Source organism: Desulfitobacterium sp., assembly GCF_035539115.1.
Classification (GTDB): Bacteria; Bacillota; Desulfitobacteriia; order Desulfitobacteriales; family Desulfitobacteriaceae; genus Desulfitobacterium_A.
This window is the reverse complement of record NZ_DATLJA010000039.1, coordinates 1-48,297: the sequence shown is the minus strand read 5'-3', so window position 1 is coordinate 48,297 and position 48,297 is coordinate 1. Positions and strand designations below refer to the sequence as shown.

55 protein-coding genes and 1 pseudogene are annotated in these 48,297 nt (G+C 44.7%); 2 read left to right on the top strand and 54 right to left on the bottom strand.

All coding sequences use genetic code 11. The annotated features are described in order from the left end of the window. Together VM640_RS07275 and VM640_RS07270 are read left to right on the top strand one after the other, a co-directional pair. Window positions 1-302, top strand: a pseudogene (locus VM640_RS07275) (hypothetical protein); the annotation flags it as partial. 27 nt (window positions 303-329) lie between these two features. Beyond that, window positions 330-713 (top strand): transposase, encoded by a 384-nt coding sequence (locus VM640_RS07270; RefSeq protein WP_325390769.1) that lies wholly within the window; start codon window positions 330-332, stop codon window positions 711-713. A gap of 910 nt (window positions 714-1,623) precedes the next feature. On the opposite strand, the gene VM640_RS07265 is transcribed toward VM640_RS07270, so the two are convergent. From VM640_RS07265 to VM640_RS07000, 54 genes are all read right to left on the bottom strand, one after another. Beyond that, entirely contained in the window at window positions 1,624-1,881 is a 258-nt protein-coding gene (locus VM640_RS07265; protein WP_325390767.1) for a cell division protein ZapA, read from the bottom strand. Between the two features lie 51 nt (window positions 1,882-1,932). Then, window positions 1,933-4,335, bottom strand: coding sequence for a phenylalanine--tRNA ligase subunit beta (pheT, locus tag VM640_RS07260; protein ID WP_325390765.1), 2,403 nt, complete (start codon window positions 4,333-4,335; stop codon window positions 1,933-1,935). A gap of 12 nt (window positions 4,336-4,347) precedes the next feature. Next, a complete protein-coding gene (pheS, locus tag VM640_RS07255; RefSeq protein WP_325390763.1) occupies window positions 4,348-5,370 on the bottom strand; it encodes a phenylalanine--tRNA ligase subunit alpha in 1,023 nt (340 codons plus the stop codon). A gap of 337 nt (window positions 5,371-5,707) precedes the next feature. Beyond that, on the bottom strand, window positions 5,708-6,646 hold the full coding sequence (locus tag VM640_RS07250; RefSeq protein WP_325390761.1) for a Kae1-like domain-containing protein: 939 nt from the start codon (window positions 6,644-6,646) through the stop codon (window positions 5,708-5,710). After that, on the bottom strand, window positions 6,646-7,071 hold the full coding sequence (gene nusB, locus VM640_RS07245; RefSeq protein ID WP_325390759.1) for a transcription antitermination factor NusB: 426 nt from the start codon (window positions 7,069-7,071) through the stop codon (window positions 6,646-6,648). Before nusB ends, VM640_RS07250 begins: the two co-directional genes overlap by 1 nt. A 9-nt stretch (window positions 7,072-7,080) precedes the next feature. Next, a complete protein-coding gene (locus tag VM640_RS07240; RefSeq protein ID WP_325390757.1) occupies window positions 7,081-7,323 on the bottom strand; it encodes a DUF2273 domain-containing protein in 243 nt (80 codons plus the stop codon). Then, window positions 7,320-7,847, bottom strand: a complete 528-nt coding sequence (gene amaP, locus VM640_RS07235) for an alkaline shock response membrane anchor protein AmaP (protein WP_325390776.1) — start codon at window positions 7,845-7,847, stop codon at window positions 7,320-7,322. Before amaP ends, VM640_RS07240 begins: the two co-directional genes overlap by 4 nt. A gap of 50 nt (window positions 7,848-7,897) precedes the next feature. After that, the gene (locus VM640_RS07230; protein ID WP_325390755.1) at window positions 7,898-8,296 is read right to left on the bottom strand and encodes an Asp23/Gls24 family envelope stress response protein; all 399 of its coding nucleotides are present in this window, start codon (window positions 8,294-8,296) and stop codon (window positions 7,898-7,900) included. 90 nt (window positions 8,297-8,386) lie between these two features. Beyond that, window positions 8,387-9,733, bottom strand: coding sequence for an acetyl-CoA carboxylase biotin carboxylase subunit (accC, locus tag VM640_RS07225; RefSeq protein WP_325390753.1), 1,347 nt, complete (start codon window positions 9,731-9,733; stop codon window positions 8,387-8,389). An 11-nt stretch (window positions 9,734-9,744) separates the two neighbouring features. Then, entirely contained in the window at window positions 9,745-11,607 is a 1,863-nt protein-coding gene (gene accB, locus VM640_RS07220) for an acetyl-CoA carboxylase biotin carboxyl carrier protein (RefSeq protein WP_325390774.1), read from the bottom strand. A 305-nt stretch (window positions 11,608-11,912) separates the two neighbouring features. After that, entirely contained in the window at window positions 11,913-12,275 is a 363-nt protein-coding gene (locus tag VM640_RS07215) for a response regulator (RefSeq protein ID WP_325390751.1), read from the bottom strand. A gap of 144 nt (window positions 12,276-12,419) precedes the next feature. After that, on the bottom strand, window positions 12,420-12,980 hold the full coding sequence (locus VM640_RS07210; RefSeq protein ID WP_325390750.1) for a SpoIIIAH-like family protein: 561 nt from the start codon (window positions 12,978-12,980) through the stop codon (window positions 12,420-12,422). A gap of 1 nt (window position 12,981) precedes the next feature. Continuing rightward, window positions 12,982-13,542 (bottom strand): stage III sporulation protein AH, encoded by a 561-nt coding sequence (locus tag VM640_RS07205; RefSeq protein WP_325390748.1) that lies wholly within the window; start codon window positions 13,540-13,542, stop codon window positions 12,982-12,984. Window positions 13,543-13,572: 30 nt separating this feature from the next. Continuing rightward, window positions 13,573-14,175, bottom strand: coding sequence for a stage III sporulation protein AF (locus tag VM640_RS07200; protein WP_325390747.1), 603 nt, complete (start codon window positions 14,173-14,175; stop codon window positions 13,573-13,575). A gap of 12 nt (window positions 14,176-14,187) precedes the next feature. After that, window positions 14,188-15,453 (bottom strand): stage III sporulation protein AE, encoded by a 1,266-nt coding sequence (spoIIIAE, locus tag VM640_RS07195; protein WP_325390746.1) that lies wholly within the window; start codon window positions 15,451-15,453, stop codon window positions 14,188-14,190. A gap of 10 nt (window positions 15,454-15,463) precedes the next feature. Then, entirely contained in the window at window positions 15,464-15,853 is a 390-nt protein-coding gene (gene spoIIIAD / locus VM640_RS07190; protein WP_325390745.1) for a stage III sporulation protein AD, read from the bottom strand. Between the two features lie 11 nt (window positions 15,854-15,864). Continuing rightward, window positions 15,865-16,062: a stage III sporulation protein AC gene (spoIIIAC, locus tag VM640_RS07185; RefSeq protein ID WP_325390744.1), complete on the bottom strand. Its 198-nt coding sequence runs from the start codon at window positions 16,060-16,062 to the stop codon at window positions 15,865-15,867. 19 nt (window positions 16,063-16,081) lie between these two features. Then, window positions 16,082-16,591: a stage III sporulation protein AB gene (locus VM640_RS07180; RefSeq protein ID WP_325390743.1), complete on the bottom strand. Its 510-nt coding sequence runs from the start codon at window positions 16,589-16,591 to the stop codon at window positions 16,082-16,084. Between the two features lie 19 nt (window positions 16,592-16,610). Then, window positions 16,611-17,624 (bottom strand): stage III sporulation protein AA, encoded by a 1,014-nt coding sequence (spoIIIAA, locus tag VM640_RS07175; protein WP_325390742.1) that lies wholly within the window; start codon window positions 17,622-17,624, stop codon window positions 16,611-16,613. 177 nt (window positions 17,625-17,801) lie between these two features. Further along, the gene (locus VM640_RS07170) at window positions 17,802-19,466 is read right to left on the bottom strand and encodes a ribonuclease J (RefSeq protein ID WP_325390741.1); all 1,665 of its coding nucleotides are present in this window, start codon (window positions 19,464-19,466) and stop codon (window positions 17,802-17,804) included. A gap of 91 nt (window positions 19,467-19,557) precedes the next feature. Then, on the bottom strand, window positions 19,558-20,115 hold the full coding sequence (efp, locus tag VM640_RS07165) for an elongation factor P (protein WP_325390740.1): 558 nt from the start codon (window positions 20,113-20,115) through the stop codon (window positions 19,558-19,560). Between the two features lie 81 nt (window positions 20,116-20,196). Continuing rightward, complete coding sequence (locus VM640_RS07160) at window positions 20,197-21,258, bottom strand: M24 family metallopeptidase (RefSeq protein WP_325390739.1); 1,062 nt, start codon at window positions 21,256-21,258, stop codon at window positions 20,197-20,199. A gap of 139 nt (window positions 21,259-21,397) precedes the next feature. Beyond that, the gene (locus tag VM640_RS07155; protein WP_325390738.1) at window positions 21,398-21,934 is read right to left on the bottom strand and encodes a LysM peptidoglycan-binding domain-containing protein; all 537 of its coding nucleotides are present in this window, start codon (window positions 21,932-21,934) and stop codon (window positions 21,398-21,400) included. A gap of 25 nt (window positions 21,935-21,959) precedes the next feature. Further along, window positions 21,960-22,463 (bottom strand): hypothetical protein, encoded by a 504-nt coding sequence (locus tag VM640_RS07150; protein WP_325390737.1) that lies wholly within the window; start codon window positions 22,461-22,463, stop codon window positions 21,960-21,962. Between the two features lie 46 nt (window positions 22,464-22,509). After that, window positions 22,510-23,922, bottom strand: a complete 1,413-nt coding sequence (locus VM640_RS07145) for a PilN domain-containing protein (protein ID WP_325390736.1) — start codon at window positions 23,920-23,922, stop codon at window positions 22,510-22,512. A gap of 24 nt (window positions 23,923-23,946) precedes the next feature. Next, window positions 23,947-24,702 carry a prepilin peptidase gene (locus VM640_RS07140; protein WP_325390772.1) on the bottom strand — a complete coding sequence of 252 codons (756 nt, stop codon included), beginning with the start codon at window positions 24,700-24,702 and terminating at the stop codon, window positions 23,947-23,949. A 41-nt stretch (window positions 24,703-24,743) separates the two neighbouring features. Beyond that, complete coding sequence (locus tag VM640_RS07135; RefSeq protein ID WP_325390735.1) at window positions 24,744-25,241, bottom strand: type II secretion system protein; 498 nt, start codon at window positions 25,239-25,241, stop codon at window positions 24,744-24,746. A 19-nt stretch (window positions 25,242-25,260) separates the two neighbouring features. Then, the gene (locus tag VM640_RS07130) at window positions 25,261-26,490 is read right to left on the bottom strand and encodes a type II secretion system F family protein (protein WP_325390734.1); all 1,230 of its coding nucleotides are present in this window, start codon (window positions 26,488-26,490) and stop codon (window positions 25,261-25,263) included. Between the two features lie 15 nt (window positions 26,491-26,505). Beyond that, on the bottom strand, window positions 26,506-27,543 hold the full coding sequence (locus tag VM640_RS07125) for a type IV pilus twitching motility protein PilT (RefSeq protein ID WP_325390733.1): 1,038 nt from the start codon (window positions 27,541-27,543) through the stop codon (window positions 26,506-26,508). Next, window positions 27,530-29,326: a GspE/PulE family protein gene (locus VM640_RS07120; RefSeq protein ID WP_414647927.1), complete on the bottom strand. Its 1,797-nt coding sequence runs from the start codon at window positions 29,324-29,326 to the stop codon at window positions 27,530-27,532. The genes VM640_RS07125 and VM640_RS07120 overlap by 14 nt, the downstream gene beginning before the upstream one ends. 17 nt (window positions 29,327-29,343) lie before the next feature. Then, entirely contained in the window at window positions 29,344-29,730 is a 387-nt protein-coding gene (locus VM640_RS07115) for a hypothetical protein (protein WP_325390732.1), read from the bottom strand. 2 nt (window positions 29,731-29,732) lie between these two features. Continuing rightward, window positions 29,733-30,239, bottom strand: a complete 507-nt coding sequence (locus tag VM640_RS07110; protein ID WP_325390731.1) for a PilW family protein — start codon at window positions 30,237-30,239, stop codon at window positions 29,733-29,735. A 291-nt stretch (window positions 30,240-30,530) separates the two neighbouring features. After that, window positions 30,531-30,929 (bottom strand): type IV pilus modification PilV family protein, encoded by a 399-nt coding sequence (locus tag VM640_RS07105; protein ID WP_325390730.1) that lies wholly within the window; start codon window positions 30,927-30,929, stop codon window positions 30,531-30,533. Window positions 30,930-30,932: 3 nt separating this feature from the next. Then, window positions 30,933-31,349: a type II secretion system protein GspG gene (locus tag VM640_RS07100; RefSeq protein WP_325390729.1), complete on the bottom strand. Its 417-nt coding sequence runs from the start codon at window positions 31,347-31,349 to the stop codon at window positions 30,933-30,935. 585 nt (window positions 31,350-31,934) lie between these two features. Then, on the bottom strand, window positions 31,935-32,516 hold the full coding sequence (locus VM640_RS07095) for a Uma2 family endonuclease (RefSeq protein ID WP_325390728.1): 582 nt from the start codon (window positions 32,514-32,516) through the stop codon (window positions 31,935-31,937). A gap of 14 nt (window positions 32,517-32,530) precedes the next feature. After that, window positions 32,531-33,193, bottom strand: coding sequence for a hypothetical protein (locus tag VM640_RS07090; protein WP_325390727.1), 663 nt, complete (start codon window positions 33,191-33,193; stop codon window positions 32,531-32,533). 123 nt (window positions 33,194-33,316) lie between these two features. Beyond that, window positions 33,317-33,460 carry a hypothetical protein gene (locus tag VM640_RS07085; RefSeq protein ID WP_325390726.1) on the bottom strand — a complete coding sequence of 48 codons (144 nt, stop codon included), beginning with the start codon at window positions 33,458-33,460 and terminating at the stop codon, window positions 33,317-33,319. 955 nt (window positions 33,461-34,415) lie between these two features. Then, window positions 34,416-35,498, bottom strand: a complete 1,083-nt coding sequence (gene aroB / locus VM640_RS07080; RefSeq protein ID WP_325390725.1) for a 3-dehydroquinate synthase — start codon at window positions 35,496-35,498, stop codon at window positions 34,416-34,418. Continuing rightward, window positions 35,482-36,009 carry a shikimate kinase gene (locus VM640_RS07075; protein WP_325390724.1) on the bottom strand — a complete coding sequence of 176 codons (528 nt, stop codon included), beginning with the start codon at window positions 36,007-36,009 and terminating at the stop codon, window positions 35,482-35,484. The genes aroB and VM640_RS07075 overlap by 17 nt, the downstream gene beginning before the upstream one ends. A 33-nt stretch (window positions 36,010-36,042) precedes the next feature. Next, window positions 36,043-37,194 (bottom strand): chorismate synthase, encoded by a 1,152-nt coding sequence (gene aroC / locus VM640_RS07070; protein WP_325390723.1) that lies wholly within the window; start codon window positions 37,192-37,194, stop codon window positions 36,043-36,045. Between the two features lie 47 nt (window positions 37,195-37,241). Then, window positions 37,242-37,676: a prepilin-type N-terminal cleavage/methylation domain-containing protein gene (locus VM640_RS07065; RefSeq protein WP_325390722.1), complete on the bottom strand. Its 435-nt coding sequence runs from the start codon at window positions 37,674-37,676 to the stop codon at window positions 37,242-37,244. A gap of 12 nt (window positions 37,677-37,688) precedes the next feature. After that, the gene (gene aroE / locus VM640_RS07060; RefSeq protein WP_325390721.1) at window positions 37,689-38,519 is read right to left on the bottom strand and encodes a shikimate dehydrogenase; all 831 of its coding nucleotides are present in this window, start codon (window positions 38,517-38,519) and stop codon (window positions 37,689-37,691) included. Between the two features lie 76 nt (window positions 38,520-38,595). Further along, window positions 38,596-39,126 (bottom strand): YqeG family HAD IIIA-type phosphatase, encoded by a 531-nt coding sequence (locus VM640_RS07055; protein ID WP_325390720.1) that lies wholly within the window; start codon window positions 39,124-39,126, stop codon window positions 38,596-38,598. 283 nt (window positions 39,127-39,409) lie between these two features. Beyond that, window positions 39,410-40,252 (bottom strand): flavodoxin family protein, encoded by an 843-nt coding sequence (locus VM640_RS07050; RefSeq protein WP_325390719.1) that lies wholly within the window; start codon window positions 40,250-40,252, stop codon window positions 39,410-39,412. A gap of 48 nt (window positions 40,253-40,300) precedes the next feature. Beyond that, a complete protein-coding gene (locus VM640_RS07045) occupies window positions 40,301-40,786 on the bottom strand; it encodes a PaaI family thioesterase (protein ID WP_325390718.1) in 486 nt (161 codons plus the stop codon). Window positions 40,787-40,984: 198 nt separating this feature from the next. Then, complete coding sequence (sigK, locus tag VM640_RS07040) at window positions 40,985-41,734, bottom strand: RNA polymerase sporulation sigma factor SigK (RefSeq protein ID WP_325390717.1); 750 nt, start codon at window positions 41,732-41,734, stop codon at window positions 40,985-40,987. A 99-nt stretch (window positions 41,735-41,833) separates the two neighbouring features. Beyond that, entirely contained in the window at window positions 41,834-42,376 is a 543-nt protein-coding gene (gene pilO, locus VM640_RS07035; RefSeq protein ID WP_325390716.1) for a type 4a pilus biogenesis protein PilO, read from the bottom strand. 113 nt (window positions 42,377-42,489) lie between these two features. Further along, window positions 42,490-43,038, bottom strand: a complete 549-nt coding sequence (locus tag VM640_RS07030; RefSeq protein WP_325390715.1) for a PilN domain-containing protein — start codon at window positions 43,036-43,038, stop codon at window positions 42,490-42,492. Next, the gene (gene pilM / locus VM640_RS07025; RefSeq protein ID WP_325390714.1) at window positions 43,039-44,034 is read right to left on the bottom strand and encodes a type IV pilus biogenesis protein PilM; all 996 of its coding nucleotides are present in this window, start codon (window positions 44,032-44,034) and stop codon (window positions 43,039-43,041) included. A gap of 33 nt (window positions 44,035-44,067) precedes the next feature. After that, on the bottom strand, window positions 44,068-46,422 hold the full coding sequence (locus VM640_RS07020) for an Ig-like domain-containing protein (RefSeq protein WP_325390713.1): 2,355 nt from the start codon (window positions 46,420-46,422) through the stop codon (window positions 44,068-44,070). A 42-nt stretch (window positions 46,423-46,464) separates the two neighbouring features. Beyond that, a complete protein-coding gene (locus VM640_RS07015; RefSeq protein WP_325390712.1) occupies window positions 46,465-46,878 on the bottom strand; it encodes a hypothetical protein in 414 nt (137 codons plus the stop codon). Between the two features lie 12 nt (window positions 46,879-46,890). Continuing rightward, entirely contained in the window at window positions 46,891-47,478 is a 588-nt protein-coding gene (locus VM640_RS07010; protein WP_325390711.1) for a PilW family protein, read from the bottom strand. Window positions 47,479-47,492: 14 nt separating this feature from the next. Next, window positions 47,493-47,855, bottom strand: a complete 363-nt coding sequence (locus tag VM640_RS07005; RefSeq protein WP_325390710.1) for a type IV pilus modification PilV family protein — start codon at window positions 47,853-47,855, stop codon at window positions 47,493-47,495. A gap of 28 nt (window positions 47,856-47,883) precedes the next feature. Next, window positions 47,884-48,297: hypothetical protein (locus tag VM640_RS07000; RefSeq protein WP_325390709.1), on the bottom strand; the 414-nt coding region annotated here is incomplete at its 5' end.

The window sequence follows — 48,297 nt, the reverse complement described above, 5'->3', positions numbered from 1 at the left end:
TACGAGCAATTTCCAAAGAGCTCCAATTATCGAGGCAGACGGTTACACGATATTTAGATGAAGGTGTAACAGCCCTTCATGGAAGTTATAGTGTTAAGAGAAAAAGCATCTTAGATCCATACCTAGGCGAAATAAATGGGCTTATTGATCAAGGCGTTGCCTCGCCTGTGATTGAAGCAGAAATCCGTCAAAAAGGGTATACGGGTTCTTCCTCTACCCTCAGAAATTATAGGGCACGCCTGAAAAAGCGGATTCAGAATACTGACAATGCCAATACTAGAGCACCCGGAAATACCAAATGAGTGGAACGTAAATCGTTAATAAAATTAGTGTTCAAAAAGTTGGAGAAAATCAAAGGACTGGACAACGAATGTTTAGACAGAGTGAATCGTCAATATCCCCGGTATAAGGAACTCATCGACATCGTTACTGAATTCAAGCAAATATTGGCGGATAAAAATGTTAACAGAATTGAACAATGGATCCATAGGGCATCCAGCTTAAATATCCGTGAAATAACTTCATTTATAAACGGCATAACCCGAGATATTACAGCTGTGAAAAATGCCATTCAATATGAATATAATAATGGACTTGCTGAAGGTAGTGTAAATAAGCTTAAGGTTGTAAAGAGGATAATGTATGGACGCAATAGTTTTGAGATGTTAAGGAATAAATTGTTATGGCTAGAAAAAAAGCGTGTCCTCAACTAACCGTGGAAAGAACCACTTTTACATTATCATTTACACGAGGCCAAGTGCCTTATCAAGGTTGCCTTCAGACTGGATTTTTTTCATCTTTTTTCCCCGTCAATAATACTGCTTAGTATTCCATCGCAACGGTGTCCCGAAAGCGACCATAGTTTACAATGGTTGGCTAGCATGGTAGACGAGCCGTTTGGGGAAATCGGATTCTATAAGACTTATGACCAGCTTTCAAAATCAGTGAATGATAACGTTATGTCATACAAACTTGCAGATAAATCGTTGAACAAGAAGAACGAGAAGCAAAAGATTTCGGGTACATTAAAAAGTTCAGAAAGCAAGTGGAACTGAATTTCGCCTTAGAATCAAATTTGCTTGATAGAGTATTACATCACAAAAAACTGACTGTACGTGGACAAAAACGGGTAGAGGCATACCTTCTCGCCTGACCGATTTGAGCCGATTAATCCTTGGCATGATACATCATGCCAGAGAATACTTCATTCCAAAAGGGCGATCAAGAATTAAGACGACTTGCGGTACAGGCGATTTATGACCGTAAGACGATACTCTTTCGAGCAGCATAAAAGTAGCAAAAACCCTATTGAAAGTTAATACCTAAACCCACATTTTGGGACCATGGGACGTTTATACCCTTTTTTGAGGAGGTTTTTTGTCAATATCTCTAGTTCTTATCTAAGTCACATCCCACGAGGGTTTTAAAGCCAACTAAAACGTCAGAATTTAAGTACGTCTGTTTGCCAGTTAATATTTTTCTTACGAAAATGGACTACATTTTCATACCTCCCTGTGAATCGGCAGGTTCATGGAAGTTTCTGTTAGTATAAAAATAGCGAATTCCGCACCCTTTGATGCGGAATTCCTTTTAACTTTTTGAATCAACCCATTCTATTTTTCTCTATTCAGTTTGCTCCCCTAACATTTGCATTAGGGTTTCCTGTTCCTCCTGGAGTTTCTCCAAATCATCTTCCAAATTAAGCGCAACGAGAATTGCAACTTGATGCGCAGCTAAACGAGGAAAGTGCTGGGCAGTCAATCGCATTTTCTTATCCACTTCATGCACTAATTTCTGGATATACTCCGGATCTTCGGTACCGCGAAGGACATACGTTTCGCCAAAAATCTCCACAGTTACTTTGCCATCTTCTTTCGACATAAGCCACCTGCGTTTCTCACGATTCTCGCACTTCTTGGATTCTTCTCCAATTTATTTTCTCGACTCAGCTCCAAATTCCTGCTCAATTCCTTTAAGAATCTGAGAATTTAAGGATGTCACTTCTTCATCCATTAACGTCCTGTCCAAAGATTGGTAGTGCAAGGCAAAAGCTAAGCTCTTGTGGTCCTCGGGAATCGGCTTGCCTGTATAAACATCGAAAATATCAACGTTGTCCAAAAGCTCTCCCCCGAGCTTGCGAATCCTTGCCATTACGGCCTGAGCGGGTACTTTTTTAGCGACAACCACGGCTAAATCCCGTTGGACTGCTGGATAACGTGGAATCGAAGTCGCCCGAATACTCGAATCACTTGCGGCAAATATAGATTCAAGCGCTAACTCAAAAACAAGAGCATGCTCTAAACCGGAGTCTTTGCCCAGAGCTGGATGGATCTCACCCATGAATCCAATTTTCTCACCTTGAAGATAGATCTCCGCGGAGCGACCTGGATGGAGTAACACGGTCTCCTGAGGGACCTCATACTTAAGTTTTAGGCCAAACTCTTGAGCTAATGCTTCGATTAACCCCTTCACGGTATAGAAACTATATTCGCTTACAGGTTTCAGCCAATGACGAGAGGGCTTACCATAGAGAAGCCCTGCCAGACGCAGTTTTTCTTCCGGTAATTTGGTCAAGGGGTGTTCAGTTGCCCAAAACACGTTGCCCATCTCGAAAAGGCGAACATCCAGATTCCTCCGGGCCACATTTCGAGCTGCCAGATCTAACAACCCTGGAATCAAGGATGTGCGCATCACGCTTAACTCCTCACGCAGCGGATTCATCAAAGTAATCGCACGATCGCTATGTCCCCACAGCTCATCCGCATCAGGACGGTTAAACGAATACGTAATGACTTCATTCAGCCCCAAGTTCACCAGTAAATGGCGAAGCTTGCGCCGAGATTCCTGTTCTGGGGTTCGCCGGCCCTGCGTCTGACTTCCTTGTGGAAGAGTGGTTGGGATCCGATCGTACCCAGTTAAACGAGCTACTTCTTCAATCATATCCTCCTCAATTTGGATGTCCGACCGGTAAGACGGGATTTTTACGACAAAACCTTCCCCTCGATGTTCGTACGGAAATTGAAGACGCTCGAGAACCTCAGAGATTTCATCAAGGGTGAAACTCATCCCGAGAACATCACTCGTCTTGGCCACAGTTAAAACCACAGTCCTCGGTTCTACTACATACTTGCTTTCATCTATAAAGCCAACAGGTCGTCCAGCGCCTAATTCAAGGATAAGCTCACTTACCCGTCCTAAAGTTGCGGCAATTCCTGCGACATTAATTCCCTTTTCGAAGCGGTTTGCTGCTTCTGAACTCAGCCCTAAGCGGCGACTTGTTCGACGAATACTAACAGTGTCAAAATGGGCAGACTCAACCAAAATTCGAGTTGTTGCGCCTGTGATTTCACTATTGAGTCCCCCCATTACTCCGGCTAGTCCGAGAGGTTTTACATCATCCGCGATCAGAAGCATTTCGGGATCAAGCGTTCGCTCGATATTATCTAAGGTCACAAGTTTCTCGCCCTGAGATGCTCGACGAACATGAACTGCCCCGGAAACCCTATCCCGATCAAAAGCATGCAGCGGTTGTCCCATTTCCAGCATACAATAGTTGGTAATATCCACAATATTACTGATTGGCCGAATCCCTGCAGCCCTTAAGCGTTTTTGCATCCATGCCGGGGAAAGTGCGATCTTGACATCTTCAACCAAAAGCGCTGCATAGCGGTGGCAAAGTTCCGGTTCTTCAATGATCAGCTTCGTTTCCGAATCTGTTGGATAGTCTGGACCTTGCTCGGTCTCGGCCCAGCGGTTTAAATGGACTTTCTCACGAGTCAAAAAAGAAACTTCACGCGCCACGTTAATCATCGCTAAACAATCGGGGCGGTTCGGATAAAGATCAAGATCGAGAACGGTATCCCCTTGAATTAATTCACCTAGACTTTTCCCGATAACAGTCTTTCGAGCGAGAATCATGATTCCGCCTTCGCTCCGAGGATCCCCTAAACTTGCATCGAGGAGAAGTTCTTCCGTGGAACAAAGCATTCCGTTCGATTCTATCCCGCGGAGTTTTGACTTGCGGATCTTTTGCCCCGTCGGGAGTGTTGTGCCATGGGTAGCTACCGGGACTTTATCCTTAATAAGAAGGTTCTGAGCGCCGGTCACGATTTGAACGTTTTGACTTCCAAGGTTAACCTCACACACCCAGAGCTTATCCGCATTGGGATGATGCTCCATTCGTTCGATTTCACCCACGAGGATCGTCTCTAGTCCTTGATTTAAATGCTCTATTCCTCCGATTTCGATCCCGCCTCGAGTCAGGATCTCGGCTAATTCCTCTGCTGGAACCTTGACATTAATAAATTCGCTTAACCATTCCAAACTAACCTTCATACCCCTGCCTCCTTAAAACTGTTGCAAAAAGCGCAAATCGTTATCAAATAAGAGCCGCATATCTTCAATTCCATACTTGAGCATAGCAATCCGCTCGACGCCCATCCCAAAGGCAAAGCCGGTGACTTCCTTCGGATTATAACCGCCATTTTCCAAGACCTTAGGATGAACCATCCCTGAACCGAGAATTTCAATCCAGCCGGTTCCTTTACAAATTCGGCATCCGGATCCTCCACACAACATGCAAGAGACATCGACTTCCGCACTAGGCTCCGTAAAGGGGAAGAAGCTTGGACGTAAGCGAATTTCCCGAGACTCCCCAAACATTTGCCGTGAAAAATTAAGCAGGATTCCCTTCAAATCTGACATTCGAATTCCTTTATCCACCACTAACCCCTCCACTTGGTGGAACATCGGAGAGTGGGTTGCATCGTCATCCTTGCGATAGACTTTTCCTGGGCAAATGATTTTGACCGGGAGTTGCGGGTATACCTTCTCCATGGTTCGAACCTGCACGGGGGAGGTTTGCGTTCTTAGCAAGATTTCCTCTGTAATGTAGAAGGAGTCTTGCATTTCCCGAGCCGGATGCTCCTTAGGCAGATTCAAGGCTTCGAAGTTATAATAATCAGTCTCAATTTCCGGTCCCTCAGCGATCTCGAAGCCCATTCCTAAAAAGATGTCTTCCATTTCCTCGATGACACGAGTCAAAGGGTGCTGATGTCCTCGGATCGAACTCACCCCGGGAAGGGAGATATCTAAGCGCTGCACTTCGATTTGTCTTTGGAGGGCGCTTTGTTCTAATTCCTGAGTTCGTTCCGCCCAGGCCTTTTCCAAAACATCGCGCGCCTCATTCACCACTTGTCCAAAAATCGGGCGTTCCTCTGCGCTTAGGCCCCCCATCTGCCGAAGCAGCGCTGTTAAGGATCCCTTTTTGCCAAGAACTTTTACCTTCAATTCTTGGAGTGTTTCCAAAGAGGTTAACCCTTTGAGTTCAGCCAATGTTTCCTCTTGAATACGACGAACTTCTTCTTTCACATTAACCCTCCTAAATATAGAAAATATTTAAAACGATAAAGAAAACTCTATTAAAGAAAACCCGGCTTTCGCCGAGCTTCAGCGATAAAGAAGACTTGGTCAGCGCCAAAGCGGGGGCCTTAGTCGCCTTATCCTGCCGAACTTAACCGCATTCATCGTAGGAAAGCGAAACCGCTGGTTGCACTTATGCTATCTGCCCCAAACTTATGCTTTCTGTTAGTATAACGAAGACCTTGCAAAAATTAAGGTTGAGCCTTAATCCTTGTAAGGTCTTCGTTCTGTTTCCTCGTCATTTTAGTTCTATATTTCGCCCATTTCACTAAATCATGTGTTGATTCTAAAGTCCTTGAGACGTCAGAAGAGCGACCCCAATAGCTTGATCTCGGCTCCATTCTGGTTCCGCCCAATAGAGTTGAGTTTTATGCGCTAGACGCCGGGCTAATTCCGAACGAATATATTGATTAGAAGCGACTCCACCAACAATTAAACAGTGTTTAATTCCAGTCTCTTCGATCCCTGCTTGCAGAAGTTTACTAATCGTTCGAACAATACACCCTTCAACTGCTCTTGCAACCTGAGCAGGTGGGGTATGTTGCTCAATCAAACGCTGGGCTGCAGATTCCACTCCGGAAAAGCTTACCTCAAAACCCTTGACTGCTGATGGAAGGAGTGAGGCAGCTTCTGAATCTGCACTCTGAGCTAGGCGCTCTAATTCTTTACCTGCAGGGAAAGAAAGTCCAAGACGAACCCCAATTCGATCAACAAATTGACCCGCATGTAAATCGGTTGTTCCTCCGAGAAGCTGAGTTTCGAGTTTCCCGGGTTTCTTCTTCTCCACCCGTAATAACTCGGTCGTTCCTCCGGAAAGATGGATAGCTAGAAATTGATTTTCTGTTAATCTTCCTGAAACCATTCCTGCTGCCAAATGTCCTTCTTGATGACTCGTCAGATAAAGGGGAAGACGAAGACCTGATGCTAACGTAGAAGCCACACAATAACCCGCTGTGAAAACCGGCATGTACGACCCCTCCACGGCACGGGGAGCAGTACTTACGCCAATACCGGCTAAACCCGCCCATAAATTGGTCGGGACTTCGGCTACCAAGCTTGGCAAGTTTTGAACGTGCTGAAAGAAAGCCTCAGATTGGGCAAGTCCCCGCTCACCTGCCGGGACTTTGAGGATTTTCCGATCTTCCCATTGAAGCGCAGCTGCTTGATTAACAATCGCTAAAGAAGTGGTATAGGCACTCGTATCAACTCCAAGATAGTAGGGCATTAGCGTTTTTCTTCCGTTTTCTGCGCTCCCGTTACAATCTTATCAAGAATTCCATTGATAAACTTCCCGGACTCCGCGCTCCCATAGATCTTAGCGATCTCGATCGCTTCGTTGAGCGTGACTCTTCCTGGAATTTCAGGGCAATAAAGGATTTCATAAGTTGCCAAGCGTAATAGATTCCGATCGACTTTAGCCATTCGTGCCAAGCCCCATCCCTCAGACAAGGTGCTCAGCTTTTCATCAATTTCTGTTTGGTGCTCTAACGTCCCCGTTACGAGTTCTTGAGCAAAAGGAATACTCTGCTCAGGGACGGCGAATTCTTCAGACCAGTGCCGAATAATCTTTTCGGTCTCGGACTTTTCCTCGCTCACATCCAGTTGAAATAAAACTTGGAGCGCAGTTTCGCGCGCTAATCTCCGACTCATAATGTCCTCCTAATTAAAAAAGCGATCTAACCAATCAAAAAGTTTCTTATGCTCATCCTGTCTTTTCCCAAGCATAAATCCGATCATCACAAAAAGGAAAAGGACTAGAGTTTTCCAGAAACCAAGAAGTACTACTAATAATCCTACCAGAAAACCTGCAATTGTGCCCATCAGTTTTCCAGGGTGTTCATCAAGGAGCCGTAGAAAAAGAGTTGTCAATTTATGGGCAAGTTCACTCCAAAAACTACTCATCTTACACGTGACTGACGGGCAGGCTCTAAGCTACGCACCAGCACTTTCACCTCAACAATTTTAATTCCGGTGTAATGCTCAATATCTTCCTTGATTTTACCCTGAAGTTGTTCCGTCGTTTCAGGAATAACGAATTCGGGATTGAGTTGAGCATAGACTAAAACTTCTAGGCCATCTTCCCGCTGTCTCAGATTAGGCTGAACTTGATGAATCCCAGACAAAGCTTGAGCACTGCGGATGATAATGTCCTTTAGCGCAGGTTCAGACATTCGAACCTCCCCAAGACGTGAGGGAATGAGAAACGATGGCTCAAGACGTCGCGGACGGGGTCTGAAAAAAGGCAGGATACCTAAAATCAGAAGACAGGCTGCAAGGACAACATCTTCCCAAGGATGCATTTTGAGCCAGAATAAACCTTGCCCTAAAAGATCATAAGGTAGATTCCAACCGATCGTAATCGCTAGAATCCAGCCTGCGGCGATAATGAAGAAAGCACCCACGAGATAGGCAATCACACTTTCCACCTCTTTCAAACTTTTAAACCCCCCTGGAATCCAGGGGGGGAGCATTCTCTCTATTTTAGACGATTCTCGTCTTCCTTGAGTTCAACCGGTGGACGAAATTGCACACCTTGCACATGTACATTTGTTTCAATCACTCTCAACCCGGTCATGCTTTCGATTCTTTCTTTAACTGCTTCTTGAACTCGAAGGGCGACGTCAGGAATGGAAACACCATATTCAACCACTATGAAGAGTTCGATGGCTGCTTCCTGTTCGCCTACTTCGACCTTAACCCCTTTAGCCAGATTTTTACCTCGGCTCAGCATATGGGCGATATCACCAACCAAACCGCCGCTCATACCGGCTACACCCTCAACTTCAGAAGCAGCGAGTCCTGCGATGATTTCAACCACTTCATCGGCAATCCGAATCGCGCCTAAAGAATTTTTCACTGTCGTTTTTTCTTCCATATCTTCACCTCATAACCTTACTTATCCTCTTCATGTTCCTTCATTATAACAAAAATCGGATAAACTGGCAAAGGCATCATGCGAAAAGCATTATTCTCCGAGGATCCGGCGCTGGATAAAGTTGGTATACACTTCACCCCTACGGAAAAAGGCATTATCCAAAACTTTGAGATGGAACGGAATCGTGGTATAGATTCCTTCGATCACAAATTCCTCCAAAGCGCGTTTCATCCGCTGGATAGCCTCCTCGCGATCTATCCCCCACACACACAATTTTCCGACCATCGAATCATAATAAGGGGGAATCGTATAGCCTTGGTAAACTGCGCTATCAATCCGAACACCAGGTCCACCTGGAACATGGTAAAACTCGATCGTTCCTGGGGAAGGCATGAAGTTTTTATCGGGATTTTCGGCATTGATCCGGCACTCAATCGCCCAACCACGGATTTGAACATCCTCTTGTTTAAACGAAAGCGGCTCACCGGCTGCAATTCGAATTTGTTCCTTAACCAGATCGACTCCAGACACCAGTTCTGTAACAGTATGTTCAACTTGAATACGAGTATTCATTTCAATGAAATAGTAATTGTTTTGTTTATCAAGAAGGAATTCAATAGTTCCAACACTCGAATAATTGGCGGCTTTGGCTGCATTTACAGCTACGTCTCCCATTGCCTTGCGTAATTCAGGCGTCAGAGCTGTCGAAGGGGATTCTTCCAAGAGTTTTTGATGACGGCGTTGCAAGGAACAGTCGCGTTCTCCCAGATGGACAACATTTCCGAATTGATCCGCAAGAATTTGGAATTCAATATGCCGCGGTTCCTCAACATATTTTTCCAGATAAACCTCTGGATTTCCAAAGGCTGCTTGGGCTTCTGACTGCGCTGCCTGTATGGCTCTAACTAATTCTTGCTCATTCTGAGCAATCCGCATTCCTTTTCCCCCGCCTCCAGCGGAAGCCTTAATCATCACGGGAAAACCAATTTCTTCAGCGATCTGAGCCGCTAAATTTAAGTCATTTATGACTTCCTTCGAACCTGGGACGACAGGAATCCCTGCCTCAATCATCGTTTTACGAGCGGTTGCTTTATCTCCCATGGTTTCGATCGCCAGCGGAGACGGTCCAATAAATGTAATTCCACTGGACTCACAAATTTCTGCGAACCGAGCATTTTCAGATAAGAAACCATAGCCAGGATGAATTGCATCTGCTCCAGTTACTTCAGCCGCGCTAATAATATTGGGGATATTGAGATAGCTTTTGGTCGAGGCTTGCGGACCAATACAGACCGCCTGATCTGCGGCCTTTACATGCAAAGCCTCCCGGTCCGCTTCAGAGAAGACCGCAACTGTTTCAATATTCATTTCTCGGCAGGCCCTGATAATACGCAGCGCAATCTCACCACGATTAGCAATTAGAATTTTCTTGAACATGTCTCTTCTCCCTATTTCTCAATGGCAAACAACGGTTGACCGAACTCCACTGGTTGCCCGTTTTCTACTAATACTTCAACGATCTTTCCTTCGACCTCAGACTCAATCTCGTTCATCAGCTTCATCGCCTCGATGATGCAGACGGCTTGCCCATTCTTAACCGTTTGCCCTAATTCCGCAAATGCTGGGGCTTCTGGGGCCGGAGTACGGTAAAATGTACCAACCATCGGAGATTTAATATACTCATAGTTAGCACTCGTATCTGAAGTCACTGTTCCCTGAGTCGTCGATACGGCCTGAGTTTGAGTGGCAGCAGGTACTGGAGCTGTCAGTGTAGCCAGGGCCGGAACTGCTGCTACTGAATTAGCTCCTGCGATTGCGGTCCCCTTCTTAATGGAAATTTTAACGCCCTCACTCTCCAAATTGAGTTCCGCTATATCTGTTTCCCCTAAAAGTTTAATTAGCTCTTTAATTTCTTTTAAATTCATTTTCGAATCCTCCTTAGAATTTGCCGGTTGAACTTCTGACATACTCTTATGCCCTCCTTTTTGCCTCTCTAAGAAGAACTTTTTAGCGACTTGCGGAAAGATAGCGTAACTTAAAACATCTTCGCGTGATTGAGCCAAGTCAGCACATTCCTGTTCTGCTTTCTCGAGACCTGGTCTTAATCTATCGGCTGGCCGTTCGGTTATAGGAATTTCATCACCTATAATTTTTTTCTGAATAACAGGATCTAAGGGGGCTGGTGGTTTACCGTATTGTCCTCTAACATACGCCTTAACTTCCCCAGGCACCAATTTATATCTTTCCCCGCTCAGAACGTTTAATACAGCCTGTGTCCCCACAATTTGGCTGGTCGGTGTGACCAAGGGGGGATATCCCAATTCTGCCCTAACTCGGGGTATTTCGTCAAGTACCTCATCAATCCGGCTTAAGGCCTTCTGCTCTTCTAATTGGGAAACAAGATTGGAAATCATGCCACCAGGCACTTGGTGTTCGAAAACACGCATATCCGAAATCCGCGTGATTCCGCGTTCATACCCGCGCGCTTTACGGACACCCTCAAAATAATTAGCGATCTTAAAGAGATGAGGAATATTGATATCTGGAGCAAAATCATAGTCTCCTAAAGCACGAACGACAGTCTCAACCGGTGGTTGGCTCGCACCAAAGGCAAGGGGAACACTGGCAGTATCCACAACGTCCACTCCAGCTTCAGCCGCCTTAACATAGGCAATCGTTCCCATTCCTCCAATGTAATGCGTGTGGAGCTGAATCATGACTCCCAGTTCTTCTTTTAAAAGCTTTACAAGCTTATACGCTTTTAACGGGGTTAATAAGCCAGCCATATCTTTAATGCAAATTGAATCAGCCCCTAATTTAACTAATTCCCGAGCTGTCTCCAAATAATGCTCGACTGTATGAACCGGACTCACGGTATAAACCACGGAGGCTTGAACATGCGCTCCAGCTTCTTTAGCGGCTTGAATGGGTACGATCATATTGCGGACATCATTCAAGGCATCGAAAATACGAATGATATCGATCCCATTCTTAACACTCAACTGGATAAATTCACGAACCACATCATCCGGATAGTGTTGATACCCGACCAATGATTGTCCCCTCAAAAGCATCTGCAGAGGCGTCTTTTTGACTTCACTTTTGATCAAACGTAACCGTTCCCAGGGATCTTCTCCTAAAAAACGGAGGCAGACATCAAAGGTAGCTCCGCCCCAGACCTCTAAGGAATAATAACCTGCCTCGTCAAGATCTTTGAGAATCGGTAGCATATCTTCAGTCCGCATCCGCGTTGCCCAAAGACTTTGATGACCATCACGCAAAGTTGTATCTGTAATCCCGATTTTTCTCACCACTCCATGTCCCCTCTCATTTACGGAAAACAACTCTTCCTATTGAAAAGAATGTTTTCACTTTATTTTTCCACCAATAAAAGAGCGCGAATATTCGGTCTTTAACATACGAAATAAAAAAATTTTCATCGAGATTAATCCAATCCTTCTTCACATATGTTTTATTATATGAAACTAAAAAGTCTTTTTCAATAAATCGGGAACAAGTATACAGTATAAAGTCCTTCTGTACGCTTAACAAAAATCCCCCCGTCGTGCACTTAATCGTGTGGCGGGAGGCGAACACTCTTTCCAATCGTTTAAAATTAGACCCGCAGGTACTTGTTTACCGTTTCCAGGAATTTATTCGGTCGGAAAGGCTTAATCAAAAAATCTGTCGCTCCCATTTCAATGGCCTTCTGCACCACTTTTTCCTGAGCTACAGCGCTACACATAATAATTTTAGCGTGGGGGTCAATGGTCAGTATTTCTTGCAGAGTCGTAAACCCGTCCTTAATCGGCATGGTAATATCCAAGAAGGTTAAATCGGGCTTATGCTCATTAAAGAGATCAATCGCCACCTGGCCGTTCTCCGCTTCCCATATTTCGATAGACTCTCGGTGCGCTAAAATCTGGCGGATCATTAAACGCATGAAGACTGCATCATCGGCGACAAGAACTTTACTCATTCTGGATTGTCCTCTCTCTCGGCTTTGAAATCTTTAATTCTATTCTGCGCTAAGTCTTTGAAGTTTAATTCGTCTTAAATCGAATAATTCCTGCGTATTTAAACAATTATTAACATTTATTATATAAATTATCATATATTTCTTCTATTTTCTCACTGAAATATTGATACGGTCTAAGCGCACGGGCGTAACCTGGAGCGTAATATCCTGGATTATGCTTAATTCATGAGGAGCTAAGGACGCAGCAAAGAGGATAATATTAACGCTATTAGGAGCTAAATCAACAACCGCATCTTGGAACCCCTTGATCTTAAGCAAGTTTTCGATTTCATCTTCTTTACTTATGCGATGCGTTAGCTCAAGCCATTTCTGCTGAGCTTCTTCCTTTGTCTTCTCAATATTTGAATTCAAGACAGCCACAAGCATTGTTTTTTCCTCTTGACGGGACTGTTCTCGTCGCAAGCGATAATCTACAAAATAGTTTTCTCCTCTCAGTTCCGGCTGTACTGCTTCTGTCGAGAATTGAATCTTTTGGCTGTCGATTATCCCATTAACAGGCAAGGCATCTTTCCCGGAAAAATGAGTCGGTTGGTGTCCCAGCAAAGCCCACCCCGCTCCGATACAGAAAAAGAGCAGTAATCCAGCCAAACTCCAGCGAAGCTTAGTTCGGGAAATACGTCTCGGTATCCGTATGAGAATATTCATTTTAGACTCCTTCCATGGGTTGAACTGTGATTTTTTGCGTTGGTATATCTAATAGAGTTTTGACAGCATTATGAATATTTTCGCGGATGGTCGGATTCTGTGCTCCTTCGGCGATGATCAATACCCCGGCAACAGTCGGTCGTTCTTCCATGACTACTACAGGTTGGCTCGCCCCGTTTGCGATCACGAGTTGATTATTTTCCGTAACTTCTGAGGACTCTCGCGTCCCCCCGGCTTTATCCGCTTCCTTGATTGTCTTTTTCGTGACACTCCCACTTGTTGCAAAGTCTGATTTGAGGGACGTCGAGAGCGTCACCGAGACTTGCACCCTTCCTACACCGTTCATCTGTTGTAAATTTTGCACTAATTTCTGTTCAAGATCTTTTTCTAAGAGCCCAATCTGAGTGGAGTCGCTCGCTAAATTTTGGGAGACTGGTTGTTTGGTCAGCTCCATTCCAATCTTCGAACTACCTTTACTGGTGAGCATCAAGATGACAGCAACAGCAATGGCAGCGACGATAGTTACAAGTAACTTCGGAGATATTTCTTCGAAAAACTTCATCAGGGTTCATCCTCCATCTTTTACGGCAACTTACGCCTTATTTTCAATCACAAAAATCCTATCCTGCGGGATTTGCAACACGGCTGAGATTTTCTCTTTAATGGTCTGGGACAGAGTGGATTGGGATTGGGATTGGGGCTGAGCTACCTCTTCGATTTTCCGTTCACCGATCGTAATAGGCTGAACGCTCTGAATCTCCGTCTGGGGTGTATTGATCTGAATGTTAACGAGTTGCACTTGAGGTTGATCCGTAAGCCCCCCCTCAGAAGCTGCGAGAATAACTTCCACCTTCACCTTATCCACTCCAGAGATTCCGAGCACTAAAGCTTCGATCTCATGCTCCAAGATCAGTTTGAACTGATCTTGAACGGCATTCCTACCGATTTGAAGCCCGTTATTGCCTGCTAAAACAGGGAGATCTTGAGATCTGACTTCTGTCCAGGCCGGAATTGACGTGCTCTGCGGCAGATGAAGCAGAGAGATAATTGGGCCAAGGACAGCGGAAATCACAAAGAGTCCCATAATTAATCTCACAAACCCCTGCATGGATTTATTCGGGAGCAACATTTCTAAAAAGCTCGCCAGTAAAATGATAATCGCTAAATTCCGCACAAGTGTCTGTAAGCTCTCCAATTTATCCCTCCTTTACCTCAACATCACGGTTAAATTTCCTGAACCCACAACAATCGCAATGCTGATAAAGCACATGATGGCCACCGAAGCTACCGTACCGAAAATATAGATAAGACTTTTCGACATATCTTGAAGGCTTTCGGAAAGCTCCTTGAGCCCTAGCGGTTCGACTAAGGCCGCTGAAATCTTAAACACGAAAATCATCGCTGCAATGCGGACGACCGGACCCAAACAAATCAGAGCAATGGCCAAAACTCCAATAATTCCTAACGAATTTTTGAGGAGCAACCCTGAACTCGCCACCAATTCGACCGCATCCTTGAAAAACTTTCCCACGACGGGGATCAGGTCTGCCGAATACTTCGCTGTCCTAAGGGTTACCCCATCCGCTACCCCGCCGGTTACCCCTTGAATCGTCATAACTCCGATAAACACCGTCAACAAAACCCCAATTCCCAGTTTTCCCGAGAATTCAAATAAACCGGCGAGCTTACCGAGTTTAAATTCACTCGAAATATTGTTAAATAATTTAAGCACTGCTGTTAAAAAGAATAAAGGTAAAATAATCGTTTTCATCAGGGTGGCTAACACGGTTAAGCTACCAAGTACGACAGGTTTAAACAGAGCGGCTGTAGTTAAGCTGCCCATGGCCATCAGGAGAGTCAGCATCACTGGCAACAAAGTCTGCATAAAGCCAGTCATCGTATCAATTGCGCCTGTCGCGTCTTTCAAGGTCTCTTGAAAAGCAGCAAGGGCAATCCCCATCAGAGCTAAGTAGCTTAAGCTCTTCACCGTTTTCCCGATACTTTCGCTGGTAAAGGCGTTTTGGAGGTTTTGCAGGATCGCAATCAAGACCGCTAAGACCAATAACTTGCCCATGAGTGGTCCACTTTTCAAGATTTCTTGACCCAAAAACGAGAGCAGGCTACGTCCCACTTCTTGCGGTTGGAGGCTTAATTTACCTTGGCGCAACTCGTCAAATATCTTGGCTAACGATATATTGGGAACAGACGTTTTAACATCTTGATCAATCTGGTCTAAAAAACCTCGAACCTGGCTTAAGTCAATTTGATTCTTTAACTTTTCAACTCCCTGATCTCCTTGATTCCCTATAGTCCCCCCGTTTAGTGCAGGATCGCTATTCCTATCTTGATTGATTTCTACCTTGATACTGGTGTCAATTCCTGTCGGTGACCCGGATTCCGCCCAAACCACGCTAGGAGTTGTCCAACTCAGAATTAAAAAAAAGAGGATTCCGAACCCTAAAAATTGTCGCAAGTCTTTCACCTCACGGAACAAGTTGCTTAATTGACTCGAGAATCGCTACAATAATGGGTATTGCCAAGACTATAACTCCTATTTTCGCCGCTAGTTCGATTTTGCTCGCTAAAGCCTTCTGTTCAGCATCGCGGCAAATATCCGCTCCGAATTCGGCAAGATAAGCTACGCCAACAATTTTTAAGACGATGAACAAATAATAAGAACTAATATTAGCCTGATCTGCCAGACTTTGCAGAAGATCCACAATGATTTTGATTTTATCCAAGACTAGGACAAAAATAATCGTCCCGGCCAAAATCGTCAGTTGAAGAGCAAATTCATTGCGGTTCATTTCTTTTAAGACCGTGCTGAAGATGGCAACAATCAAAGCCAGCCCTACAACCTGCCATATTTCCACATTCAGACCCCCTAGTACAGTTGAAATACACTCTTCACCAGACTAAACAAGTCTCCGACAGCCTGTACGACGATGTATAAGACAACAACCACCCCTGCTAGGACAGTCAACTGACTAATCTCTTTACGATTGGCCTGATCGAGAACCATCACTAATATCCCAACTAATAAGCCGATACCTGCAATCTTTAACACCATCTCAAAAGACATGCCTTTCTTCCCCTCTTTCTTAAATTAAGAAGATCACTCCCGCAATTCCACACAGGAACCCGAGATAAGACCACATTTTTGCTTGTTTATCACTCGAAACCAGGGCCTGTTCCTGTACATCACGGATTTGCTGTTTAACAAGTTCAATCTGTTTATGTTGCTCTTGACGATCCGAGCGGCCAAGCCCTTTGCCTACGTTCTGAATCACTTGCCAATCCTCGGGTTTTAGGCAAAATTTCTTTGCTTCGGTTTGGATCGTTTGGCTCCAGGCGGAGTTAGCACTTTCCCCCTCCTGAACTCTGCGTTCAAGTTCCGCAAAGAAACCCTTCCAGGCGCCCTCAGTGCGTTGTTTAAGAAGCGCAAATGCTTCAGGCAAGGGTGTACCTCCCCAAATGATCTCCGTATCCAGAAGAGTCAGCGCTGTTAGGCAGTCTCGCAATTCAACAGGACGTTTTTTGATTCTTGCTGCTAAGTAAAGCCCCAGACTTCCACAACCAAGAATAAGAATAAGAGATGCCAAGACGATCATTCTGTTCTCCCCTTTCTCCTCAATTCACCCGTAGTTCGAGCTGATTCCTGAGATCAAAAATGGATTCAACCGTGCCCGGACCCTTACGCCGACTTAGAATGACTAACCGCTCAAAAACTCCACTGGCAAAAAGTGCTTTCAGAACTGGACGCTCTTGGGCCTCTTTCCCGCTCTCAGCGTGAGCCGTGCTAAGAATACTAACCCCGGTTCTTAAGGCATCTAACACTGCTTCGACATCTTGAGGATGCCCGAGTTCATCCACGGCAACTATTCGGGGAGACATCGAACGAATCAGCATGCTCATCCCTACAGCCTTTGGACAGGCATCCATGATGTCCGTCCGGCAGCCCAAATCGTAGGTAGGCTGACCCTGCCACATGCCGGCAATTTCCCCTCTCTCATCGACGACCCCAACGGTTTGCCCTTTTAAGGAAATTCCAGGTATACCATCACTTAAACAGCGAATCAAATCCCGAAGCAAGGTTGTTTTGCCCGCTCGCGGCGGGGAGAGAATAAGAGTATGAAATAGGGAACCATCGGATCGGATTAAGCGGGGCAAAATTTGTGAGGCTTGCCCCGCTATTTCAAGGGCCAAGCGAATATTCAATCCCGAGATATGTTTAAGATTTTGAATCGCACCCTGCTTTAAAATGGTTTCCCCAGTTACTCCCACCCTGTGCCCCCCTGGTAATGTTAAAAAACCTTGTTTGAGTTCCTCCTCTGCAGCATAGAGCGAACTTTGAGTCATTCGCTCCAGGGTTTGCATCAAATCCTCACGTTTTATCTTATAAGCTTTCTCGATCGGGACAGCTTTACCCCGAGAATCGAGGAAGTACTCGTGCTCTTTTCCCTGAAGCAGGAGTGGCTTGGTCATGCGCAACCGAATTTCTTCAATTTCTGCGAAAGGGATGTCCATTGTCGAGGCGAAAATATCACGTAGAGGGTCACTTAACCACTTCATAATTTCGTCTAAGCGGTTAGCCTTTCTTTCCTTTTCCGGATTGAGAGAAACTAAACTATAACGTAACGACACACCTCTGTCCTCCCTTTGTTAAAAGGTATGTCCAGCTCGTATAAATTAGACATCCTCCAGTGAAAAAACATGCTCATTTTTCAAAGCGGATTTCTAAAAATAAACAAAAAAAGCTGCCCTAGAATAAGCTCTAAGGCAGTCCACTAAAGTTTAGTTAAAGAACTCTCACCGTTTTCCTTAAACCTGTAAGAGAACTGGTAAAATCATCGGGCGGCGACGCGTTCGATCCCAGAAAAAGTTGCTTAAGGTTTCATGGATCGCTCCTCTTAGCACCCCCCATTCCCAGCTTTCTTGCTTAATTTGACCTTCGATGGCTACCGTCGCCACCTTTTTCGCACCCTCAATCAAATCGTTTGCTTCTTTCATGAAGGTGAATCCACGGGAGATAATATCTGGGCCCGATACTATTAAATTAGGGCCACCCTTGCCCCGCGTTAAGGCGACCACGACGACAACCACTCCATCCTTTGATAGCTGTTGTCGGTCACGAAGCACGATTTGGCCAACATCCCCGATTCCTAAGCCATCAACATACACGCTTCCTGCTTCAACTCTGTCCCCAAGCTCCATTCTTTCTGGAGTTAAAACAAGCCGCGTACCTAATTGGGTTATGGGAATTTGCTTCTCCTCATACCCTAATAAATGACCAATCTTGCGTAAAGCCACTTGATGACGGACTTCTCCATGGTGTGGAATCAAAAACTTGGGTCGAGTTAAACGGATCACGAGCTTAATTTCTTCCTGGCTGGCGTGCCCGGAAACATGAACTAACCCCATGTCTTTCGTCACCACTTCGGCTCCGATTTGATACAAATGATTGATGGTTCGCCCAACCAATTTCTCATTCCCAGGAACAGGAGTCGCTGATATAATCACCATATCCCCCGGGTCAACCTTGACTTGACGATGATTCCCGGTTGCCATTCGGGTTAAAGCCGCAAACGGTTCTCCTTGACTACCCGTGGTCAGGACTAAAAACCGAGAGGGCGGAAATTCATTGATCTCACCCACGTCCACCAGCATATCCTCTGCCGGCCAATGCAGATATCCCAACTCTTGTGCAGTTCTCACGACTTGTTCCATGCTCCGGCCCACCACACAAACTTTACGTCTCAGTTCTGCTGCGGCATCAATAGCCTGTTGAATACGATGCACATTTGAAGCAAAAGTCGCCATGATAATTTTTCCCTCGGCGCGGGCAAACCAATCCTTGAGCGTGCTCCCCACCACTTTTTCGGACATCGTCATTCCCTTGCGCTCAGCATTAGTGGAATCACAGAGTAGGGCCAGCACTCCTTCTTGCCCCCACGCTGCCAGTTTACCCAAGTCCATCTCATGCCCATCGATCGGCGTGTAATCCACTTTAAAATCTCCGGTATATATAACCCGTCCGACCGGGCTCAGCAGAGAATATCCTACCGAATCAGGGATGCTATGGGTTACGCGAAAAGCTTCCACCTCAAATTCTCCAGCTTGAATGGGCTGACCCGGCTCAAGCACCCGTAGTAAAGATTCCGGATACCCTCCCCGTTCCTGCAATTTGGCACGTACTAACCCCATCGTCAGGCAAGTGGCATAAACAGGAACATTTAATTTCGGCAAGATAAAGGGCAATCCTCCAATATGATCCTCATGCCCATGGGTAACGAAGATCCCCTTGATCTTTTCCTTTCTCTTTTCAAGATAACTGATATCAGGGATAACCAAGTCGATTCCTAACAGTTCGTCATCCGGAAACTTCACCCCACCATCGATCACGACAATCGAATCTTCGTATTCAAAAACAAGCAAATTTTTGCCGATCTCACCTGTTCCACCTAAAGGAATAATATTAAGTTTCATGAACTAAAAAACCTCCTCCGAGAAGCTCGTCTAATCTTTAAACAAAGCTTGCCCAGAAGGAGGTTTTTCGATTCCACCCATTAAATATTAACTAAGCACGTTGCACGTAATTCCCTGTGCGCGTATCAATGATCAGGACTTCTCCTTCATTGACAAAGAAAGGAACTTGCACAATTGCTCCCGTTTCCATCGTTGCTGGTTTAGAACCCCCAGTTGCCGTATCTCCTTTTACGCCGGGTTCAGTTGAAGCAACGGTCAGTTGTACCGTATTGGGGATATCAACCCCAATGACTGTTCCGTTATAGAGAAGTATTCCTAAATTCATGTTTTCTTTGAGCCATTTAACACCGTCACCAATTTGTTCCACAGTTAGACCCGTTTGCTCATAGCTCTCATTGTCCATGACAACATAAAGCTCTCCATCTTTATAGAGATATTGCATTTCACGACGTTCAACATGAGCCGTCTCAACTTTCTCACTTGCATTAAATTTACGTTCGGTAACCCCACCGGTCTTCAAATTTTTTAGTTTCGTACGAACAAAGGCGGCACCTTTTCCTGGTTTAACATGTTGGAAGTCAACAATCGTATAAACAACACCCTCAATTTCGATCGTAAGACCTGTCTTAAAGTCGCTCGTAGCAATCATAAAATCTTATTCCTCCTAAAATAAATAATATAATATAATATCTTAGCTTAGCTTAGCTTGTCCCATCAAAATCAAAAAATTTTACTCAATAATAATGAACTCCTTAGGCGCTTGTGTCAAGACCTCACACCCAGCTTCCGTGATTACAGCCATATCTTCGATGCGAACACCGCCCCAATCCGGGATATAAATTCCGGGTTCGATCGTGATAACCATACCTGGTTCTAAGATCTGTTCTTCGCTTAGGCTAAAACGGGGATTTTCATGAATGGCTAGCCCTACGGAATGTCCTAGACCATGCCCGAAATTATCGCCATAGCCAGCATCTGCAATGATTTTACGGGCGACTGCATCGACTTCTTTACCGGGTATTCCGGGTTTGATCGCGGCAATTCCAGCTTTCTGCGCTTGAAGAACGATTTCGTAAATTTCGCGTTGTTTCTCTGTCGGTTCGCCAAAACAAAGGGTCCGCGTTATATCTGAACAATAGCCTTGATAAATCGCTCCAAAATCCATCGTCAAGAGTTCACCTTGTTGGATCTTTTTCGAGCTCGCTACGCCATGGGGCATTGAGGAACGTAAGCCAGAGGCAACGATAAAATCAAACGACCCACCGCTCGCGCCAGCACGACGCATCGCGAATTCAAGTTCCAAGGAAATTTCTTCTTCCGTTTGTCCGACTTCAACGAATTGGAGAATATGCGCAAAAGCATCATCCGCAATTTTAACGGCTTGGCGAATATGCTCTAGTTCTCCCGCATCTTTGATGGAACGCAGTTCAGACAAAATCTTGGATTGTGGAATCAGTTCTGTTTGGGGAAGTGCTTCTTTTAAGTTTAGATAATCCGCATAGGTCGTAGACTCTTCTTCAAAACCGATTTTACCCGTATTTGAGGCCAATGCCGTAAGCGAAGCATAGATATCTGACCCAGTCTTGACAACCTGGAAGTCAGGGGCTTGCGCAGTTGCCTGCTGTATGTATCGAAAATCCGTAAGTAAATAGGCTTTTTCAAGCGTAATGACCAACATCGCGCTTGTTCCCGTAAAGCCACTCATGTAGCGACGGTTTTCCGGCGAGGCAACAATAAAAGCATTTAACTTTTCTTCCTGCATTTTCAGGCGAATTCGTTCTAATCGGCTCATGCCCTTAACCCCTTTCTTTAACACAACAAAATTTTATCATAAATTTTACGCTACGCATAGTTTTCCTCATTTTGAGCCAATAAATAAGCCGGGTTAGCGTTCAACTCACCCGACTTGATGCTTTCTTCTTTATTTTCGCTCACCATCGCTGACTGGGTTGAATAGACTGACTTTGTTGAGCCTGAATATCACTTTGAGTAGATGCGCTGTTTTGACCAGAGGATGGGGCAGTTGAAACCTGCGTTCCTCCTCCCTCACCCCTCAAGCGGGGGGAATGCACAATATCGACATTACTAAGCATAATCTGGACCTCACACGGTCCTTGTTCCCCTTGGGGCTGGATTTTACGGATCTCTGTCCGGGGAACAAGCAAATGAATTTCATGAGGCACTCTGCTTTCTCCAATTCTCCTAATTCGAAAACGAACCCCTTCAATTTCCATTTCAACGTCATCCAGCTTATCTCCGGCAAACTGGTTTCCCTGGTCTACGCTAATTTCCGCATATTGTTCACGGGCATTGGAACTCATGAGTGCCGGCAGAACAATTTTTTGACCAATCTGAAGAGTCACGGGATTTATTCCAGGGTTCGCAAGCATCCAATCCTCACAGGTTCCCCCAAGTCGTTGGGCAAGACGAAAGAAGTCATCTCCCCGCTGAATCACGTATTCTACCATTGGGTTCGCCCCCTTTCCTTCCATCTTATGGTAGAATGGGTTTGTCAGGTTCATAAAAATAAATCTTTAGAATCGCATCTCCGCCTTCGGGGTTAAGCCGAACCTCTTGAATCTGAATCGCTTGATTAGAGATATTTTCAAGACGCTGAAAACCCGTTTCGATCCCACCCCAGCTTCCCTTCAGTTTAAAATGGAAAAGTGCATAACTTAGACCTGAGAGTTGGTCTGTGCTGGTCGGATTCCTTCTCTCAGCCTCTATCCGGTCTAAGTTTACCGCAAGCACTTGAACATTTCCCTCCTGAAAAAGTCTTTGGCATTCTTCAATTGTAGTCGGAAAATCGAGTAACTTCGGAAGGTTTGCGCTCTGAGCTACAGGACGCGGGAGCTCCACTTGCGCTTGCCAATAGTGTTTCTCAACCTTCAGTTCCTGCACATTTCCATAAAGCGGCCAGTAGATCATACCCGTTAAGAAAAGAGCCCCGCCCACGACTCCTAGATATTTTAGGTAATGATTTTCCACTCCTAACATAACTCTCACCTCAATTACCCGATACCCGATACCTCTTAGCTGGAGTTTAGCTTTTTAAACGAATAGCCGTCACCGTAAAATTGATCAGGGCGGGTTTTTCTTGACGATATTCGCGTAGACTAACATTGCCCCAGGTTTGAGATTGCAATTCTCTGAGGAATTGTTCAATTTGGTCTGCCCGTTCTGCCGTTCCTTGTAGTGTCAGTGTTTCTTCTTTATATTCAAGCTGCTCAAAGCTTAAACCTTCACTCAGTAAGCCTTGAAGTGAGATCAAAGGAGCGGAAATTCCTAGTTTCGCACCTTTCACTTCCTTCCAGGCGTTAACTAACTGAGTTTCGTTTTGCTCCTGAGTCTGCAAGCTTACTGTTCTTGTCTTAAGCCCATCAACTTCATCACCTAAGACTTCAAGTTGTTGTTTTTCTTGAAACCAAATTCCGAAACCACTGAGGAGAAAACCCAACACAATCCCTAAAGCAATACGTTTCCGCTGTTCTTTTCTTCCTTGCTCAAGATATTCAGAGAGAAGATTTACGTTTTGGTTCTTACCCTGCGAGCCGCTTTCTAACGCTAACCCCAAGCAAGGTAAGCACGGGAGAACCTGTTGGGGGAGACTTTCTCGCCAAGGCCACTTCTCAGCTAATTGTTTGATTGGTGAAATCTCGGTCGTCTGATCCAGCCCAGGAAATTCTACTTTAAGTAATCTTTGCGCGATATGCGCTGAACTTCTTCCCCATGTAAAAATGCGGCATATATGCTCTTCCGAGTCCATAAGTCCAAAAATGCGCGTGATTTCCGTAATCCATTCCTCGGGATCACTACCCGGAAGGACCGGAAAGAATCGCGTTAGCTCTGGAAGGATTCCACGATACAAGATAATTTGGATTCCCCCACGTGTTTCACTTAGGTATAAGTAACGTTCCTGGGGCTTGAGAGTTAAGGCGTTTCCTAAGGCGGTCACCGAAAATTCAACAGTAGTCGGTTGAAAACCAGCTCCCCTCAGCGCTTGAAGAATACTCTCGAGGGTGGAGCGCCGCGTCCCACCCAAGCTGACCATCATCACGTTCGACTTCTTATTTTCCTCGGATACGGTATACCCGATCACTTGGTTGTTTTGGGGAATGGGAGTCTCTTCCTTGGTCAGATACTGAATCGCCGCCTCCCTGTGGCGGAGAGCAATCCAAGGAAGTTGGTATTCCCGAATAAATCCATTGACCAGCGGAATAGCTAGCCGGGTTGGCGTATTGACAGGGATTTTATGCACTACGCGAAAATCATTCAAAAGTTCCGTTAAGGTTTGACCACGGACTTGACCTTGTTCAAGCCATCCTCCAGGAATCGGACGGGAGTCAAACCTGACCTGATTCAGATTGACAAGCTTACCCTGACTTGTTTCCGGGTAAAACAAGAGAATATGAAGTTCCTGTTCAGTCAACTCCAGACAAACCTGCATTCCGGACATAAGCCCACTCCTTTTCATCCTGATTTAGAATTGGGTAAGATATGCTTGAATAAGCCAATCTCCTCCAAATAAGGCAGCACAAGCGCCTAGTGCTAAGAACGGTCCAAAAGGGATCTGCGTTCGAAATTTTCTGCGTCGAAAAACCATCCCCAGAAGCCCCAAGATCGAACCAAGCAAACTCGCAATAAAAAGGGCAAGCAAGATTTTGGGAAATCCCAGAAAAGCACCCATTCCGGCGATCAGTTTAACATCCCCTAAACCCATCCCCTGAGGATAAATTTTAGCGATCAACCAGAAAACGCCCCCTGCTCCGATCGCTGAGGCAAGGCTTTCTGCTCCAGAAAGTCCCATCGGGAGGAACAGAGAGGACCCGATTCCAAGGAAGAGTAGAGGAAGTGTCAGGACATCTGGTAGGCGAAAGGTATCCTTATCAATGAGTGCTAAGGCCAAGAGAACAGCCAAAATAGTAAAATGAACCCAAAGCACAAGGAGGGTTTCCGTAGGGTTCGTCCATGCCCAGAGAAAAAACAGCAAACCCGTCAGAAGTTCGACTCCAGGATAACGCCAAGATATTTTGGAACCGCACGTATGGCACCGCCCACGGAGTACCAGAAAACTGAAGATGGGAACTAACTCCCAGGCTTTTAGAAAATGGTCACATTGAGGACAGTGCGAGCGCGGTTTGACAATGGATTCACCTCGGGGTACCCGATAAATAACGACGTTTAAAAAACTACCGATGATAAGACCGAAAATTCCCCAAAACAAGCTAACAATCATCTTGTCCACATTTTTACCTCATTTGTTCATGTTATAAACTTCTAATTACTTGAAGTCCAGAGTACCTCTTTTAACTCAGAGTTGTATGCCCGCACCTCAGCTCCCGAACCATCTGTTGAAAGATAAATCATGATTAAATGAGTAGGTGGAGTTGTGGTTGTAGTAGGTATTTGTCCATCTGTACCAAGAGTTGTTACCCCAAATCCTTTTTTGGTATCATCTGTTCTCTGCTGAGTGGTCGATTTATCTAATTTGCTAATGTACTTAGGAATGAAATTAGTGACTGTGGCTATTACCATACCCTCAGGTGCGGAAAGTTCCACGGTCGATTTCGGATAGATTCCATTTTCCGCCTGATAGCGGTCTAAGGCGGTCTTCACTTGATGAGCCGTGGCAATGTCCGCATTTTTACGAGCTAGGTCTGAGCTTGAGCTGATTTTGGGAATGGTGATCGCGGCCATAATCGAAAGTATGACAACCACCATCAGGACTTCAACTAAGGTAAACCCTTCCCGTTCAACCCCCTCCTGTTTGTCCATTTTCCCCTATCCTCCATTTTTATTGAATTTTCGTCCCGACATCGAAAATAGGCATCATCACTCCAATTGCCACTGCTCCGATGATTGCTGCCATCCCCATCACTAATACTGGACCTAAGATCGAAGTTAATCGTTCCATTTTTTCTTCTAAGTCCCGTCGCGTCATCTTGGCCAAATGTTGCAGAATTGTACTCAATTGACCCGACTCCTCACCGATTGCCCAAAGGAGAGCCACATCAGGCGGGAAAAACGAGTCAGACTGGAGTATTAGGGAAAGACGTCTTCCTTCACGGGTCGCGTGAATCAGTTCCCGAATTTTTCCTTTCATGGCGGGTAGACGCACCGTTTCTTGGGCAAGGTTCAAAGCATCTGCTAGAGGAATGCCAGCCTCCATCAAGGTTCCAAGGATTCTGAAAAACTGAACCTGGTCACTTTGTTTATAAAGTGATCCCCACAAAGGCGTCCATCCCAAAAATTCAGCTCCTTTTTCTCTCCAGCCTTTTCCATGCTTCAGACGTAAGAAAGCTATTCCCCCCAAAACACCTGCGAGTATCAGACTAATGATGAACGGTAGCCTGCGAGCAACCGTAAAAATGACTTGAGTCATGATAGGCAAGGAGCTATCCAAATTGCTGAAAATCTGTTCATAAACAGGTAAGACGAAAATACCAAGTACAAAAATAACGACAAGTGCTAAAACGAAGAGAAAACCAGGATAAGCTAAAGTTTCTTGAATCTTATGACGAAATTGGTACTCCTCTTCTAGATCTCGCGCTAGTTGATTCAAAATCTCGGATAATTTACCGGCTTGTTCACCTGCTCGAATTAAGGCCCGGATGGTTTGAGTAGGGGGTGGCTTAATGTAATCCAAAGCTTCCGAAAGCGCCAGACCGGCTTCGATAAATCCTTTTACCTCCCCCCAATTCGTCTGGGGACCCGGCCTCGCCTTTCTTCGTTCTTGAAGAGTCATCAGCTCAAGAGCAGAGATAATCGGGATTCCCGCTTCGAGAAGCATTCCTAAGCGTTGAGTGAGGTTCGCCCAAAACCGAAGAGAATTCCAGCGAAAATCAAAGGCCTGAAGTGCAGAAAGAAGCTCCATAAGTCTATTGGAAGAACGAATCCGAAGGGGATAATAGCCTTCGAAAAATAAACGCCGTCTGATTTCGGCTAAGCCCGTTCCTTGCCAGGTGCCTTGAATGATTCGGCCTTCAGCATCAGCCGCCTTCCAAGAATATTCTCGAACCTCCATCCCGCATACTCCTCTTTAGCGCCCCAGCGCCTGTAACTTCTCCTGCGCTAACTCCGGCGAAATCAAGCCCTTCCGTGCTAAATCCTGAATTCCTTTTTCCATGGTCTGCATCCCTAGTTTACCTCCCGTTTGAATCACGGTTGGCAACTGATGGTTTTTGCCCTCGCGAATTAAATTGCGGACGGCTTGGGTCACCATTAAAATTTCGAAGGCAGCTACTCGACCTTGTCGGTCAGCCCGGGGCAAGAGTTGCTGTGCTAAAACTCCCTGTAACACCGCCGCAAGCTGAACCCGGATTTGTTGTTGTTGATAAGGCGGAAAAACGTCAATCATCCGATCTACCGACTGAGTCACATCATTTGTATGAAGGGTACTGAAGACCAAATGGCCGGTTTCGGCCGCAGTCACTGCTGTACTTATCGTCTCTAAATCCCGCATTTCCCCCACAAGGATTACATCCGGATCCTGACGTAAAACTGAACGGAGGGCGCTGGCAAAAGAAAAAGTATCATTGCCAATTTCGCGTTGATTGACGAGGCTTAACCGATGCTGGTGAAGATATTCAATCGGATCCTCAATTGTCACTATATGGGCGGAACGCGTCCGGTTAATATAGTCGATCATCGAGGCTAAGGTTGTCGATTTACCACTACCCGTGGGACCCGTCACTAAAACTAACCCTTTTTCAAGTTTGGCTAACTCAATGCAAACCGGAGGTAATCCCAAACTTTCGGGAGTAGGGACAGTAAAAGGAATAATCCTGATGACGACAGCTACTGAACCCCGTTGTCGAAACGCATTCACCCGAAAACGTCCTACTCCCGAAAGACTATAGGAAAAATCGAGTTCACCCTGTTCTAAAAAGCGTTGTGCTTGACTCTCCTTCATCAGGGAATTGGCTAATTGTTCGAGCTCCTGAGCGGCCAATTTTTCCTCCCCGAAGGGAGTTAAAAAACCATCGATTCGGAAAACCGGAGGACTTTCGACCGTCAAATGAATATCTGATGCTTTGTGTTCGACCGCTAATTGAAGTAACGATTCAATACTGATCATTGGCTACACTCCAAACTTCTTCTAGTGTTGTTAACCCTTCCCTAACCTTGTTTAATCCGTCTTGGTACAGAGTGACCATTCCTGCATTTAAGGCAGCTCGCTCAATCTCCTGCGCACTCTGCTGAGCTAATACTAAATCCTTGATCTGATGATCATAAAATAATAATTCATGAATACCGATTCTCCCCAAATATCCGTTTCCCCGACAACTAGGGCAGCCCTTAGCTTGATAAATCTCGCCAAAGGTTTCATCAAACCCTAGCGAATTGAGTTCAACCGCGCTTAAGGCTCGAGTTTCTTTGCATTCCTCACACACTCTTCGGACGAGACGTTGCGAAAGCACTCCCCGGATTGCGCCCCCTAATAAATAGGGCTCGATACCCATATCCATCAACCGCGTTAAGGCTTCAGCCGCCGTATTGGTATGCAGCGTCGAAAGGACTAAATGTCCAGTCAAGGCTGCTGCAATCGCAATTCGCGCGGTCTCTTCATCCCGGATTTCTCCGATCATGATCACATCAGGGTCTTGCCTAAGAATCGCTCGCAATCCCTTTGCAAAAGTTAGACCAATACGAGCATGGACTTGAACGTGGACAACACCAGGCAAGCGGTATTCAACAGGATCTTCAATGGAAACGATGTTCAGTTTCTCTGAGGTTAATTCTCGAAGAAGTGCATAGAGGGTTGTCGTTTTGCCGCTCCCCGTCGGTCCAACCACGAGAATAATTCCATGGGGTTGTTTGAGTAAAAACCTCATTCCTTCTTCAACTTCTGAACTCATCCCTAACTGCTGCAACGTTCGCTGGGCCGTATCCGGATTAAGCAGCCGGACAACAACTTTTTCCCCATGCACCGTTGGCAGGGAAGACAGCCTCAAATCAATCCGCTTACCGGCGACGGTTAATTCCGTTCTTCCATCTTGAGGTAAGCGTTTCTCCGCGACATCCATACGTGACATGACTTTCAAGCGAGCAATCAGGTTCCGAGCTACCGCTAAAGGAAATTTCTGTCGCGTTTCCAAACATCCATCAATTCGATAACGGACGACGAATTCTTTTTCTCCCGGCTCCCAATGGACATCACTGGCCCCTAAGGAAACTGCTTCCATTAGTAAGGAATCTACGAGCCGTACGGTTGGGGCATCGTCATCGAGGTCTCCCAAGTGTTCAAAACCTAAAGGCTCTTGTTTCAAATCTTCTTTTTGGCTGGAGGCTAATTGGGCAACTGAATTTTCGACAGTGACATATTTACGGATAGCTGCCTCAATCTCATCCTGATCGGCCAAAAAGGGCTCAACTTGATACCCCGTTAAAACTCGAATATTGTCAATCACTTGCAGATTGCCCGGATCCACCATGGCTACCTGCAGCATACCCGTCTGAAGCTTCAGCGGTATCAACGTATAACGCCAAGCCATTTCCTCTTGGATCAGCTTGGCAATACCCGGATCGATTTCGACTCCGGTCAGTCTAATCCGAGGGACCCCTAAATAAGAACTTAAGGCTTGGAACATCTCCTCCTGTTCCAAGAAACCCTCCCTAACCAGACATTGGCCAAGCCGTTCTTGTGACTGCTGTTGGCTTTTCAAAACGTGTGAAAGTTGACCCGAGTCAATTTTTCCGTGATCCAGCAAGAACTTGCCAAAACCGCCCTCCCCTAAATAACGTCCTGATCGTTCTCTGCCTCTAAGCTGTTTTCCCCAAGATGATTCCTCTTTTATGCTCGATTCTTCACTTTTCCATGGCTTTTCTTTCTTTTGATGATACCAGCCCTTAATATCCACTGCCGTTCTCGTGTAACTTACTGATAGATTTCCTGATATTGAGACATAATCCAGTGGCCAGGATCCAGAGAATCTGGAGATAAGAAAACCTGAATCTTCCGACGAACTAAACCATTTTGAGCATCAGAAGTTACCCAATACCCCCCTTCTCCTACCGTGACCTTGATAACCACCGTTCCTTCTCCTATCGTGCGTTTTCCCCCGGTAAACACAGGATTTATGATAAGTTCTGATTTTGCCCACTCCAGCCCGCCCTCTGAAGCATAAACGGCTTGACGGCTTAACGCTTCTCTCTTAGCCATCCGATTTTCGGATTGGGCTTTAAGATAGGCTTCTAACCCAAACGTTGCGAACGCTGAAAAAAGGAGAAGGATAAGAAGCGTTGCAAATCCTTTTTCTCGCAAACTTACAGTTGGGGCGGAAGAAAGGTCCGCTGGCGGCTTTTTCCCGTCCAATTTACGGTTTGCTGACCGACCTGCGCTTGAAGCGTTACTGTCCACAATCCTGCCTCTCCTTTCGTACATTTCCAGCTGATAATTCGGCTAGTGACTGGATTGGGTACCCCTTTATGTTCTAAATACAAATCTTTAACTCCATCATAATCTTTATCCGCAATATAGTAGAAATCGTGACTTGCCCCCTGAGTCCAGGGCAAGATACGGAGAACCCCGTTATTGTCCCAGTCAACGGTCTGCGCTGCCCGGATGTCATCAAGAACAGTTCGTCCTGCATTTAAAACAGCGAAATGAGCTTCCATCTGATCTTTGACTTCTCGCGTTAGACGCCATTGTTCAGTAAACAAGCGCAAAGAAAACGTTAAAATAATTCCAATCACAACCAGTGCGACCAGCACCTCAGTCAGAGAAAATCCCCAATCCTTGACTTCTTTGTTAGGCTTCTTTGTTGTAGCCATTCCCTTACTTTCAGCTCCTTCTAACCTGAAAAGTCCACTAGGATAGCTATGACCCCAAAGCGTAGTTTTTCGCACAAAAGTGAACGATTTCGCGGAGGGGTGTTCAGGCGCACAAAGCTTTCGTGGGTTAGCGGCGCCAGTGGTTCACTTCAGGTAATACCCTATGGTTTGGCAGAGCTCCCACGGAAGCAAATGTGCCAGCCCAGGAGCGGCTAAGTAAACGGATGTGCGAGAAGCTACACGACCATCAACTTTTCATCCTCTGCTGATGCTGTGCACTGGCATGAATGTCTACTCTAAATAATACAACGTGGTTAAGTCATACGTGGATAGGTGTCCTTTTTTCGGCCAGGTCACTTGAGTTGTTACTTTCAAAAGAACATTTTCTGATTCCCAGGTGGATTGGATACTCCATTGAAATCCGTTTTCCGAGCCTTGCACCTTACCTCCGGGTATACATTTTCCTTCCGCGAAATTCTCCGGCCAGGGATGAGCTGAAAGCTGTTCCATAAGATTTTGGGCCAGATTAGCTGCTTCTGTAGTCACCAAAGCATCTCGAGAATTTTGACTAGCCCCTTCAGTTAAGCCATAAAGTGCTGCGAAACTCATTGTCCAAAGGAATAGGGCGATAAGCACATCGATTAAGACAAAACCATTTTTTCTTCTTTCCCACTTCTTTTCACTCTGCATTGCTTAAGTTCCTACGCGTCCCTGCGCATCCAAGAAATAGGGTTGTCCATCCGGCTGAAGGGGGATCTTTTCAAGATAAGGGCCACGCCACCCATGAACCTCCGGCGGTGAAGAAACCAGATCTTCCAGACGGTTCGGAAAAACTCCGGTATCCAATCGATAAATTTCAACTGCTCCCTTGATTCGTATCGAGTTAGCTTGCTGTGCTTGATCCCGAGAGAAAAGTATGGAGGAACCATATTTCGGTGTAACTTGAGCAAGAATCATCCCAAAAACCGTAAGCGTAAGTAACACTTCAAGTAGCGTAAAGCCAGCGGACTTTGCTGCCGCGCAAGTTGCGCGCCTCGAATTCTTAACGAATTCTTCTACCGCTACATCATTCATTTGCGAAGCCACTTCCACCTGCTTAATCTTCATCATCTCACCTCTACTCGACGTTAGCCTCGTCATTTATGTATAATTTGACTTTCCAAGATGTTGTAATTTACTATTTACCTATCTCTGCTCGTATTCCTCTTTTTTTAAGTGACCTTCGACATAATTTATCTCATTCTTTAAAGATAAGTTATACTCCCTAGTTTTAAAACATATTTCTGCGACATATCCGCACTCGTGTCGAAATTAAACACAAAATAAGGGAATCTGATCATAGATCAGTAGAACCCATGTTCGCTTGAATGTTAAAGAAAACTTGGCTTGCGCCAAGCTTCTAGCGTAGGCGGAAGCCTTAGTTGCACTTATGCTATCTGCCCAAAACTTATACTTTCTGTTAGTATAAAGAAAACCCGGCTTTCGCCGAGCTTTGCGATAAAGAAGACTTGGCCAGCGCCAAAGCGATGGCCTTAGTCGCCTTATCCTGCCGGACTTAACTACGTGCATCGTAGGAAAGCGAAAACCGCTGGTTGCACTTAGAGTTTATCTGCCAAAAATTTATACTTTCTGTTAGTATAAAAAAAAGTTCTCTTTTAACAAGAGAACGAATTATTGATATTGATTGAAGATGTTTCAATCCGTATATCCAAAAACGGGTTTTAAATCAATTACGAGATCTGGAAAAATGCTTACTTTAATTTTGTCTTCTTCTGAATATACATCGGGTCTACCGTATCTTTGATTTTCCTGCTGGATAAATACACTCACAAGCTTGTTCTCTGGTTCCACAATCCAATACTCTTTAACGCCGGCTTTTTCATACTTATTGAACTTATAGAGCCGGTCCATTTTGCCAGTGGACGGGGAGATGATTTCAATGATCAGGTCTGGTGTTCCGTAATAGCCCGTTCCTTTCAGCTTGGAGGAATCGCACACTATAGTAATATCCGGCTGGAGGACGCTAGTAACATCCTCATCCTTTTCCTCAGATTCAGGTAATCTTAAATCGAAGGGTGCTGCAAAGACCTGGCATGGTCTATTACGCAAATACTCACCAAACTGTAACAGTAATTCTCTGGATATGCTTTGATGCTGCCAGGTTGGAGCTGATTGCATATAAGCAGTTCCATCGATGATTTCCCAGCGTTCATTTTCTGGCCAGGTTAAATAATCTGCATACGTATATTTTTTATCCGTTTGATGAGGGATGGGCATAAACTCAACTCCTTTTAAAGTTTATTTAGATATTTATTGAAGTCCGGAGGGGCTTGATAGAAAGCATCTTTATTAATATTATTCTCTGTTACTACAGATATTCTGTCTAAGATTCGGTCGATATTCCCTTTCCCAATGCGTTCAATCACGGAATACTGCGGATAACTAAGCAAGAGCTGACCGTTTACCGTAAGATATTTATCTAGGAATTCCGAACGACTTAATTTTAGACTTTCTCTAAAAGTAACTAGGTTTATAGCGGCCTGGCGTTTATCTTTAAACTGAGAAATATCTAAGTATCCTTGAACAATCAGCTCAGGTTCTAAATAACGACGAATGGCTTCCTGTGTCCATGAGCTGCGGTTAATACCACGCTTATTACTCTTTTTTTTAAGGTTAAGAAGGATATCATCGACCGATGATATCAGATCCGGGGGCATAGTAAGACTAAAACATCGGTGAGCCTGGTTTTTTCGGCGAGCAATGCCAGTTTCACTGGATTCCTCATAAAGTGTATTCACCGAAATATTAAAATTCCCACTGGCCAGCATCTTCGTCCAGGTTTCAGCGATAACTTCCCAAACTGGTTTTTCGAGTGCTTCAGCGTATTTTTCGATTGCAATTTTAAGTTCTTTCGTACCCACATAAGCTTTAACCTGAACTGTAGCTGTGGCCATGGTCTACACTCCTTGTTCTAATTCACTAACTCTTTTTCCTGTCTATAATGGCGGTCATCGCTACTATAAACCAGATACATTCCAAAGTGGTAAAGGAAAATATCTATCTCATCACTTATGTACTTATCTATAATCATTTTGATAAAAAGTCAGCCGTATGATTACCGGCCATACAGCTCCTGAATGCCCTGGCATACTATTAGCATTTACATCTCGAAAGAATTTATCTAATTTTAGGATTTTATCTTCGATTAATTCAGTTTTCATATTTTTATTCCTCCTTTAGAATTTTTGTTTATTAATATTATTATAAATGATTACGGTTTATATTACAATATTTCAACTGCAGATTTAGAATTTTAAACATCAGCCAAGCTTAAATGGGTATCCCTGGACGAAAAATGATCTTGCGAAGCTAGATCTAAGGTGATTTAAAAGTGGCTGCCAAGGGTATGGTCTTTTAACCTCCCCTGCCTAGTCCCTGATTCAGGGTTATGCACCACCTTTAAGACTATTTATCTGTACAGCTCCGTAACCTTCACACAGAAAATCTTTCCTACACATACCCGCCTGCAGTATCTGTTTTACCACGTATGCAGTGACTGATGTTACTGTGCGATATTCCTATTATGGATTCGGCTTCCAAAGTATTTTTAAAACGAGCTACTTCATTAACCTATGAAAGGTTGATTCTATTTGGGGTAAATCCATACGTTGCCCAACGTGAAGCTAATCGTGAACGAATCACTAAGGTTCCGTCCCGGAACCATTGGAACATCCGTCCGGAATAGTTGGAACCAACCTTCCGAACGGGTGGAACTTTAAACCGTAATATTCACGTAGATCCGGTAATAGTTAAGCCGTTTACTTCGTGTAGCTGGAAATATAAATAGGAAAGGGAACAAATATTGTGTTGCTCCCCTTTCCTTCAGCAGAAACCAACCGAGCGCTCAGGTTGCTCTTCAGCATTGCCTTACCCTCTCAAGTTGGCAAGAGCCACCTATAGTTTAACCAAGGAGAATGAAAGCCGCTGGTTGCACTTATACTATCTGCCTGCCCCCAAATTTATACTTTCTGTTAGTATAAAGAAAACCCGGCTTTCGCCGAGCTTGCGAAAGCGAAAACCGCTGGTTGCACTTATGCTATCTGCCCAAAACTTATACTTTCTGTTAGTAAGAAAAAACCGCCCTAAAAGGCGGCAAAACTTGAATACAATGAATTCCTATTCTGTTATAACCTTTTCCCACGCCCGAAGAATCTCCTCATCACGAGCGTCTCGTACCACTAAAGCATGACCAATCTTCTCGGGCAGAATCAGAACTTTCTGGCCATCTTGGTTTTTCTTGTCTGCTTCCATCAGGCGGAGGAGAACTTCAGGATCTTTACCCTGAATGCTGACCGGTAACCCTAAGCCTTTGACTAAGTTCAAAATACTCTTAACCTCTTCCGGATTTATTAATCCTCGTGCTTCGGCCAGATAAGTCGCGGCGATCATGCCAATACTGACCCCTTGGCCATGGGAAATTTCCTGATAAGCAGCCTCCGTCTCCAGCGCATGTCCGAAACTATGCCCTAAATTTAAAAGCATCCGTTGTCCCTTTTCCTTCTCATCTTCCATCACTAATTTGACTTTGACTTGAAGAGAACGCACAGTTAGCTCCTTGTAAATTTCGGGTGTCCAAGCTAGGATTTCTGGTTGATGGCTTTGCAAAAAGGAAAAAAGCTCAGGATCAGCAATCACGGCATGTTTGATCGTTTCGGCCAGACCATTTTGGACTTCTTCCCACGGTAGCGTTTGTAGGGTTGAAAAATCCGTCCACACGACAAGCGGGGGATAAAAAGCACCTAAGAGGTTCTTACCAGCCGGATGATTGACCGCTGTTTTCCCACCAATGCTGCTATCCACTTGCGCGAGTAACGTCGTTGGGATCTGGACGAAACGAATTCCTCGCATAAACACACTGGCAAAAAAACCTGCGAGATCGCCAATAACTCCACCTCCAAGGGCAAGAACCACACTATGGCGATCCGCACCGTAAGCAACCGCTTCGGAAGTTAAGGCGCTGAGCCGTTCGAGTGATTTTTCCTCTTCTCCGGGAGGAACAACTAAAACATCACAGCGAAAAGCTGAAAGCCCTTTGAGTAAACGTTCCAAATAATATTCCCCGACCTGGGGATGAGTCACAATGAGCAGATGTTGTGATCTGCCAACTTTCTCCTCCAAGTATGCGCCTAACTCTTCGAGGGTCGTCCCTAAAAATATGGAATAGGGACGCGAGGAGGCCACCTCAATTTTTTGTTTCATCTTTAATTCTCCCCTCGATTTTGCCAAGAATCTCATCGACGACTTCATCAATATCGAGTTCTGTAGTGTCAATAATGAGATCCGCTTGATTATAAATCGGCTGCCTAGAAAGCAAGAGCCGTTGGTCTTCTTCTCGGCCTGCTTTAAGGAGAGGACGATCATTTCGATTCCCAATGCGCTCGAGAATGGTATCAATGGGTGCAAATAACGCAATAATGAGTCCGAGCTGAGAGAGGGCCTCCCAGTTTTCTGGCTGCAAGGGGGTACCGCCACCGGTTGCAATGACCAGCTTTTTCCGTCCCAACAAGTGTTTAATCAAAACTGTTTCTTCCGAGCGGAATCGCGTTTCTCCATGTTTGCGGAATATTTCCGGGACACTTATCTCGCTAATTTCTTCAATGGCAGCATCGGTATCAAGAAAATCCCAGTTCAAATGCTTAGCCAACCTTTTACCTACCGAAGTCTTTCCAGTTCCCATAAAACCAATTAAAACTATATTTTCTATATTCACGCCCTCAACCCCACTCTCAACCAGCTTGCTCTTTTACTGTAATTTCAAATATTCGCGGTACTCCTGCCAAACCCTTTTCAATTCGAGCATCGTATCGGCTGGAAATTTCTCCAAAACGGCTTGAGTGATTTCCCAGGCAACCACGTGTTCTAAGACAACAAGTGCAGCTGGTACAGCACAAATATCACTACGTTCAATGCTCGCCTGAACTTCCGCCTTCGTTTCCAGGTTTACCGTTCTTAAAGGATGATAAAGAGTGGGAATGGGTTTCATCGCGGCTTGAAGGATCACGGGCTCCCCATTGGTCATTCCACCTTCAATTCCTCCGGCATTGTTCTGCGTCCGTTTATACCCTTCGCCCGAACAATAAACAATCGGGTCGTGAACCTCAGAGCCGAAACGCTTCGCTGCCTCAAAGCCTAATCCAAAGGAAACACCTTTCATCGCCTGCACCGATAAGACAGCATGTGCTAATCTTCCGTCCAATTTACGATCCCATTGAACATAGGAACCGAGTCCAGCCGGCAGGTTCAAAACCTGAATCTCTAATATCCCACCCAAAGATTCCCCTAAACGCCTAGCCTCGGCAAGCTGTTCAAATAAACGCTGTTCTCCGTCCAAATCCCCGACTTTCCATTCTGACTGGGCTACGCGCTCCCATTCTTGTTCGGTATTCTCCCAATGTAGATCAACGGATCCCACGGTAACGACACGGCCACGGATTTGAACCCCTAAATCCGTTAATAACTGACGAGCAAGATTACCCACAGCCACCCGCATTGCAGTCTCGCGCGCACTTGCCCGTTCCAAAACATTCCGTATCTCCGTCCGATATTTAAGTGACCCTGTTAGATCTGCATGTCCTGGACGCGGGGCTAGTACTTTCTTACTCTCCCAATCTACGTCTTTTCCTGAGGTCATTACGTTTTCCCAGTTCGCCCAATCCCGGTTCTTTACTTCCAACGCGATTGGGGCTCCTGTCGTCAATTCGCCACGAACACCAGCCGTAATAAGCACTTCATCCTGCTCTATCTTCATTCTTCCGCCTCGGCCCGGACCTTTTTGTCTTTCCTGGAGCGCTCGGTCGATTTCCTGCTTCGAAAGCGTTAACCCGGATGGTAACCCTTCCACAATTCCGGTCAGTTTAGGCCCATGCGATTCTCCTGCTGTTAAGTAACGTAACATCACTATTCCCTCCGCTTAGTTATGTTGATCTGCTCTATAATTTTGGATCAATTCACGATTTCTTCGCGAACCCTGGCTGTTACGGGCATCATAATCACATTCCTTTTTAATTTGTCCGCCTTTAAATTAATTGTCCCGCCGATATTCGGGGATCCCGACGCATAAAATCTGAAATCTGCAGGGGCATTTTCCATAATTACTCCCTTAGGCAGATAAATATCCTTAAGCGGTTTGCCTTCGCGGGTAATCCGATAAAAACCCTCAGCATAGAAAAATTTAACCTCGTACCACGTACGCTCGGAAAGCGCTGCCTGGCGAGTATCACGTATTTCCTGGACAAGTTGGGTTGATGCTAATGCTAAATTTCGTTCATTCTGTTGGACAGGCAGCTTTACCAATAAAACAAAGCCTGCGCCGGAAAGAAGGACAAGCACGAGCAGCAACTCAATTAGGGTATAGCCCGAACGTGAACGGCTTAGCATCAAAAGCTCCCCCTATCCTTTTTTCGGTAGCGCCTCCAATAACCCTTTTTTCATACCCTCAACCGGGGCTTGTCCCCCGAGCCAAAATTCCCAGGCGAGAGCACCTTGGTAAAGAAGCATTCCCGCTCCATTCAGCGTACGGCAGCCCAGCTCCCGTGCTTCCCGTAAAAATGGGGTTTCCCAAGGATTAAAGATAATATCAACAACCAGTGTTTCCGCAGAAATTCCTTTTAGGGAAAAGGGATACTTCTCCTGTCTTAAACCGAGAGATGTCGTTTGAATTAATAATTGAGCAGATTTAAGCCAGTCTCCATTTCCCCAAGATTGGACAAGCGCTTCCCCTCCATGGCTATTAATTAACTCTACAAGTTTTTGAGCACGTTCTGGGGTCCGATTTAAAACGGTGATTTTCACTTCATAAGGCAAGAGCGCCATAGCGATTCCTTTCGCCGCTCCACCCGCTCCTAAAATTACAACTTGTATGCCTTTTTCTAACTTTAAATCGTCTTGTAGCGAATGAATAAACCCTTGTCCATCCGTGTTATGTCCGAGTAATCGTCCATCCTCTTGCACTTTAACGGTGTTAACTGCGCCTGCTTCCAAGGCTTCAGGAGTCAACTCGTCGAGCAAAGGAATAATCTGTTCTTTAAAGGGTACTGTAACATTCCACCCTGTGAAGCCTACAGCTTTCAAGCCTTGAACCGCTTGGGACAACGCACTGGGTTCAACCTGGAGTCGTAAATAATCAGCCTCTAATTCCAGTTCTCGATAGCCTCCACGATGCATCGCTGGAGAAAGGGAATGTGCAATTGGATTGCCGATAACCGCAAAATGTTTTTCCAAAATCCCTTCTCCTTTCGATTTTTTGACGATAAATTTAACAAAACGGAATGGTACCCCATTCCGTTTCTTATTCCAATCAGCGGGCTTTTGGACTATGGAGCTTAGCTGTTGTCAATCGTTTGATGAACCAGATGAGAACCCGCTCGGCCATGCGCATCAAGCGCGTACCGATAAACTCCCGATCACTGATCGGTAAGACAAGAATGGTCGAAAGGCCTAAGCGATTTCCTCCCATAATATCTGTAAACAGTTGATCTCCAATGACCACCGTATCCTTTTGTCCAGTACCTAGGATCTTCATTCCCGCCCGAAATGCCCGCCGACGCGGCTTAGTCGCCCGAAAAATGAAAGGAATCCCTAAGCGTTCGGCGACGACCGCTACCCGTTGTTTCTTTTTGTTATTCGATACCACACAAGCTTTAATACCCGTTGCATGAAGTTTTTCAAACCACTCGACGACTTTGGGCCCAACCTCCAAGTCATTCCAAGGGGTCATGGTATTATCTAAATCAATGATCAGTCCATGAATTCCACTCTCAGCCAATCGTTCAACGGATATGTCATCCAAGGATTGTGCTTGAAAGGTGGGTGTAAATAGTTCGAACATGTTACCCCCCAAAGTCGCCAGTTTTTACTTATTATATCCCAGCACGCAAGCTGTAGCAAGCTCACTTTCACATCTCTAGGCTATATTCTATTCTTCAAAATTTGGGTCGTGTAGCTTCTGGTCTCTTTTGGTCTTTCGTGAAGTTTTTAGAATAGTCATTATTTCTTCGTTACCCTCTTCTATTCCTGCACTATTTACAGCCCATTGAACTTTTCTAATGAAAAACACTCCCGATAAAAAGGGAGTGTTCATGGAACCTAGGTCTATTCGATTATTACCAGAACTACTCCTGTGGAGGACTAAGCCAGGTATCCTTTCCTTTATAGGGATCTCGTATTACCGCCAACTCCTTGCGGCGGGAAATGAATTCCTGAACTTTGCCGCGTAACCAGCCCTGGAAATGTTCCTTTAAATGCTCTTTATCAAACATGCGCTGCGAATCACCATAAATCCATTCGATCCCTTTTTCGCCTGGAACCAGACGTGCTGATTGACCACAGATCGGGCAAACTGCTGTCGTAGGTTCGGGAAATTTCCATATTTCCGACCAACACGTTGGACACTCTCCTCGCTTGGCTTGTCGCGCTTCGCCAAACAAAGATTGACCCATTTCCTGAACTCGGGATAAGGCTTCAGAACTTATAATTCCTTCACCAGGTAAAGCTCCAAAGAACGCATGACTGTCTTTCAGCCCAAATCCCATGAACCTGGCCATGGCGTTAAGCGCGGTTAACGTATAGCCGTCCCATCCCTCGATGCCATAAGTAGCGATAACCACACAGGGCTTGCCCCACAAATCATCGATATATTGAGTCAGGGCAATCATGCGATCCGCCAACACTTTGGTCACTGCAGCAGGCCCAAGAACATAACAAGGAGCGGAAAGAATGATTCCGTCGGCAGCTTTTATCTTTTCTAACAAAAAATACAGGTCATCATTTTGGGAACATTGTTTACCGGGTATCAGGCAAGTATAACATCCGCGGCATAGATCCAACTTTAGATCAGCCAATCTGATGAGCTCCAATTGACAATCCTCTCCAGCCGCAGCCGCCACCTCTTTGGTCAGAATTTCACCATTGGCGAGCTTGCGTTGAGAAGCCACTAGACCTAGAATTTTCTTCATTTTCTACCCCTCTTCTCGTTAAATCATTTACAAGTCCATTGGTATCTTTTAGTCGATGAATTTAGGAGGTAAACTCTCTCCCTGTGATAATCCAATAGCTTGATTGATCGTTTGCATGCCTGGAGTGATCATCAAAGTTGATGTTCCCTGGGCCAGAATTCTCCCTTCAAGATTGGTGACTGCCGCTTCCGCTAAACTTATCGTTTTGCCGACCTTGATTTTTTTCCCCTTAACAAGGATTTTACCGGAGCTGATTGGGGCTAAATAGTTCATTTTAAGATCCAACGAAACTAATCCAGTATCTTCATCCTGTTCACAATAGGTTGACCAATATGCGGCAGTATCCACTACTGAAGCATAAACTCCGCCATGAGTAGCACCAAAGGGATTATGATGTTTTCTTTCTAAATCAACTTCTAAGAGGCAGTACCCCACACCTAAGTCTTTAATGACCATTGATAAGAGTTCAAAATACGGTCCATGATTAACGAGATCTATTAAAGCTGAAATATGCCCCGGGTTAACCTTTCGCAACAAAGTCCCACCCCTCTGAACTATCGATAACTTCCATTCCCATAATAAACTGAATATTCTACTCTTTTTTAAGTTTAATCAATTTTCTTCTTTAAGTCAATCCTTGAATATCGTTCATAAAATAGATTGTTATCGACAACGATGGTAGATGGGATAGAGTAAGCCAGGCTATACCGCCTGACTTACTCTATCCCCTGATTATTTTCTAGGATTATGATCTTCCATTTCAATCATGAGCTTTTGAATAGCTTTCTTTTCTATTCTCGAGACATATGAACGGGATATGCCTAAAGCTCTCGCGATCTCACGTTGAGTCCTGCGTGGATTGTTCATCAGCCCGTAGCGAAGCTCAAGCACCAAGCGCTCCCGACGGGTGAGCTTTTTTACTTTATCCAAAAGGGCACGTTGTTCAAATTCGTTTTCCACTTTATCCGAGATCGCTTCGCCCTGTGAGGCTAAAACGTCCATCAGCGAAATTTCATTACCTTCCTTATCAACCCCAATTGGATCGTAGATTGAAACTTCTCCGCGCGACTTCTTAAGAGACCGCAGATGCATCAGAATTTCGTTCTCAATGCAGCGAGCGGCATAGGTCGCCAATTTCGTCCCCTTCGCCGGATTAAAGGTATCAATTCCCTTAATTAAGCCAATCGTACCGATCGAAATTAAATCATCACTGTCTTCCCCAGTGCCATCGAACTTCTTCACAAGATGGGCCACCAAACGGAGATTATGCTCAACGAGTTCATTCCGGGCATGTTCGACCTGCCTTAAATCTTTCACCTCACAATCCGGACTTTTGATTGCTCGTAGAATTTGTAGATAGCGGGCTTCGTCCACTTCATTCAGAGGCTGGGGAAATGCATTATTATTAATATACGATACAAGAAGGGTTACCCCTTTAAGCACTGATAAAGCAATACTGACCGCTAAGATTTCCGTCAACATGTTGTCCCACCCCTTTCGCGCCTTGTTTTAATTTCTATGCGCTGAGAGGGGGAATTCTGCTTTTCCCATTGAGAATTTTCAGTACTTTTTGAGATCAGCTTATGGGGTAAACATTTTCGCCGGCGAATCGACCCCGAATGATGATTTCATAAAAGCGGGCTTGGTGCCAGGAGTCAAGCTCGAACTTGGACTGGAGTAGGCTGCGAGTTTCAGCTCCGCTTTCATTACCCCTTTTTGTGTTGACAAATTAACACCTCTTACCGCAACTCGGAGAGAGGACCCTTGCTGTAAATTTTGGATGAGGGTAAGTACAGAAGCGGGTGAACCCTCACACGTAAAGCTCATATTGATCTCTTGATAACTTTCTATATTTTGAACACTATCAAAAGTTAACGATTGAGGATTCACCCCCTCTTGTTTCGCTAAGACATATAAATCGACTAGGAGTTGGGCATTGTCTAGCTTCCCATGCATCTGTGTACTCTGCTGTTGCATTTTGCTCTGTAAACCCTGAGCCTCTTTCTGAAGTTGGGGAAGATTAGACTGAGCCTCCTGTAATTTTTGATAATAAGCTTCTCGTTTTGTCAGCTCTTGGCTTTGCGCTTGCAAAGTCGCCCACTGAGGTAAAAAAAGATAAGTCACGTAGGCATAGATGACGCCTGCGATTACTATACCTGCTAAGATTACCTTCTCAAATTGTTCCTTTTTCAGACGAGTTCACCTACCTGTCTGTCTATTCCGTTTAATTTTGGTCATTACTTTAATTTAAGATCTAAAGACATTTTCTGAATTTTATCCTCTAGTGAAACCGTCTTAATATCGACTTTTTCAAACAACCCCGAGTTCTGGAAGCTAAGCCAGAAGCGCGCAACATCGACAGGAGTCGGTACACTGAGCGTCATCTTGACGCTTTTATCTGGTTGCAGGGAAAAAGAAGAGATCGTCGTTCCTGCCGGAAGAAGATCCTTTAACTTTTCGAGGAGGGGACCAGGATCTACCGTATTCTGCTGAACTAGGTTAATCATTTGCTGTTGATTTTGCATCTGAACCTTGAGATCATCAACCTTCTTAACTTGTTGATCAACCTCGCTCAGAGCACTGATTTTCTGATTCATGGCGTTAAGGCCGTATTGGATTTTATACGACCAAATCCAAGGTAAACTTCCCAAGAGAGCTAACCCAAGAACTCCTCCCCCAATTCGCAAAATAATCCGGCGTTTCCGACGTGCCTGATGGACTCCGCTTTGAAGAGCTTGAATCTGTTCCCAGCGTAGTGCAAAATTAAAATCCTTATTTTCTCGCATTTAGTCCTCCCGCAAGGCTAACCCATACAGGCTGCCATACTTTACCCAACCGTTTTCGGAGAACTTCACTTTTCTGCCATAGGAAGGTTTCCATTCATCTATGAATCCTAAATGTGTGGGAATTTCTAATTCCGTCTCAAAGAGTTCCGCTAGATACGGTAAAGGGGCTAATTCTCCGGTGAGATAAATTTCATCCACGTTTTTTCCAAAGTGTCGCATGGCAAAAAAACTTAAGAATTCCGCTAAGGTTCTAAAAACTGGACTAAACGTCTGTGCCAATTCCAACTGAACACGCTCTGCTTGTTCAGGATCCTGCGGGGTTTCTTCTAGATATTGTGGCAACTCTGCTAGATCTGCCGCTAAATCTGAATAGAGGAAGAAAACTCCATGTTCCAGCAAAAGAAATTCAACCCCATCCGAGTTGATATCTACGATGGCCAAATCTTTGGGTTGCTCCCCAGAATTTTTTTTCAGGGTTCGCCTGCTTAACCGAGCATACAGCCGAGCTAAACAATCTGACGCTAAGTCGACGACTTTCGGTTCCAGCCCAACTTCTTGCCACATCGTCCACATCGGTTCCCAATGATACTTCGGTAAGGCGGTGACAAGAACCTTGAGTCGTTTTTGTCCCTCATCCTCGATCTGCTCAACAATCCGGTAATCCACCAAATAATCTTCAATATTGACCGTAAAATATTGCGCAACCTGTTCAGTCAACAATTTCTCTAAATCTTTGTCAGAAAGCACAGGCAGAGTAATCATCCGCGTGATCACACCTGGGCAAGATAAGGTGAACTCTAATTTCTTGAGCGGTACTTTTTTCTTTTTAAGCCACGTCCTCAGTTTTAGAATTTTAGAGACTGGCGACTCCGCTTCTTCTTGCTCATATTCACTTAGAGCTAAAATATTCAGGGTCGTTTTACGCTGCGCTACTTTCACTTTAGCGATCACCCAACGATTTCCGCGCACGAAGGCGACCCACTTTTTCTTCTTCAAGATGCTTAATCTCCTCTATAAAGCTAGATATCCTTAAGGGAGAAGTTCCTTCTCCCAAACTGGCCCCTCAACTTGCTGAGGAGGAGGGTATTTGACAATTTGCCCCCATGTTAAGATACCTGAAACTGATTTCAAATACGAGGGAATGCCTGTTGGTGTAAGCGTTTTCGTCACATTACTAGCCTCACTGCTAACAGTAACCACGCCACTTCCCGCTCGGAATTTAAAATCGGGTGTCGAAACTGTTGTCCCACTTAAATCCCATGTACTCACTGAGGTCTGAGAATCTTCTTGGTTCTGAACAAATTTACCTTGACTATCATCATATTTTTCCACATACACTTGAGCGTTACCAATAGATTGGTAGAAATAATCCTGGGCAACACGAATCTGCCCACCATATAAGGTAAATGTTGTCCCTTGATTCTGCACCGCAGCTTGCGTTGGTGCCAAAGGCGTAACATCCGGCCTATCCTTCGGTTTTACAGTTAGACTTACATTGCGGATGACCTTCTCTTTAATGGCATCATCCTGATAAATGACGAACTGCACATGCAATATTGAATTCCCATCAATAGTAGGACTACTGAGCATAGAATATCTAAAATAAGAAGGATTAACAAGCGTTAGTGGATCAAAACAGGCAATATCCCAATTCGCAGCACTTCCAAACCACGTGGTATCCCAAACATAATCTTTGATGGGAGCTCCAGCTTTTGTATAAGCCTGTAAGTATACGTCAAGAAGCATGGGCTCCCCGAGATATGACCAGGTTGATTGATAAGCATTTGCCGGATCTACATCGTACCGGAGCTTTAAACTCGGAGTACTAATGAAGCCGAAATGGTCGAGGGTTTGCGCTTTCTGAACAATCAAGGTTGTAGAAGCACTCATTCCATTGTAGGATGCAGTGATCGTTGTGGTCCCGGCCGATAGACCTGTTGCTAAGCCTTTTTTATTTTCATTGTCTATAATCGCAACCGTTGGAACTGAGCTAGTCCATTGAGCAGAATTGGTGACCTCTTCGGTCTGCAGATCATAATGAGTTATTTTTGCAGCGTATTGCAGCGGATCATTTATATTAATCGTTTGATTTTGAGGGATAATCTCTAACTGCTCTACCTTGAGGTCAGCAGAGGCACTCATTCCATTGTAGGTTACAGTTATCGTTGTTTCACCGGGCGATAAACCCGTAGCCAACACTTTATTGTCCACATTGGTTACACTCGCAACCGATAAATTCGAGCTTGTCCATTGGGCAGAATTTGTGACATCTTGAGTTTGGAGATTAGAATCAGTTAGCGTTACTTGGTATTGCAGAGTTTTCCCTATATCGATCGTCTGAGGTTCAGAAGGGATAATTGTCAATTGCTCAACTGAAAGAGACGTTGTAGCAGTTCCCATATCAGAAGTCCATGACCCAATATCAATATAAAAACAATACGCATTGATCGTACTTGTCCCAGGCTTTATAGCCGTTGCAGAAGCCGTTTTCCCCAAAGATAAATTAAATGAATTAATTTTTACTATTGATGGATCAGAAGACCACCAAATCGTTAAATCTGATACATCCTTAGTCACTCGATTATTTCCATCGTAATAAAAGTAGTATGCTCGAAATTCTTGAGTATCGCCAACGTTAAGCGTTGAAGTTGACGGAATTATTTCGAATCCTCTATTAGGTTTTACTACGAGTTGTGCCCCTGTAATCAACCCTGAAAATGGATCTGTAGCAGTTATGGTTACTGTTCCTGGCGAGATCCCAGTTGCCAAACCCGTAGAATCTATGGTGGCAAAATTGGGCTCTGAACTCGCCCACGCAACACTGTTACTTACATTTTTAGAAGTATTATTCGGATAATTTAAAGTCGCTGTAAACTGCTGTGTTTGGCCAGAAATCACACTAGCATCGGAGGGGGATAAATTCAGTTGAAGCCCTACCCAGAATAAGTTGGTCGTATAATTAACTGCTATTTGCTTCTTATCATTCTTACTATTAATAACGCCCTCAGCGTAGATTTTCCATTGCCCACTTGTTGGAAAAATAACATCTACAGAGCCGGCAGATTCATTTGCAGGAATTGTGATAAAATACGGATCACCAATTCTCTGGTTCTGCGAATTTTCAAGGTAAATTGTTAGCGTAACATCAGAGTCTACAATAGCATCGTTCTTCTGACTCGGATTTGTCGAAAAAGCCCAAATTGTAGTCTTGATATTGCTTTGGTGATTATTGCCAATATCATTCACTTTATTTGTTCCAATGAAAGTGGAAGTGTCCTGAAGGGTAATCGCTTTAGCCGAATCCGCCCAAACTGGTTTTACAAAAAAGCACACACTTAGGATAGCCATAATCGGTAAAAGAAGGGATATTTTTTTTATTTTCATAACCTCCACCTCCTTTAGGCTCAGAGCTTCGCTAAGGTTGAACTAATGTTTGGGATAAGTATACTGTTCCTCAAGTACGCGTATAATTCCTTGCTTATCCGGATAATATCCAATGCTGGTTAACGTAAAAGTATAATTTTGTTCCGAGGGATGTATTTCCAGAGAAACATCAAATTCTCCTTTATCTTGAGGGTCAAAAGGATTAATCTTAGTAACCAAGTCCTTCTTGGTCAAATAGGGTGAGTTATCCATAAAATATGTCGCTGGATCATTGCGCACCATAGCTACCCCATAGTTAATTCCTGCTTCAGCCAAATAGAAGGCCTTTAAGCCCTTTTCTTCAGAGGTTTCTAACTTAAACTGATAGTTCACAAATGTGAACAATACTCCGGAAATCATTAAGAGTACCATGATGGCAATAACTGAAGTTAAAAGTGCCGAACCGCGTTCCCTCACGCCTACCCCTCCTTAATAAAGACGAACCCAAGTCACCAAGTTAAAGTTAGCCGTTGACGTGGGATCCTTGGCGTTCAAATTAATCTTGATCAAATGCCCACTTTGATCAGCAGGAGTAATTGTGATTGAGTCAATATATTCAGCTATGCGGTAGTTAGCATTTGGATTCTGAGTAATATCACGATACCATACTTCGTGTTTCACTAAATCGAAATAGATCCCCGTCCCTACCGGAAGATTATTTGGCTCTAACGGTACTGTGGGATTAAGGTCAAATAAACATATTTTCGTATCCGCTCCTGCGCTAGGATTACGGAAATAAATTCCCTTATCAAAGTCCGTGCTTCCATCATAATATGTAGCTTGATGTAAACGAATTTCATCAAGAATATGCATCATGGTCACACGGGCATTTTGTTCAACCGTACTTTGGCGTGTTACCGTATTCAGCACGTGAATTTCACCACGCATCATTTGGGAGACATATAACATTAAAAAGCCAAAGATAGCGATAGCTATCATCACTTCAATCAGGGTAAAGCCTTTAGAGTTTATTGTGGCTTTCTTTTGAAAGGAGCGCACAAATTTTATAGTTCTCATTTTAAATCACCCGCTTAAGGCCATACTCGGTAAGTCTTCATCGTAACTTTCAGGTAATCATCTTCGGGGTAAGTTAACGAGGATACTGTGACTTCGATCTCTTGAAGTGGTAATCCATCAACCGAGGTATTCACTACTTTAACATCGGGTTTGAAGGTATTAAAGGGAGGATCCGTCTCGGTTGGCTTATCTATCTTTTCAATTGCCGCTTCCAATTGACCTGCAGCGTAAAAAATCATTTGCTGTCGGATTTCCTGGCGTGCTCGGTAATGGAAAGCTACGCCGTTGCTTTGCGCAATAAATCCAACGCCAATCAGGAATATCGTAATCGCGACCACGACTTCTAAAATTGTCATTCCCTGATCACGATGCTTCATTTAATCACCTCACCTGATTCACTAAGCCTTAGGGCCAGGAAATTACCATGTTTGCTGTACCCGCCTCGATATTGACCATCACCAGCTGTGAAGTCTGGTTACCTTTTATGGCAATGGTTCCAGCTGATCCTGCAGGATTCGTCTGCAAAAATCCTCGATAATCAAAAAAAAGATACTGCTGTTCTGAGAGATTCGTCAAAAGTCCAATGCTTGATGCACTGTCAAACGCAAGCCTTGGATCAAACGTAAAGGGCTCTTCCAGTGAAGTCAGTTGTCTCGTCCCTGGATCAACGCTTACAAGTTGAACCTGATTTGCGGTTAATTCAACCCCAATATTTTTCCGTTCATCCATAGACATTTGTTTAGCCTGTCTTAGTCGGACCAAAACATTATTGGAAGCGGTCTCCATTCGGTAATGGTCCATCAGCGACTGATAATGGGG

Excerpts from the sequence above, each read along its gene's own strand:
- VM640_RS07125 (WP_325390733.1), bottom strand. The coding sequence starts at position 27,543 with ATGATCAGTATTGAATCGTTACTTCAATTAGCGGTCGAACACAAAGCA.
- nusB (WP_325390759.1), bottom strand. The coding sequence starts at position 7,071 with ATGAGTCGGAGATTAGCGCGCGAAACTGCGCTCCAAGTTTTATTTCAA.
- VM640_RS07135 (WP_325390735.1), bottom strand. The coding sequence starts at position 25,241 with ATGGACAAACAGGAGGGGGTTGAACGGGAAGGGTTTACCTTAGTTGAA.
- VM640_RS07085 (WP_325390726.1), bottom strand. The coding sequence starts at position 33,460 with ATGAAAACTGAATTAATCGAAGATAAAATCCTAAAATTAGATAAATTC.
- VM640_RS07145 (WP_325390736.1), bottom strand. The coding sequence starts at position 23,922 with ATGTCCGGAATGCAGGTTTGTCTGGAGTTGACTGAACAGGAACTTCAT.
- aroB (WP_325390725.1), bottom strand. The coding sequence starts at position 35,498 with ATGAAACAAAAAATTGAGGTGGCCTCCTCGCGTCCCTATTCCATATTT.
- VM640_RS07130 (WP_325390734.1), bottom strand. The coding sequence starts at position 26,490 with ATGGAGGTTCGAGAATATTCTTGGAAGGCGGCTGATGCTGAAGGCCGA.
- VM640_RS07100 (WP_325390729.1), bottom strand. The coding sequence starts at position 31,349 with ATGATGAAGATTAAGCAGGTGGAAGTGGCTTCGCAAATGAATGATGTA.
- VM640_RS07090 (WP_325390727.1), bottom strand. The coding sequence starts at position 33,193 with ATGGCCACAGCTACAGTTCAGGTTAAAGCTTATGTGGGTACGAAAGAA.
- VM640_RS07265 (WP_325390767.1), bottom strand. The coding sequence starts at position 1,881 with ATGTCGAAAGAAGATGGCAAAGTAACTGTGGAGATTTTTGGCGAAACG.
- VM640_RS07050 (WP_325390719.1), bottom strand. The coding sequence starts at position 40,252 with ATGAAGAAAATTCTAGGTCTAGTGGCTTCTCAACGCAAGCTCGCCAAT.
- VM640_RS07030 (WP_325390715.1), bottom strand. The coding sequence starts at position 43,038 with ATGCGAGAAAATAAGGATTTTAATTTTGCACTACGCTGGGAACAGATT.
- VM640_RS07055 (WP_325390720.1), bottom strand. The coding sequence starts at position 39,126 with ATGTTCGAACTATTTACACCCACCTTTCAAGCACAATCCTTGGATGAC.
- VM640_RS07155 (WP_325390738.1), bottom strand. The coding sequence starts at position 21,934 with ATGGTAGAATACGTGATTCAGCGGGGAGATGACTTCTTTCGTCTTGCC.
- VM640_RS07250 (WP_325390761.1), bottom strand. The coding sequence starts at position 6,646 with ATGCCCTACTATCTTGGAGTTGATACGAGTGCCTATACCACTTCTTTA.
- VM640_RS07140 (WP_325390772.1), bottom strand. The coding sequence starts at position 24,702 with ATGATTGTTAGCTTGTTTTGGGGAATTTTCGGTCTTATCATCGGTAGT.
- VM640_RS07010 (WP_325390711.1), bottom strand. The coding sequence starts at position 47,478 with ATGAGAACTATAAAATTTGTGCGCTCCTTTCAAAAGAAAGCCACAATA.
- VM640_RS07095 (WP_325390728.1), bottom strand. The coding sequence starts at position 32,516 with ATGCCCATCCCTCATCAAACGGATAAAAAATATACGTATGCAGATTAT.
- VM640_RS07240 (WP_325390757.1), bottom strand. The coding sequence starts at position 7,323 with ATGAGTAGTTTTTGGAGTGAACTTGCCCATAAATTGACAACTCTTTTT.
- VM640_RS07110 (WP_325390731.1), bottom strand. The coding sequence starts at position 30,239 with ATGGCTACAACAAAGAAGCCTAACAAAGAAGTCAAGGATTGGGGATTT.
- VM640_RS07020 (WP_325390713.1), bottom strand. The coding sequence starts at position 46,422 with ATGAAAATAAAAAAAATATCCCTTCTTTTACCGATTATGGCTATCCTA.
- VM640_RS07065 (WP_325390722.1), bottom strand. The coding sequence starts at position 37,676 with ATGCTAAGCCGTTCACGTTCGGGCTATACCCTAATTGAGTTGCTGCTC.
- VM640_RS07205 (WP_325390748.1), bottom strand. The coding sequence starts at position 13,542 with ATGAAGTTTTTCGAAGAAATATCTCCGAAGTTACTTGTAACTATCGTC.
- spoIIIAC (WP_325390744.1), bottom strand. The coding sequence starts at position 16,062 with ATGTCTTTTGAGATGGTGTTAAAGATTGCAGGTATCGGCTTATTAGTT.
- VM640_RS07230 (WP_325390755.1), bottom strand. The coding sequence starts at position 8,296 with ATGGAAGAAAAAACGACAGTGAAAAATTCTTTAGGCGCGATTCGGATT.
- VM640_RS07160 (WP_325390739.1), bottom strand. The coding sequence starts at position 21,258 with ATGAGCCGATTAGAACGAATTCGCCTGAAAATGCAGGAAGAAAAGTTA.
- VM640_RS07215 (WP_325390751.1), bottom strand. The coding sequence starts at position 12,275 with ATGAGTAAAGTTCTTGTCGCCGATGATGCAGTCTTCATGCGTTTAATG.
- VM640_RS07105 (WP_325390730.1), bottom strand. The coding sequence starts at position 30,929 with ATGCAGAGTGAAAAGAAGTGGGAAAGAAGAAAAAATGGTTTTGTCTTA.
- VM640_RS07005 (WP_325390710.1), bottom strand. The coding sequence starts at position 47,855 with ATGAAGCATCGTGATCAGGGAATGACAATTTTAGAAGTCGTGGTCGCG.
- sigK (WP_325390717.1), bottom strand. The coding sequence starts at position 41,734 with ATGTTGACGGAAATCTTAGCGGTCAGTATTGCTTTATCAGTGCTTAAA.
- efp (WP_325390740.1), bottom strand. The coding sequence starts at position 20,115 with ATGATTGCTACGAGCGACTTTAAGACAGGTCTTACGATCGAAATTGAG.
- aroC (WP_325390723.1), bottom strand. The coding sequence starts at position 37,194 with ATGTTACGTTACTTAACAGCAGGAGAATCGCATGGGCCTAAACTGACC.
- accC (WP_325390753.1), bottom strand. The coding sequence starts at position 9,733 with ATGTTCAAGAAAATTCTAATTGCTAATCGTGGTGAGATTGCGCTGCGT.
- VM640_RS07150 (WP_325390737.1), bottom strand. The coding sequence starts at position 22,463 with ATGTTAGGAGTGGAAAATCATTACCTAAAATATCTAGGAGTCGTGGGC.
- pheT (WP_325390765.1), bottom strand. The coding sequence starts at position 4,335 with ATGAAGGTTAGTTTGGAATGGTTAAGCGAATTTATTAATGTCAAGGTT.
- VM640_RS07170 (WP_325390741.1), bottom strand. The coding sequence starts at position 19,466 with ATGAAACTTAATATTATTCCTTTAGGTGGAACAGGTGAGATCGGCAAA.
- VM640_RS07180 (WP_325390743.1), bottom strand. The coding sequence starts at position 16,591 with ATGATCGTCTTGGCATCTCTTATTCTTATTCTTGGTTGTGGAAGTCTG.
- VM640_RS07210 (WP_325390750.1), bottom strand. The coding sequence starts at position 12,980 with ATGAATATTCTCATACGGATACCGAGACGTATTTCCCGAACTAAGCTT.